This window comes from Amycolatopsis sp. NPDC051106 (assembly GCF_040682775.1).
Taxonomy (GTDB): Bacteria; Actinomycetota; Actinomycetes; order Mycobacteriales; family Pseudonocardiaceae; genus Amycolatopsis.
In genome coordinates this window covers 1-55384 of record NZ_JBFBBQ010000012.1, presented here as the reverse complement: position 1 = coordinate 55384, position 55384 = coordinate 1, and the positions used below count along the sequence as shown (strand labels likewise).

The window sequence follows — 55384 nt, the reverse complement described above, 5'->3', positions numbered from 1 at the left end:
TCGGCGGTCATCACCGCGGTGCCGTCCTCGGCGTGCAGGTGCACCATGGTGAGCCCGCCCGAGACGGCCACCACGGCCGCCGCGACCCCGGTCACGGCCAGGACGCCCTGACGACGGCGACGACGCCGTCGCGCACCGGCGACGATGGTCGTGCCGGCTTCCGGTGGCGGCGGCAGGTCCAGCCGTTCGTCGGCGAACAGCTCACGCAGGCGCTGCTCGAGCTCGTCCTCGGAGATGTTCAACCCGCGTCACTCCCTTCGCCTTGGATGTCGGCCACGGTCAGTTTCGACCGCAGTGACGCGATCGCCTTGCTGGCCTGGCTCTTGACGGTGCCCTGCGTAACGCCGAGGGCACCGGCGATCTCCGCTTCCGAGAGACCTTCGTAGTAACGCAGGACCATGACGGCCCGTTGTCTCGGCGGCAGCGTTCGTAACGCGCGCCACAGCGGCTCGTGCTCGAACGGGTCGTCCGGCACGTGCGGGCTGGTGTCCGGCAGATCGGCCACCAGGTTCTCCCGGCGCGTCCGGCGCCACCGGCTGACGTGCGCGTTCGCCATCGATCGGCGGACGTAGGCGAGCGGATCGCCCGTCTTTTCGTGCACGTAGGTCCAGCGCGAACCGATCTTCTCCAGCACGGTCTGCACCAGGTCCGCCGCGTCGTGCGGGTTGCCGGTGAGCGCGTGGCCGTAACGCAGCAGCCCCGGCAGGGTGGCCTGCACGAAGTCGCCGAAGTCGGCCAGCTCACCCGGCAACGTCGCGGCCCTCCCTCGGCCTGCGCTGGTCACCCAGGTATCTCCCCCGGTGAAGACGGGTGCCGCAGCCGTCACCGTATCGCCTCCCATCGGGGTCGGGTAGCCAGAAGCCGAGTCGCTTTCCCCCTCCACACGCATCACAGCCCCCTCAGGTTGCCCGCGTTCCCGCCCGGATTCGCCGCCGCCCGGCCGGGTGATGAGTTGCCCACGTCAGCGGCGCGCGAGCGAGTCCGGCAGCCGGAAGCCACCCTCGGCCGTTTCGGCGAACGGGTGCACGCCGACGACGGCGGCGTGCGGAATCGGCCCGTAGACGTGCGGGAACCAGATCCCGGCCGGATGCGGCGGCGCGCCGTCTTCCCAGCGGACCGGCGCCTCGACCTTCGCCGGGTCGATCTCGAGCAGCACCAGGTCGGTCCGGCCCCGGTAGCGCACGTTGGCCGGCAGGTGCGCCGTGCCGAAGTCGGAACAGTGGATGAACCCGACCTCGTCCAGAGAAGCCGGCCGGTACTCGCCGCCTTCGCCCACTTCGGCCCAGTCGGCCGCCCCGCAGATGTGGAGTATCACGCGGAGAATGGTCCCACCACGCCGTTCCGGCGGCGGTGTCTCGTACGCCACATAAGGCCTGGTTGAACGCTCACCGAGCAGTTTCCGGTCACCGGGACGGACCGGTGGTCCGCCACTTTCCGACAGTGTCCGACGCGGGATGCGGGAGAGCCGGTCCGGCTTCTCGTTCCGGCCGCCGTTCGACAGCCGACCGACGCGGGGTGCGGGAGAGCCGGCTCCTCATGCTGGCCGCGCGGGCTGTCATTCAAAGCCGACCGGCGCGAGGTGAGGGAGAGGCGGTCTCCTCGTTCCGGCCGCCGCGGACTGCCGCTCGAAAGCCGGCGGGGCCCACCCGTGGACCGAAGCCGCGGGCCGGCGCGGTGCGGCCGGACCCGAGCCGCCGCCGAGCGTGGTGCTCGGCGGCGGTGGTGGTCACTCCGGGCGCGAGCCCGGCGTTGGTCGGCGCAGGGTGAGCTGACGGCCGATGGAGCCGTCGCGGGCCGCGAGCCCGGCGCGGGTCAGCGCAGGGTGAGCTGGCGGCCGATGAGGCCGTCGCGGGCGCGGCGCTCGGCCGCGTTCAGCGGTTCGGCGTCGAGGGACTTCAAGGCCGTCTCGAGGCGGCTGCCGAGGGCGTCCTTCGCCTCCGCCCACTCGCGGGCGTGGGCCTCGGGGTCGAGGTCCCAGACCGGGACCAGCAGGCCGTGCGCCCGGAACGAACCGGCGTAGCGGGAACCCTCGCCGAGGCCGAGCTCGCCGGCCGCGGACAGCCGGGCCAGTGCCTGGAGCAGCAGGTTCTCCGGCTCCGGACGGACCCAGCGCAGGTGCGCCTTCTCACCGGCGAGGACCCAGTAGGCACCTGAGCCCAGACGTTCGGTCGGCATGATCGCGGCGTTCGCGCGCTCGAGGGACACCGCGACGTCGCCGGTCGCGTCCGCGTCCGCCGGCAGCCACCAGGCGAAGTCCTTGTGCAGCGTGACGTCGAGCTCGGCGCCGGGCGTGAGCAGGTCCTGGAGACGGGCGTGCTCGTCGGCTTCCGGCGGGGTCGTCGTGTCCGGCACGCCGAGGACGTCACCCTCCTTGGCGTCCAGCAGCCACTTCAGCGAGCGGCCGAGGTCGCGGCTGATGTCGGAGGAGCGGGTCTGCACCTGCAGGCCGAGGTACCGCTGGCCGTCCGAGCGGACGAACGCGGCCGCGGCCATCGGCAGCACGGTGCCGAGGGTGACGTCGCCGCCGTCGGCGAGGGTCAGCTTGGCCGTCGCAGACGGCACGAACTCGCGCAGCGCGATCAGCTCGGGCTCCGCCGCCAGTCCCTCGAACGGCTGACCGACGAAGACGTCGCGCACCTTCGGCTTGCGGTCCGTCGCCTGCTTGGGCCCCTTCTTGCGCGCGCCCTTGCCCATTGCTGCCTCCTCTGGCTCGGCTTGGAACGCTATCGAAGGGTTAGTCTCGCGACGTGTTCGACCCCCGCGATCCCGCGTTCCTGGAAGACCCGTACCCGGCGTTCGCCGCCCTGCGCGAGCAGGGCGACGTCCATTTCCACGACGAGCTGGGGCTCGCCGTGGCGGTGTCGCACGCCGCGTCGTCGGCGGTGCTGCGGCACCGCGGGCTGGGCCGGATCTGGCAGGACGCGCAGCCGCTGGAACGGTTCGCGTCGTTCAACCTGCTGCACCGCAACTCGCTGCTGGAGAACGAGCCGCCGGCACACACCCGCCTGCGCCGCCTGATCGCGGGCGCGTTCGGCCGCGGCCACGTGCAACGGCTGCGACCGATGGTCGCGACGCTCGCCGACCGGATGGTCGACGACCTCGCGGCCGCGATCGCCGCCGACGGCAGCGCGGACCTCCTCGAGCACCTGGCCCAGCCGCTGCCGGTCGCGGTGATCGCCGAGCTGCTGGGCGTCCCGGGATCCGACGGGCCCCGCATGGTGGAGTTGTCAAACAGCATCGTGAAGATGTACGAGTACGGCCTGCCCGAGGACGCTCGTGACGCCGCCGAGCGGGCGGCCACCGAGTTCGTCGAGTACGTCCGGTCGGTGGCTTCGGCCCGCGCCGACGCCCCGGGTGACGACATCATCAGCGACCTCCTGCGCAGCGAGCTGACGCCGGACGAGCTGGTCGCGACCGCGGTGCTGCTGCTGATGGCCGGCCACGAGGCGACGGTCAACGTGCTCGGCAACGGCATCACGGCGTTGCTCACGCACCGGGACCAGTGGGAACGCTTGCTGGCGGCTCCTTCCTTGCTGGATTCGTGCGTCGAGGAACTGATCCGCTTCGACGCGCCGTTGCAGCTGTTCGAGCGGACGGCGACCGAGGACGTGTCGATCTGCGGACATGTCGTCCCGCAGGGGCAGAAGATCGGCGCACTGCTGGGTGCCGCGGCCCGCGATCCGAAGGTGTTCGACGCGCCGGACACCCTCGACATCGGACGGACGCCGAACGCGCACCTCGGCTTCGGCCTGGGGATCCACTACTGCGTGGGGGCTCCTCTCGCTCGGGTGGAGATCGCCGCGGCGTTGGGTGCGCTGGCCGCGAAGCTGCCGGGGTTGCGGATCGCCGCGACTCCGCGGCGACGGCCCGAGTTCGTGATCCGGGGCCTGCGGGAGCTTCGCGTCACCGTGTGAGCCGGGTCCGGCGTGATCCGGGGCGGATCTCGCGTGCCTGGACACGGAACTCGCGTGATTGAAGGCGGAACTCGCGTGATTGGCGGGGCATCTCGCGTGATGGGGGAGGCATCACGCGTGATTGGACGGACGACACGCGGGTTCATGGGGTTACTCCGGTGAAGAGGTCCTCCTCGACGTTGGGGCCGGGGGTCGGGTGGGCCAGGTGGTAGTCCTCGTAGGGCCAGGCTTTTCGTTCTATTCCGCGTGAGTGGGCGAAAAACGGGTGGGCCGGGTCGACCTGGGTCTGGTGGGCCAGGAGGGCTCGGTCGCGCGTCGCGAAGTGGGACTCGCAGCGGATTCGGGTGGTGACCGGCAAGGGGTCTTCGAGCGGGAGTTCGGCCAGGACGTCCGCCATCGCGGACTCCAGGCCGGCAGCCACGGTCGCGTCGTGCAGGGCTTGGAACCACGCCCGGCTCAGGGTTGCTTGGTAGTACAGCTTTTGTGGCTGCCAGGGTTCGCCGGTGCCCGGGTAGCGGGCGGGGTCGGCGGCCGCGGTGAAGGCTTCGAGGGTCACCTCGTGGGTGCGGATGTGGTCCGGGTGGGGGTAGCCGCCGGTTTCGTCGTAGGTGATGACGACGTGCGGGCGGAACTCGCGGATCAGCGCGACCAGCGGAGCAGCTGCTTCCGACAGTGGGAGGGCCGCGAAGCAACCTTCCGGTAGTGGGTCGCCTTCATCGGGCAAGCCGGAGTCGACCAGCCCGAGGAAACGGTGGCGGACGCCCAGGATCTCGGCTGCCGCGGCCATCTCGCGACGACGGACCGCCGGGAGATCGGCGCGGTTTTCGGCGGTGTCCACCGCCGGGTTGAGGATGTCGCCGCGCTCGCCGCCGGTGCACGTGGCCACCAGAACGTCGACGCCTTCGGCCGCGTAGCGGGCCAGGGTCGCCGCGCCCTTGCTGGACTCGTCGTCGGGGTGGGCGTGGACGCTCAAGAGGCGGAAGGTCATCGGATGCTCCTTCGGGGGTAGAAAGCCGCGGGGATCAGGGTGAAAGCGGACAGTGCCAGCGCCCACGTGAACGTCGTGCCGAACGCGGTGGGAGGCGCCGACGACGTGAGGGCGTGGTGGAGGATCGCCGCCAGGAGCGCTGTACCCAGCGAGCCACCGACTCGGTTGATCACGTTGAACGCGCCGGCCGCCCGGGGAATGCGGGAGCGTTCCAAGGAGCCGTACAGCGTGGTCATTCCCGGCGCTGTCGCCGCGCCCAGGCCGGCTCCGCGGATCAGGAGGGACAGCGTCAGCAGGACTCCGCTGGGAGCCGACCCGAGCTGGGTGAACGCAACCGTGCCCAGCAGGGACAGGCCGATGCCGGCCAGCATCATCCGCCGAGGGCCGAAGCGGGCCAGCAGCCGGCCGCCCGCGACGAGGACCGCCGCCGACCCGAGGGCCTGGGGTGCCAGAAGCAACCCCGACTTCCACGGGCTCGCGTGCTCCACCTGCTCGTAGTACAGCGGCAGTAGCAACATCGAGCTGTAGAGCGACGCACCCAGCAGGAAGGTGCTGATCGAAGCCACCGCGAATCCCTTGTCCCGGAACAGTTTCAGGTCGAGTACCGGCGACGGCGTCCGCGAGGCATGGATGCCGTACGCCAGCAGCAGCGCCGCTCCGGCGACCCAGGCGACGACCACGCCTTCGGCCAGCCCGTAGACGAACGCCGCAAGTCCCGGCGAGAGCAGGAGAATCCCGCGGACGTCCAACGGCGAACGAGCGCCGGAAGGTGCCGGAGCCGGGAGCAGCCGGCGGGCGACCACGAACGTCGCCAAACCCAGCGGGACGACCCCGAAGAACATCCACCGCCAGCCGAAGTCCGCCACCAGGGCGCCGCCGAGCAGCGGGCCCAGCACCGGCGCCACCGTGGCCGGCAGGGTGACCACCCCGATCATGCGGCCCAGGGCCGGCCCGGCCTCCTGCGCGAACACCGCCTGCCCGACCGGCTGCATGAGCCCGCCGCCCAGGCCGTGGAGCACCCGGAACGCGATCAGCGCCGGCGCCGACCACGCGAAGCCGCACAGCAGCGTGCCCGCCGTGAAGACCGCCACCGCCGCCAGCCACACCGCGCGGCCGCCGAAGCGGTCGCTCAGCCAGCCCGACAGCGGGATCGCCGCCGACGCCGCGAGCAGGTACGCGCTCGCCACCCACTGCACCGTGGTCACCGAACTGCGCAGGTCACGGGCGATCGCGTCGATCCCGACGGTCACGATCGTCGCGTCGAGGATCGACAGCACCGCGCCCATGATCAGGACGCCGCCGAGCTTCCACAGCCTCGCGTCGGGCCGGGCCACTGCCGTCGTCACATCCACCCCCAGGAGATTAGGTCGAACCTCAGATTAGGTCCAACCCACTCACTGGGTCAAGCACAATCTTGGGTCCGACCCAGTAGAGTGACGCCCATGAGCGAGGGACTCCGGGCCCAGAAGAAGCACGAGACCAGGAAGACCATCTCGGACGTCGCGACGAAGCTGTTCATCCGCAACGGCTTCGAGGACGTGACGATCGCGGACATCGCCACCGAGGCGCGGGTCGCCAAGATGACCGTGACGAACCACTTCCCGCGCAAGGAGGACCTGGTCTTCGACATCCGGGCGGACTTCACGTCATGGCCGGCCACCCTGGTCCGCGACAGCGTCTTCCACGACACCCGCGAGCTCTACTTCGAAGCGCTGGGCGCCGAACACGCGCTGGTCGGCTTCTCGGGCCCCGGCTTCGTGCGGATGATCAAGGAGAGCCCGGTCCTGACGAACGCCCTGCACGAGATGCACCGCGAGCGCGAGGCCGCCCTCACGCACCTGCTGATCCGGCGTCACCCCGAACAGGGGCTCGAGCCGGTGCTCGCCGCCGCACACCTCGCCACCGTGCTTCGGGTGCTTTTCCAGGAGGTCTTCGACCGGAACCTCGAAGACGAAAAGGGCATCGCCGACGCGGTGTGGCCCATCGCCGAACTGGCCTTCGACCAGCTGGAACCGGTGCTCGGCCGGTACTAGCGCGCCGCGCCCGCGGGCCGCGCGTTGCGCAGCTCGGGCTCCGGAGCCCCCGTCACCTTCAGGACGCGCATCGAGCGCACGGCTCGCGCGTCCGACGGCGCCACCAGGGCGGAGAACCGCCGCACGACCAGCGCCGTCACCACGGCCAAGGCGGCCGCCGCCAGGTCGGTCAGCGCGACCAGGACGACGCTGTCGGCCATCGACTGGACGTCGTCGCGGAAGCGCCAGACGATCGTCACGCCCAGCAGTACCCAGTTCAGCAGCCAGGCGCCCCACCACACGAGGATCTGCCGCGACGGCTTCGGCCGGACGTCACGCGGGCGGCCCAGCACCGCGTGCTCCAGCTCGCCGGCGATCGACAGCGCCATCGGCAGGTTCGCGATCGGCACGAGGACGCCGACCAGCACCTGCCACACCGGCCGCGCCGGGTCGTCGCCCGAGACGTCCGCCGCCGCCCGGCGGGCGACCAGCAGCCACCAGAGCGACAGCCCGGCGGGCAGGAGCGCGAGGATCGAGGCCAGCAGGCCGGCGGTGAGCACGAAGCCGTCGGAGAACGCCACCACCGAGCGGTTGAGCGCGGACTCGCGGCCCTGGACAAGCAGCACGTATCGCCAGACCTCCGCGCCGGCGGCGACCACGCAGAGGAGCGCGAACGCGAAGAGGACACCGATCAGGCTGCGGCTGAGCACCGGCATCCGGTCGATCGGGCGGACCTCGTCGGACGCCGTGCCGGGCACCGACGTCGGACGACGCCAGACGAGGTTGGGGAAGCCCCAGCGCGGCGGCACCGGGTACGACGGCGGCCCGTAGTACCGCTCGGGCGGCGGTACGCGGCGACGCGGCCACGCGCCCGGCGGCGGGGTCGCCACCCAGCGCAGCTTCGGCCGGTGCACGGGGCGGCGGTGGTACGGGTACGACTCCGGCTGGGCGGCCAGCGTCCGGCCCTGCAGTTGCTGGGCGTTCGGCGGCGGCGCCTGGCGCGGCCAGTACCCGGGTGGGTACTGAGGAGGCTGACCCGGCTGCAAGGCTAGATCACTTCGGGATCGATGCCGGGGTGCTCGCCGACCATCGGCCGGCCTTCGCGCTGCCACGCGCCCATGCCGCCGGCGACGTTCACCGCGTCCCAGCCGCTCTGGTTGAGCCACGCGGTCGCGCGGGCGGACCGGCCGCCGCTGCGGCAGATCACGTGGATCGGCTGGTCGTCGGGCAGGTCGGTCAGCTCGCCGACGCGGGCGGGCAGCTCCCCCATCGGGATGTGCACCGCGCCGGGCGCGTGTCCGGCGGCCCACTCGTCGTCTTCGCGGACGTCGAGCAGCACGAGGCCGTCCTTGGGCAGGTCGCGGACCTCGGCGGTCGGCAGTTCAGCAGGGCTCACCACGATCTCCATGCTGCCATGCGGGGGCGTTGCCCGCGCGTGAGGTCGACGCCCCCGCGAAGCGGTCAGTGACAACCGGGGCTCCGCCCCGGGCCGGGGGCTCCGCCACCCGGAGCCCCCGCAAAGCAGTCAGTGACAACCGGAGCTCCGCCCCGGGCCGGGGGCTCCGCCACCCGGAGCCCCGCAAAGCGGTCAGTGACAACCGGGGCTCCGCCCCGGGCCGGGGGCTCCGCTACCCGGAGCCCCCGAAAAGCGGGTCAGTGCGTAACAGCCTTCTCGGCACCCGCGCCGGTCAGCGCGCGCACCTCCATCTCGGCGTACTTCTTCGCGTTGCGTTCCTTCGACAGGACCGTGCCGAGCCAGCCGAGCAGGAACGCCGCCGGGATCGAGACCAGGCCCGGGTTGTCCAGGGGGAACCAGTGGAAGTCGACGCCCTGGATCATCGACGCGCTCTTGCCGGTCTTCGCGTCCACCGGCTTGCCCGAGACCGCCGGCGAGAAGACGATCAGCACGATCGTGACGACCAGCCCGCCGTAGATCGACCACAGCGCGCCCTGGGTGTTGAACCGCTTCCAGAACAGCGAATACAGGATCGTCGGCAGGTTCGCCGACGCCGCCACCGCGAACGCCAGGGCCACCAGGAACGCGACGTTCTGGCTCTTCGCCAGGATGCCGCCCGCGATGGCCAGCGCGCCGATCACCAGCGCCGTGATCCGGGCGACGCGGACCTCGCCGCCGGTGGAGACCTGGCCCTTCTTGAGCACGCTCGCGTAAACGTCGTGCGCGAAGGACGCCGACGCCGTGATCGTCAGGCCGGCGACCACCGCGAGGATCGTCGCGAACGCCACCGCGGAGATGAAGCCGAGCAGCACCGGGCCGCCGAGTTCCAAGGCCAGCAGCGGGGCGGCCGCGTTGGTCGTCCCGGGCGCCTTCGAGATCTTGTCCGGCCCGACGAGCGCACCCGCGCCGTAGCCGAGGACCAGCGTGAACAGGTAGAACACGCCGATCAGCACGATGGCCCAGACCACCGAGCGCCGCGCGTCCTTCGCGGTCGGGACCGTGTAGAAGCGCATCAGGACGTGCGGCAGGCCCGCCGTGCCGAGCACCAGCGCGATGCCGAGCGACAGGAAGTCGAGCTTCGTCGTGCCGGTCTTGCCGTACTGCTTGCCCGGGTCGAGCAGCGCCGCGCCGCCCTTGCCGCCCTTGTCGACGGCGGCCTGGAACAGGCTGGACAGGTTGAAACCGTACTTGCCGAGCACCCACAGCGTCATCGCGAACGCGCCGACGATCAGCAGCGCCGCCTTGATGATCTGCACCCAGGTGGTGCCCTTCATGCCGCCGATCAGCACGTACACGATCATGATCACGCCGACGACGGCGATCACGACGTCCTGCCCGGCCTCACCTTCGATGCCCAGCAGCAGGTTGACCAGGCCACCGGCGCCCGCCATCTGCGCCAGCAGGTAGAAGAACGAAACGACCAGCGTCGAAATCGCGGCCGCCGCGCGCACCGGCGTCTGCTTCATGCGGAACGCGAGGACGTCGCCCATCGTGAACTTGCCGGTGTTGCGCAGCAGTTCCGCGACCAGCAGCAGCGCGACGAGCCACGCCACCAGGAAACCGATCGAATAGAGGAAGCCGTCGTAGCCGTTGACGGCGATCGCGCCCGCGATCCCGAGGAAGGACGCCGCCGAAAGGTAGTCGCCGGAAATGGCGATGCCGTTCTGCGGACCGGTGAACGCCCGGCCGGCGGCGTAGTAGTCCGACGCCGTCTTCGTGTTCCGGCTGGCCCGGAACACGATCACCAGCGTGATCGCGACGAAGACCAGGAAGATGATGATGTTGAGGGTGGAGTTGCTGCCCTCCACGCCCGCCGCGAGGGTCATTTGCCGGGCTCTCCTTCGATGCGGGCGCGGATCTCGTCGGAGACCGGGTCGAGCTTGCGGTTGGCGTAGCGGACGTAGAGGCCCGTGATGACGAACGTCGAGACGAACTGCAGGAGGCCGAAGACCAGGCCGACGTTGATGTTGCCGGCCAGCTTGGTGCTCATGAAGCCGTGCGCGTAGTCGGCGAGCAGCACGTACAGCAGGTACCACAACAGGAACAGCGCGGTCATCGGGAAGACGAACACCCGCAATCGGCGGCGCAGGTCCGTGAATTCGGGACTCCCCTGGACGCTTTCCCAGTCGGTCTGCGGCTCCGCGCCACCGACGTCGTGTTCGGTGCTGCTCACAGCGGATCTCCACCTTCCCGTTTTTCGTACTGGCCGTACTGGTAGAAACCAACGGAACGTATGGGTCGACCGTGTAATTCGTAATCCCTCGATCGGGTAATACTTTCTTACTGGCTGTCAGCGCATTACTTGCGATGCCGGCCTCGGCCGGCGATTCGCGTCTTTTCTTCGGCTTGTCCGAATCGGGCGACCGCCCTATCGCGCATGAAGCCGAGCGGATCGGGCGCGTGCAGCCGCAGCATGATGTCGTGCACGTGGTCCGGACGGCCGTACCCCGTCGCACGGCTGACGAAGTACGTCGTCACGAACGCGATCGGCACGGTGATCAACGCCGGCTGGTTGACGAACCACGGCGCCCAGCCGCCGGTGTAGCCGCTCACGACGTTGACGATCAGCGCGGCCAGCACCAGGCCGCCGCCGACGAACATCCCGGCCAGCGCCCCCGGCCAGGACAGCTTGCGCCACCAGATGCCCAGCACCAGCAGCGGGCTGAACGTCGACGCGGCGAGCGCGAACGTCAGCCCGATCGACAGCGAGATGTCCTCCGGCCGCAGCGCGACCGCCAGCGCGATCGGGAACAGCGCGACCAGCCCGGTCGCGACGCGGAAGTCGCGGACCCGGCCGGGCAGCAGGTCGGTCGAGACCACTCCGGCGACGCTGACCAGCAGCCCGGACGTGCTGGAAAGGAACGCGGCGAACGCGCCCGCCGCGGTGACCGCCCCCAGGATCTGGCCGCCGACCCCCGGCAGCATCGCCGAGGGCAACCGCAGGATCGCCGCGTCCGTCTTGCCGGTGACCAGCAGCTCCGGGACGTACATCCGGGACAGCGCGCCCAGCAGCGTCGGGAACAGGTAGAACAGGCCGAGCAGCAGCAGGACGTGCACGGTGGTGCGGCGCGCGGCCTTGCCGTCGGGGTTGGTGTAGAAGCGGACCAGCACGTGCGGCAGGCCCATCGTGCCCAGGAACGTCGCGAACATCAGCGAGTACGTCTGGAGCAGGTCGGTGAGGCTGCCCGAGCCCGGGTGCAGCCAGTTCGCGTTGTCCGCGACCGAGTCGCTGACCACCGGCACCGGCGTGCCGGCCAGGAACTTCAGCTTGGTGCCCTCGGAAACCGTGTGCGGCGCCAGCGGGGTCCAGTGCGTCGGCCCGGCCGCCGGGCCGTTGTCGGTGCGCCCGTAGGCCCAGAGGTAGGTGTCGCTCCGGACGTGCAGGGTGACGTCGGTTTGGACGTCCACTGTGGTGTCGCTGGTGAAGACCGGCGGCGCCGCCGCGCCGAGCGGGCGGAAGCCGTCCGGGCCGCCGCCGGCGAAGAAGACCATGCACAGCACGAACGCGGGCACCGAGATCGCGAACAGCTTGAGCCAGTACTGGAAGGCCTGGACGACGGTGATCGCGCGCATGCCGCCGGCGATCACGTTGAACGCCACCAGGACCATCACCACCACCGCGCCGGCCCAGACCGGCACCGGCAGGATCGTCGCCAGGGTCAGGCCGGCGGCCTGCAGCTGCGGGACCATGTAGAGGATCCCGATGAACACGACGAACCCCGTGGAGAACCGGCGAAGGCCCTTCGAGCCCAGCCGCATTTCGACGAAGTCGGGCAGCGTGTACGCGCCGGAGCGCCGCAGCGGCGCCGCGACGAAGAGCATCAGCGCCAGGTAACCCGCGGTGAAGCCGATCGGGAACCACAGCGCGTCGGCCCCGTCCTTGAGCACGATTCCCGCGATGCCGAGGAACGACGCCGCGGACAGGTACTCACCGGAGATCGCGGCGGCGTTGCGGCGGGACCGCACGGTCCGCCGGGCGACCAGGAAGTCGTGCGTGCTCGTGGCCGAACGCGAAGAGCGGTGACCGAGGAAGAACGTCACCACGGCGACCAGCACGATGCCGGTCAAGGCCCACGGGTTCAGCTGCACGGAGGAATCCTCGCACGAGCGGGTGCGAAACTAGTTTTCGATCATGTCCACGAACGCGCGTTCGTTGCGTTCGGCCAGCCGGTTGTACCAGATGCCCACGCCGAACAGGAACGGGAACGGCAGGACGCCGAGGATCAGCCAGGCCACCGGGATGCCGACCACGCTCAGCCGGGAGAATCCGGGAACGAGGTAGAACAGCGCCGGCAGCGAACCGAACACGACGACGACGAGGCCGGACAGCAGCAGCGCCGTGCGCAGCTGGACCTTCACCAGGTGGTCCTTGACGAGCAGCTTGCCCCAGCTGGTCTGCTCTTCCAGCTCGACGCGGGCGCGCAGGCTGCCGCCGCCGCGACGCGGGTCGTTGAGGATCACTCGTTCCCGCTTGGGCCGGGCGTGGTGCTCCGGCTTCGGCGCCGGCTCGTTCTCCGGCGCCGGCGGGAGCGGCTCGACGACGGCCTGCTCCGACGGCTGCGGCAGCGGCCGCTGCTGGCGGACGCGCCGGCCGAGCGTCGGATCGGGCTCTCGCACGCCGTTCGCGCGGCGGTCGTAGAAGTCGTCGCTCATGACCGGCCCCGGCTCAGCCGTTCCGGCCCGAACCGACCAGCCGGTCCTTCAGCGCCCGGGTGTGCCGCCTGCTGACCGGCAGCACCTTCTCCTCGTTGCCGATCACGACCTGGTAGCCGCCCTGGCCCATGCGCAGCTCCGTGATGAGCGGCAGCGCGACCAGGAACGACCGGTGGATCCGGACGAACCCGGCTTTCTCCCAGCGTTCTTCGAGCTGGGCCAGCGGGATGCGGACCAGGTGGCTGCCTTCGGTGGTGAACAACCGCGCGTAGTCGCCCTGCGCCTCGACCCAGCGGACCGAGGAACGCGGGATGAGCTTGGTGGTGCCCGCCAGCTCGACCGGGATGACCTCGTCGTCGTTCTTCACGCCCGGCTCGCCGCCGAGGGCGCCGGGCGCCGGCGCCGCCGCTGCGGCCAGCTTCTCGATCACGCGCGAGATCGCGCGGTCGAGCCGATCCTGCTGGTACGGCTTCAGCACGTAGTCGAGGGCGCCGAGGTCGAAGGCGTTGACCGCCTCTTCGGCGTGCCCCGTGACGAACACGAGCGCGGGCGAGGGCCGGAGCGCGGCGAACACGCGGGACATCTCCATCCCGGACAACCCGGGCATGTCGATGTCGGCGAAGACGGCGTCGACGATCGGCAGGCCACGCTCCTTGCGGTCGCGTAGCCTCGGGTCGTCGGTCGACAGCAGCCGCAGCGCCTCGGACGCGTCGATCGCCGGGAACACCTTCGCGACGTGCGGGCTGTTGCGCAGGCAGTGGACTAGTTCGTCCAGACCTCGAGGCTCGTCGTCCACAGCCAGGACCACGAGCTTCCGGGTGTCATCGTGAGCACTCACAGTGAAACGCATCCTGCCCATTGCCGAGTGCAATGTCCAGCCCCCGTCTGCCTGAAGTGGGGGGACCCCGCCACCGGCGGGGTCCCTCACTGTCAATGCACGAACGTGAACCAGTTGAGGTTCACGAAGTCGGCGGGCTGGCCGCTCGTGAACGTCACGTACACGTTGTGCGTCCCGGTCACCCCGCTGATGTTCGCGGGGACGGTCCGCCAGCTCTGCCAGCCGCCGGTGTTGCCGACCGCGAAGCTGCCGATCGGCGCGTTGGACAGGCTGTCCAGGCGGACCTCGACCAGCCCGCTGACGCCACCGCCCGCGCCGGAGGCCACGCGTGCCTGGAAGTTCGTCGCCGCGCTGCCGCCGAAGTCGACGTTCGGGTAGAGGGCCCAGTCACCGTTGCCCGCGGGACCGATGTTCTGGCCGCCGCCGGTGTCGCTGGTCGTCTGCTTGGCCAGGCCGTTCTGCTGGGTGTACGACTCGGCCTGGATCGTGCTGTACGCGCTGCCGCCGTTCCCGGGCGGAGTCGTCGTGGTGGGCGGGGTGGTCGTCCCGCCGCCACTTCCGCCGCGCGTGGTGACCGTCACGTAGTCGACGACCATCGGATGCCCCGGCACGATCCCCGGCCCCGGCGTGGTCGTGCCGGAGTTGTTGTTGGGGAACGCGCCGCCGATCGCGACGTTCAGCAGCACGAAGTAGCCCTGGTGGCTGGTCATGTTCGCCCACGTCGTCGCGTCGACCTGGTTCTGGCTGACCGAGTGGAACTGCTGCCCGTCGACGAACCAGCGGAACACCTGCGGGCTGACGCTCGCGTCCCATTCGAAGCGGTAGGTGTGGAAGGCCGACTGGCAGCTGCTGCCGGGGCACGCCCGGCTGGCGACGATGCCGGTGGTCTCGTTGCACGGGCCGCCCGGGTTGACGCCGCAGTGCAGGACGCCCCAGACGGAGCTGATCCCGTTGACGTTCTCCATGATGTCGAACTCGCCGACGGCGGGCCAGTTCCACCAGTTGCCGCGGTAGGGGCCGCCGAGGGCCCAGAACGCCGGCCAGTAGCCGAGCGCGGCCGCACCGGTGACGTTCGGCATCTGGATCCGGCTTTCGATCCGCAGGACCCCGCCCGCCGGCGGCTTGAAGTCGGTGCGCTGGGTTTCGATCCGCGCCGACGTCCAGTTGCCGGCGCCGTCTCGCAACGGTGTGATGCGGAGGTTGCCGGAGCCGTCCTGGGAGAGGTTGGACGTGCTCGCCGTGTAGTTCTGGATCTCGCCGGTGCCCCAGTTGCCGGGGCCGCCGGGGTAGGCGTGGCCGGTGTCGACGATCCAGTTCGAGCTCGAGGGCAGGGTGTTCGCGCCGCCGGTGAAGTCGTCCGCGAAGACCGTGGTCCAGCCCGATTCGGGCGGCGGGATGGACGCGGCGGCGGGCAAGGTCAGCGGAATGGCGATGAGCGCGGCGCCGAGCACGGCGCCGAGGGCGAGTCTTCGGGAGTGGGGCATCGGGTACGACCTCCTCGTCGTCCGGATTTGTTGCCGATCGCAACAAAGCCCGTTCACAAGGAGACCCGACGCCCCACGGCAACTCCAGAGGCGTTACGCGGGTAGAGTGATTCAGGTCACAAAGTCTGCCCGAAAGTACTCAAACCGGACACCGTTCTCAGAGGCCGAAGCGGGACCACGCCGCCTTCTGGGTCACCGCGTCCAGCACCGCCGATGCCGCCGCCGGCGCGCCGATGCCGAGGCGGGCCAGCAGCGGCCGCTTCGGCTCGGCCACCGAGATCTCGGCGTCCGGGTAGCGCTCGGTGACGATCTGGCGGAGGCTGCCCAGACCGTCGACCAAGCCGAGCTCCAGTGCCTTCGCGCCGAGCCAGACGTCGCCGGTGAAGAGGTCCTCGGTCTCGGTCAGGCGGTCGCCGCGGCGTTCCTTCACCCAGCTCACGAACAGCTCGTGGAGCTGGGAATGCATCTTCTTCAGCCACTCGACGTCTTCGGGCTTCTCCGGCGAGAACGGGTCGAGGCGGGACTTGTTTGCGCCCGCCGTGTGCAGGCGGCGCTCGATGCCGAAGCGCTCGAGCAGGCCGGTGAACCCGAAGCCGCCGCTGATCACGCCGATCGAGCCGACCATCGACGTGCGGTGGGCGTAGATCTCGTCGGCCGCGCAGGCCAGCCAGTACCCGCCGGAGGCGGCGACGTCCTCGCAGAACGCCAGCACCGGCACGCCCTTCTCGTCGGCCAGCTGCCGGATCCGCTCCGCGACCAGCCCGGACTGCGTCGGCGCGCCGCCCGGTGAGTTGATCAGCAGCGCGACCGCCTTCAGCCGGTCGTGGCCGAACGCCCTGGTCAGCGCCGACTCGACGGCGGCGAGGTTGATCGCGCCCCTGGCCAGCGGGGACGGCGACGGCGTGATCACGCCGTGCAGCTTCACCACGGCCACGACGTCCTTGCGCTCCACGCGGTCGGCGAGCACCGGGATCCGTGAGGCCAGCTTGTCCGTAACGCTCATAACGCCAGGCTAGCCGGGATTCAGCCCATGGGGAGGATGCCGGAGCGCGTGCCGTTGACGCCGTTCACTTCGGCGCCGTTGAGCTGGGCCGGGCCGCCCTGCGACGGGACCTCGGCGTCTTCCGAGCTGTAGTCCGGCATGTTCGGCCGGACGCCGGGGACGAACTTCGGCACCCGCAGCGTCACCTTCATGCCGGCGCCGGGCGCGGTCTCGACCATCACCGCGTAGTCGTTGCCGAAGACCTGCTGCATGCGCTGGCTGATGTTGCCGAGCCCGACGTGCGCGCCGGTGCTGTGCGCGTTCTTGACGTCCTTCAGCCGCCGCGGGTCCATGCCGATGCCGTCGTCCTCGACGCTGATCAGCGCCTCGGTGCCGTGGTCCTGCGCGATCACCGTGACGCAGCCGCCGCTGGGCTTGCTGGCGAGGCCGTGCTTGACCGCGTTTTCGACGAGCGGCTGGATGATCAGGAACGGCACGACGACGCTGAGCACCTCGGGCGCGATCTTCATCCGCACCTCGAGCCGGCCGCCGAAGCGGGCGTTCTCGATGGTCAGGTAGCGGTCGATGTTGCGCAGCTCCTCGGCGAGCGAGGTGAACATGCCCGACGAGCGGAACGAGTAGCGCGTGAAGTCGGCGAAGTCCTGCAGCAGCTCTCGCGCCTCTTCGGGGTCCGTGCGGATCAGCGCGGAGATCGTGTTGAGCGCGTTGTAGACGAAGTGCGGCGAGATCTGCGCGCGCAGCGCCTTGATCTCGGCCTGCTGGAGCTGCTGCTTCGACTCGTCGAGCCGGGACAGCTCGAACTGCGTGCACACGAACTGGGCGACGGCGTCGGCCATCTGCACCAGCCGCCCGCGGGTGCGGCCGACGACGATCAGCGCCGCCTCGGTCTCGCCCTCGACCAGCAGCGGCACGATGACGGCGGTCTTCATCCGGCAGGTGCCGCGGTGGTTGCACGGCATCCGGTCGTGCGCGACGACCTCGCGGCGGTGCTTGCGGATGGCCGCGCCGATCGCGTCGACGAGGTCCACGTAGTGCTCGTTCGCCTCGCCGTCCCAGGACAGCAGCGTGCCCTCGCTGTCGGTGATGCCGACGGCGACGCAGTCGAGCATCTGCAGCAGCTGGGTGGTGATCTTGTCGGCGGCGTCCTCGTCCAGCCCGGAACGGAGGTTCGGCGCGGCCTTCGACATCCGGTGGACGGCCTGCAGCATGGCGTCCTCCACCACGCTGGCCGGCTTGCGCTGCTTGACGAGCAGCACGATCACCACGATGCCGAGCAGGACCGCGACCCCCCAGGGGACGACCTGCGCAAGCGGAAACCCGGACACGGCGTCCATGCTCTGCGCTCGACCAACCGGGTGCAAGGCCTGATCCCACTTTCTGTCCAACTGTGATGACCGAGGGTTGGGGTGACCCTACTAAGAGTCGGTTGACCGGCCGGCCGATCACTGTCCGCAACGCGCGGGAGGAGCCTCCTGTTCCACCGGATCCGGGGAAAACAGCAGGAAGAGGCCGGTTTCGCTGACGGCGATCGCGGCCCGCCGGCGCCTGCGCCACCGGCGGCACAGCACGTGCGGCCGAACGGGGGAATCCCGGTGCGTGACGCCGTGACCACAGGTGTCACCCGGCTACTTGAGCAGCCGCGACATCCGGCGGTCGGCCAGCGGCTTGCCGCCCGTCTGGCAGGTCGGGCAGTACTGGAACGACTTGTCGGCGAACGAGATCTCGCGGATCGTGTCGCCGCAGACCGGGCACGGGAGGCCCGTGCGCGCGTGGACACGCAGGCCTGAGCGCTTCTCACCCTTCAGGCGCGCCGCCTTCTGGCCCACCGAGCGCTTGACCGCGTCGGACTCGATCTCGACGATCGCCTCGGCCAGCGTCTCCAGCGCGCCGTCGTCGAGCTTGCCGATCGTCGCGTACGGGGAGAGCTTCGCGCGGTGCATGATCTCGTCGGAGTAGGCGTTGCCGATGCCCGCGATCAGCGACTGGTCGGTCAGCGCCCACTTCAGCCGCGTGTTCTTGCCGGCGAACAGCTCGCGCAGCTGGACGGCGTCCAGCGCGAGGGCGTCCGGGCCGAGGCGGGCGACGCTCGCGATCTCCTGCGGGTCCTTCACGACCCACACCGCGAGACCCTTCTTCGTGCCCGCTTCGGTCAGGTCGAAGCCGGGCCCGGTGGCGGACTCGAGGTGCACGCGCAGCGAGATCGGGCCCTTGCCGGGCTTGAGCGGCGCCGCGGCCAGGCCGTCGGACCAGCGCAGCCAGCCCGCGCGCGCCAGGTGGACGACCAGGTGCAGGTCGCCCGCGACGACGTCGAGGTGCTTGCCGTGCCGGGTAGCGCCGGTGATCTCGCGGCCGTGCAGATCGGTCCACGGCGGGGTCGCCGTCTTCAGGACGCTCAGCGATGCGACATCGATGCGGAAGATCGTCCGGCCGACGGCGTTCTCGCGCAGGTGGTGCGCCAGGGCTTCGACCTCGGGCAGTTCGGGCATGTCCCCAGTTTCACCCCTTCGGCCGAAATCCGGTACCGGCTACTCGACCGGGTGCAGCGGCCCGTCGAAGTCCGGCAGCGAGTGGCGCTGGATCGTCTTGGAGATCTTCTTGACCTCGCCCTGCACGGTGAACATGCCGCGGATGGTGCCGACCCAGCGTTCGGACGGCCGGTCGCCGGTCAGGTCGCCCTCGGTCTCCGCGACCACCGTCCACGGCCGGCGCAGGATCCACCGCAGGGGGAAGAACAGCACTATGAGCAGCAGCGCCAGCAGCACCCACGCCGGGATGTTCACCTCGTTCGGCGTCCACACGACGAGGATCACCGCCAGCAGCGCGGTCACCACGATCATCGCGATGCCGGGGCCGTAGCTGCCGGCGACGTCGTGCTCGAAGTCGTCGGCCGTCGCCGGTGCGCGCCATTCCATCTGCGCACGGACCACCCAGTCGCGGCCGTCTTCGCCGCGCACCAGCCGGTTCATTCAGTTGCCTCCCGGGACGCCCGCAGGGTGAGCCCCACAACGGTACCGTGCGCGGGCTCGCCCGCGCGAGGGAGGAATCGGACATCCCACCCGGCGAAGTTGATCACCGCAGTTCAGGAACCCGCCGGACTGGTTGAGGCCGAATCGCCCGGTTCGCCCGAACCGGTGACGGTGGACGTGCTGCTCGGGCACGGCTTCCCCGACGTCGGGGTCACCGAGGTCGACGGCTCCGTGGACTCCTTGGCACCGTCCGTCGGCTCGGGCTTGCTGGTCACCGTCGGCGAGCCCGCCGGCCGGTCGGCCGGAGAGAGCTCCGGCGCGTCCGCGCTCTCCGGCACGGTCGTGTCGCTGGACTCGGTGATCGTCAGGTCCGGGGTCGGCGTTTCGGAGTCCAGCCGCGGCGACGTCGACGAGTGGTCGGGCGTGCTGAACGTCGACGACGTGACGTCGTCGCGCGGGGTCAGCCCGTCACCGCCGGTGCCGGTGTCCCCGGCCGGGACGTCGGCGCCCGGCACTCCGGGCACTTCGTTCGCCCCGAGCTGGCGGCTCCCGGTGCGCTGCCGTGCCGGCACGGCGACCCCGGTACCGCGGCCGTTGAGCACGCCGATGCCGATCCGTGGGTTCTGCTGGGCCTGCGGGGGCGGCTGCTGGTGCTCGGTCGGCGGCACCACCACGAGCTCCGGCGCACCGCCGGTCAGCCCGACGTCCTGCACCGGCGTCGTCCCGAACAGGAGGGGACCGGCCGCGACACCGACGGCGCCCACGGCCGCGGTCGACGCCAGCGCGAGGCCGACCTTGACCTTCGACCCGACCAGCACGCCCTTGATCGTCGCGCCGAGTCCGGCCAGCACACCACCGCCGCTCGCGGCGGCACCCGCCGCCGGCACCAGCAGCACCAGCACCCCGGCGTGCGCGCGCAGCGACGAGCAGACGTCACGCAGCTCGTCCTGGGTCGCGCGGCAGGACGGGCAGCCGTGCAGGTGCGCCTTGATCCGCTCCGCCTCGGCGCCGGTGACGCTGCCCGCGGTGAACCCGCCGAGCTTCTCGACGACCGAGCGGCACGAGTCCGGCCCGCGGTTCACCGAAAGGTGTGCCTGCAAGTACGCCGCGCGCAGGCCCTGACGGGCACGCCGGGCCAGCGCCGCGGTCGCGTTCGCGCTCAAGCCGAAGTGCGTGGCGACCATGGCGGGCTGCTCGCCCTCGACCTCGGTCTGCCAGAGAACGGTCCGCCAGCGCTCGGGCAGGCTGGTGAACGCCGTCGTGATCAGGGTGTGCTCGGCCGTGCGGGCGTGCGTGTCGGCACCCGCCCCGGCGCGGAAGGTCAGCTCGTCGTCGGACACGGGGACGTCGCGGCGGGCACCGTGCCACTCCCAGGAGACCCGGCGGGCGACGGTCAGGAGGTAGGCGCGGACGTAGTCCCGGGGGCCGGAACCACGGCGAAGGGCCTGGAGCACGCGGAAGAACGTCTCCGCGGTGATGTCTTCGGCTTCGGACCGGTCGGAAGCCAGGCTCTGCGCCAGTCTCCGGACGGCGGCGGCGTGCAGCTCGAACAGCTCCCCGAACGCGGCGTCTTCACCGTTTCGAAGTCGTTGCAGCAGTGCCTGCTCGTCGGATTCCGAGGCCGCTGGTGGCGGCACCGTGCCCAGCTCGGTCATCCGGCCCGGCACCTCCTCCCCGAAGGTCTCCCCGTTCGGTCGAATGGGGACACCATACGGAGGGAATCAGCCGTCGTCACCCCTTGTACGCCAGCTGTGACACCGAAGTACCGGGTCAAGACACCGGGGGGACCCGCTCATCGGAGCGGTTTCCGGTTGGTATAGAGTGCTCTCAACAGCAACGCAGTGCGGATGTAGCGCAGCTGGTAGCGCATCACCTTGCCAAGGTGAGGGTCGCGGGTTCGAATCCCGTCATCCGCTCAGGGACAGGGGCCGTGTGTCGACGTAACGCGTCGACCTCGGCCCCTTCGCCATTTCACCCGGGGGCCGAGCCCCCGGACCCCGCGGTGCGGTCGCCCGGCTATGCGTGCCCTGGGTCACATGTTTTCTTTATGGCCGGATTCGTGCCGGTCGGCAACGGTTTTCATCTGGCGTTCCGGACGCGTTCCCGCGATGCCACCTCTTCGGGTGATGCTCAGGCGTGGGTTGCCGCGCCACCCGTGAGCTACAGCTCGTAGACGTCCAGGACCGTCGGGGCGACCGGGGTCAGGTGCGGGTCTTCGCGTTCCGTCACCTGGCCCCGGGCCATGCGGTAGACGCGGAATTCGTTGTCGTGCTCGGGATCCTGGTCGTCCCAGACGTGCAGGAGCCCGTACGAGCCCGCCGCCAGCTCGCCGACCCTCGTGAAGATGTCGAGGAGATCCGGGGCCAGGCGGCCGCCGTGCTTGTCGAAGCCCGCGAAGTGGAGCATCGGCATGCCCGCGCTCCAGCGGAGGTCCACCAGGTCGAAGTCACCCGCGTCGCGGATAGCGCGGTGTACGCGGTCGACCAGGCGCTCCAGGAGCGCCGCGTCGTCATCGCCGCTCGCGGTCGCCTGGATGGTCACCCAGCCGTGATATTCGAACACCCGCGCAACGGTAGCAAGAGATCAACCGCGAGCTCAGCGGGCCAGCGCGGACGGCTTCCCGTCCTTGCGCAGGGTGTTCGTCAGCACGCCTTCGCCGTGCCGCTCGAACGCCGGCACCAGCTTCTCGCCGAACACGCAGAGCGTGCGCTCCCACGGGTGGCCGAGCGTGCCGAACGAGAAGTCCGCGGACAGGAACAGGTGGTAGTCCGCGCGCGGGAACACCGGCACCGGCCAGCGCGCGCCGGGGGTCATCAGGTGCGGGCGGACGCGGTAGGACTGGTGCTGCCAGTGCAGCGCCCACATCCAGTCGTCTGGGCCGCAGACCTCGCGGAACGCGGCCAGCGCGATCGCCGCGACCTGGTGCTCCTCGACCGCGTACGGGCCGAGGCGGAACTCGGCCGAGGCGCGGTCCAGGTCGCCGGGCGAAAGGTCCCAGGTCCGCGACGGCACCGGCTCGCGGAAGCCCGGCCAGGCGTGGGCGTAGGTGCTCGGCCAGAACCCCAGCTTGTCGTACACCCAGTACCAGGCGGGTTCGTCGGCGACGCGGGAGACGGCTTCCCAGGCAGCATTCACTAGTACGACCTCTGACTCGGCCGGGCACGAAAGAACACGCGAAAGCTTTGTGTTCGGCTTCCGGTTTGTCCAGCCCCCCTTCGCTCGCCGCGATCTGTGTCACTCGACCGGGTGGGTTCTGCCCAACGTTGTCACCAGGCGTTGCGGGTGCTTCAGACGACGACGTAGCCCATCAGGAACTCCTTGGTCTTCCCTTCACAGCCGGCGTCGAGCGAGTCGAAGTGGCTAGCGCCCGCGTTGCAGCGGTAGATCGCCCGCGTGCCCGCCCATGACGGCGGGTTGGCGTAGACGTGGCCGAGCAGGCCGAGCGACTGCTGGCCCTCGCACTTGCCGCTCTGGTCGGTCGAGGTGAACCAGTCCTTCTTGTCCTTCACCTTGCAGGCGAACAGCTTCCGCGTGCCCGGCTCGGCCGTCGCGACGAGGGAGCCGAACACGCCCTCCTTCGTGAACCCGGCCGGCGGGCCGACCTTCTTCGTGCCGCTGAAGTGCCCGCCTTCCGGGTGGTGGTAGCGGATCAGCGGCACCTCGGCCGGGTGCGGTTTCTCCCCGGTCGTCGACGTCGGGGTGCTCGCGCCCGGCAACGCCGACGTGCTCGGGGACGGCGTGGGCTTCTTGGTGCTGGGTTTCTTGGTCGTCGAATGTGCGGCGGACGACGTCGAAGCGGGACCGGGAGCACTCGCGGCCGCGGGCGTGGTGCCCTCCGGCTTGAGCAGGAAGATCCCGCCGAGCGCGGCCACGACGGCGACCGCCACCCCGGTCAGGACCAGCGGCAGCCGCTTCTTCCGCGGCCGCTCCCCGTCCATTGTGGTCGGTGAAGGCCTGGTCGGTGACGGCGCGGCCACCTTCGCGGTCACCGGTTCGAAGACGATCGTCGGCAACGCGGCCGGGTCGACCGCCTGCGTCGGCGAGTCCCCGATCGCGCTGCGCGCGGCGGAAAGCAACCCCCGCAGGCCTGACGCACTCAGCCGGTCCGAAGCGGACTGCGTGAGCAGCCCGCGGACGGCGTCGGCGAGCGGGCCGCGGCAGCGCTCCAGCACCGGCTGGTCGTACATGATCGCGTGCAGGGTCGCGGCCGTGGTGGTGCGCTGGAAGGGCGCCCGCCCTTCGGCGGCGTGGAAGAGCGTCGCGCCCAGCGACCAGAGGTCCGACGCGGGCGACGGCCCGGCCCCGGCGAACAGCTCGGGCGCCATGTACCCCGGCGAGCCCATGACGCCGCCAGTCTGCGTCAGCGACGGGTCGTCCATCGCCCGCGCGATGCCGAAGTCGGCGAGCTTCACGCGGTCGCCGGGCAGCACCATGATGTTGCTGGGCTTGACGTCCCGGTGCACGACGCCGGCCGCGTGCGCGCTTTCCAGCGCGCCCAGCACCTGCAGGCCGAGCGCGGCGACGCGGTCGTTCGCGAGCGGCCCTTCGCGCCCGACGACGTCGGCGAGCGTCGGCGCGATCACCAGCTCCATGACGATGAAGGTCGCGCCGTGCTCGCTGACGACGTCGTAGACCGTGACGACGCCGGGGTCGTTGAGCCGCCCCGCGGTGCGCGCCTCGCGCATGACCCGCTCGAGGTGCGCCGGCGACGCGCCCGGCGGCGTGGCCAGTTCCTTCAGCGCGACCGGCCGCCCGAGCAGCGTGTCTTCGGCGCGCCAGACGACGCCCATGCCACCCCGGCCCAGCTCGGCCGAGATCGCGTACCGTCCCGCGACCAGTCTCATCGGAGCCCCCCTGAACGCTCGGGGGCGATGCTAAGGGAGGCGCCGGACGGCGCCGGCGCCTCCCCGGCTCAGGCGGCGTCCCAGAGCGTGAGGAACGCCGAAGCCTCGCTGCGGGCCCAGGGACGCAGCCGTTCACGGTCGCGGGCGGAGAGCTGGAACTCCTTGCTCCGGCGGACGTCGATCACCAGCGCGTGGCCACCCGGCAGGACGTCCGGCATCGCCTGCTCCAGCACCCACAGCGCCAGCTGCGCCGAGTCCTTCGTCAGCGGTTCCTCCTTGAAGTAGAGCCACGTCGCGTAGCGGCGGCCGTCGCTCTTGCGGAGCCCGAGCTGCGGGCTGACACCGATTTCGAGGTCGCCGATCCGGCAGCGGCCGCGCCCGACCTCGACCAGCCGCGGCGACTTCCGGCCGAGGTACCGCAGCCAGCCCTCGGCTATCGCCGCGTAGTGCGGTTTCGTCCGGTCGTCGGCGGCGTTGACGAGGGCGCGCAACGCCGTCGCGTCCTGCCCCGCCGCCCGCCCGGACCGCACGGCGTTCGCCGCCCTCCGGTAGTAGTTGAACGCCGCTCGCGCCGGATCCTCGTACAACTTGCGCTGCCGCCGGACGAACGACGACCGCGACGGACCGGTACTCGCGCTGTAGCCCACGAACGTGGGCAGGGTGATGTAGGCCATGGCCTTGCCTTCCTCCATCGCACCACCCGCGCACGCGGGTGGCATCTCCCCTGGACAACGCCTATTTTAGAACATATGTACGACAGTTTTCGGCGGCCGACGAGGTGACGGGCGGCGGGGACTCCCGCAACGCGCGGACTTGCGCTAGGTTGCCGATCAACCTCGAACCGCAACCTCGCAGGTCGGCCCCACGTGCCAGACTGATGCCCCGAATGGTGGATGGGGGTCCATGGATGAGCTGGCAGGAAGAGCTTCGCCGCCTCGACGCGGAGCTTGCCCAAGGCCGCATCGAGCCTGCTGATCACCGCAAGCAGCGCGATGAGCTGCTCGCGCAGGCCTCCGGTTCGACGGTGCCCTCACCTGTTCCCTCGCCGTTGCGCCGTCCGGGTGACACCTGGCGGAGCACCAACCCCGCGAGCCACCCGGGTCCGCCGCCGCAGCGCGTCGAATCCCCGCGGCCCGCGGTGCCGCACCAGAAGCCCCACCCACCCTGGCAGCGCACCGGGCTGCCGGTGTCGGCGAACGCGAGCCCGGTGCCGGCCATCCCGGACCACATGACGACGGCGCCGAGCCCGGCCGACATCGTCCCGACCCGCTACCTGCGCATCGACGGCCCGGCCAGGCACGAGCCGGGCAGCCGGTTCCCGCCGATCACCCCGCCCGGGGGCGAAGCCCACCAGCCGCCACCGCGGGACACCGGATCGGAAGAGCCGCCGGGGAAGCACCGGTTCGGCGGCGACGGCTCGTCGTCCTGGCGCGCCTGGCCGTTCATCGCACTCGGCGTCCTGGTGGTGCTCGGCATGATCGTCGGCGCGACGATGTGGATCGGGCAGGACGACCCCAAGCCCGACGACCCGCTGTCCACGTTCGTGCCGCAGCCCCCCGCCGCCGCGACCCAGCCGCAACTGGAGGACCAGGTTCCGCCGCTGCCGGGCAAGCAGTACCCGGAGAGCTCGACGATGTCGCTGGCCAAGGGCCTGGACCTGAACCTCTACCCCAAGGAGAGCGCCCAGGTCTTCTCGCAGCACGGCGTCACGCAGTTCGTCTACCGCGGGTCGGCCACCGGGGACACGGGGTACATCGCGTTCGCCCTTCCCACCCGGTCCGAAGACGACGCGAAGGCCGTCGTCGACTACCTTCGCGCGGCCGCCGACGCGGGCGGGTTCGTCCCGGTCGCCGCCGACCCGAAGTCCGTCACCGGCCGCAGCGGCGACCGGCGGATGGACGGCACCTGGTACACCTCGGGCAAGGTCGCGCTCGTGCTCTGGGCGTCGCAGCCGTTCGAGCAGGACAAGAACGCGCTGAAGACCAGCCTGGACAACGCTCTCGCGGTGTTCCAGAAAGCGCTGCCGCCGAGCTGATCAGGACGGCTGGTCGAGGAGCCCGGCCAGCGTGCGGCGGGCGACGTCGGCGCCGAAGAGGCGGTCCACCACGGTCTTGCCCTCTTCGGACAGCCGCTGCCACAGCTTGTCGTCCTCGATCAGGGTGACGATCTCCTCGGCGAGCTCCTCGGCCGTGCCGCCGACGAGGACGTCGCGGCCGTGGGTCAGGTGCATGCCCTCGGCGGCCAGCGGCGTGACGACCGCCGGGACGCCGTAACCGAGGCTCTCCCCCAGCTTCCCCTTCACCCCGGCGCCGAAGCGCAGCGGCGCTACGACGACCCTGGTCTCGCGGTAGGCGCTGTCGAGGTCCGGGACCCAGCCGCGGATGACGACGCCTTCGCCGGCGAGGTCGAACATCTCCTGCGGCGGGTTGCTGCCGACGATCTGCGCCACCGCGTCCGGGCACCGGCGCCGCACGAGCGGCATGATCTCGGTGGCCAGCCAGCGCGCCGCGTCACGGTTGGGTAGGTGGTCGAAGCTGCCGACGAAGAGCACGCCCGAGCGACCGTCCGGGACGGCCGGCACGGCGTCGGCGTGGTGCACGTTGGACAGCACCTCGACGCGCGCCGACGGCACGAGCTCCCGCAGCAGCTCACGCTCCACATCGGACACGGTGAACGTGACGTCGGTGGCGCGGGTGAGGCCGAGCTCGGACTCGCGCAGCACTTCGGCGCGCCGACGCAGCGTCAGCTCCTCCCGGGTTTCGCCCAGCTTCGCGGCCAGGTCCGCCTGCCGGTTGAGCCGGACGAAGTGGAGGTCGACGGTGTCGTAGGCGATGACGCAGTCCGGGGCGTGCTCGCGGACCTGCTCCAGCAGCTGCCAGGCGACGTGCGGCCGCGACAGCACCGCCAGCCGCAGGTCGGGCCCGGCGTCGCGCAGGAACTCCTGCTGTTCGCCGAGCCCGGTCACCACCGTGATGCCCGCACGGTACAGCGCGTCCGCGTACGGCTCGGGGAGCGCGTTGTTGAGCGGCATGAACACGACCCGGTGGCCGAGGCCGACGAGCAGCTCGAGGATGCGGAACATCCGCACCGAGCCGGAATCCTTGTCCGGCATCGGCACCTGGTGGTCGGCGACCAGCACGGTGCCGCCGCGGTGGCCGTCCTTCGTGCGCTGCCGCCCGGCCCAGACCGCGCGCGGGCTCGCCTCGGGGAAGTGGTCGCGCAGCTGGACGCTCCACTTGTCGACGAAGACGCCGCGGTTGAGCTCCTGGTGGCGCTTCACGCCGGAGGAGACGTCGGTGCCGTTGGTGATGCCTTCGTGGTGCACGACGACCGACGCGGGCTGGACCATCGTGCGGTACCCGGCGGCCCGCACGGCGAAGGCGAGGTCGGTGTCTTCGTAGTACGCGGGCGCGAAGCGCTTGTCGAAGCCGCCGATGCGCTCGAACAGCTCGCGGCGGACCAGGATGGCCGCGCCCGAGCAGTAGTCGACGTCGCGCAGGGCCTGGAACCACGGCGCGTCCGGCGACTGCAGCCTGCCGTAGTTCCAGCCGGTGCCGTCGGCCCAGATGATGCCGCCGCACTCCTGGAGACGGCCGTCCGGGTAGACCAGCTTCGAGCCGACGAGACCGACGTCGGGCCGGGACTCGACGACGGCGACCAGCTCGTCGAGCCAGCCCTGCCGGACCTCGGTGTCGTTGTTGAGGAAGAAGATGAAGTCACCGCGCGCGTTCTCGGCGCCCAGGTTGCAGGCGCCGACGAACCCGAGGTTCTTCGGCGCGCGCACCAGCCGGACCCCGGCGCAGCCGGCGACCCGGTCGGCCGAGTCGTCGCGGGAGGCGTCGTCGACGACGATCACTTCGAACGGCGTCGCGGGCAGGTGCCGCTGGATCGAGTCGAGGCAGGTCCGGGTGTACGCCCAGTTGCCGTAGACCGGGATGACGACGCTGACGATCGGCTGGTCGCTGGTGGTCACCGCGACCGGCCCCGGCACCGCCGGCGTGACCGGGGCCGCACCCGCCTGGCGCCCCAGCGCCGTCTCGTAGAGGTCACGCCGTCGCGTGCCGCGCGGGGCGAACTTCTCGATCGACCCCCGGTACTTGCCGATCAGCCGCTGGGCGAGGGCGGAGGTCTCCGCGCGGAGCTTCTCGTTTTCGGCGGCGAGCCGGCCGATCGTGTCGGCGAGCCCGGTGTTGTTGCCCGCCAGCCACGCGAGGCGTTCGGTGTCGTAGCCGGCCTTGCGCTTGAGGAGGCTCAGCTCTTCGGCCGCGCGACGCCGTTCGACGCGGGCGCGTTCGGCCTGGCCGAGCGCCTCGTCGCGCTCGGCGGCGGCCTGCCGTCCGGTGGCGGTGGCGTCGGCCAGTTCGTCGGTCAGGCGGGTCTCGGCGGCCGCGGCCCGCTCGCGTTCGGCTTCGGTGCGAGCCAGCTCGGCCCGCAGCCGCCCGGCCTCGGCCGCGGCGCGCGCGACGAGCGTCAGCTTCGGGTCGAGCATGGCGGACGTCGTGGGGACCTCGACCGGCTCGGCCGACGCGACGGCGATGAAGTAGGTGTGCGGCGCCCCCGGCTCGACGACCCAGCCGTCGGCGTCGTCCGGCCGCACGGTGAGCACTTCGGCGCCGGTGCCCGCGCCGTCGTCGTGGATCAGCGAGCCGACCGCGACGTTCTGGCGCAGCACGACGACGTGCCCGAAGCTGTCCGAGAGCAGCGAGCGGAACGCCGGACCGGTCAGCTCGTGCACGTGGTAGGGGTTCTCGTTGCCGTGGTCGTGGGAGTAGACCTCGACGTCCGGCGTGCTGCACAGGAAGATCCCGGACGGCGTGAGCCGGTTGCGGACCAGTTCCATGAGCCGGTCCTGCTCGTCGACGTGCTCGATCGCCTCGAAGCAGGTGATGACGTCGAAGCGCTCGCCGTCGAGGGCCGCGGGGTCGGTGATCGAACCGGTCTCGAAGCGGACGCCCGGGTAGTTCGTCCTGGCGTGGTCGACGGTGACCGGGTCCAGCTCGAGGCCGACGACCTCGGCGGCCGACTTGGCCATCAGCGCGCTGCCGTAGCCCTCACCGCTGGCCAGGTCGAGCACCCGCTTGCCGGCGACGAAGCGGGCCGCGAACGCGTAGCGGTGGTAGTGCTCGTAGATCACCTGGAGATCCTCGGTCCACGGCACGCACCGCTCGCCGGTCCACTCGATCAGCCGCTCGCCGTTCGTCCCCTTGCCCATGGCGGGCAGATTAGCCGTCCGAGCAGGGACGCGGGGCCGGGCCTCACCTTTCGAGGAGGCGCAGCCCGACCAGGATGTAGGCCAGCGTCCGCCGGTCGGGCCCGGATCCGGCGGTGATCGACCAGTCGGCGTCGAACGAGAGCCGGACCTGCCGGTGCGCGTCGATCGGGACCGGCACCACCTGCTCGACCAGCCCCGGACCGACGTCCGCCTTCGCGACCGGCACGCCGTCGACCGCGATCGTCACGCTGCCGTGGTCGGCGGACCCGTCCGGGACGAAGGTCCGCAGCTCGAGCGCCCCGATCGCGGCCGTGGTGAGGAGCGGGAACTCGACCGAAGGCGCGGCCCAGTCGTCGTGGGCGACGCCGTTCATCCGGCCGGTCACGACGCCGGCGCCGCGCACCAGCCGTTCGCCGGGGGTACCGCCGGGCCGGAACGAAACCCGGCCGGCCGGATCGACGACGCCGGTGTCGCGCACGGAGCGTTCCGGCGTCCGCGAGCCGTGCACCCGCAGCGGCTGCTCGGTCGGGTGGAACAGCCCGATGAGGTGCGTCGGGCTGACGACGCCCAGGTCGACGAGGGTGTCGTCGAGCGTGCCGAGGTGGTCGAGCAGACGCACGTCGGCGGGTTCGGCGAGGTCGAAGCCGGGGCCGTAGATCCGGTCGACGAACGGGTCGATCACGTTGCCGTAGGGGAAGAAGAGGCTGGGGTGCAGGTGGTCGAGCAGCACCGGCAGCACGTCCTGGGCCCGGATGCCCTCGAAGCCGTCGGCCGCGCAGTCGATGTCGACGAACCGCTCGTCGACCTCGCCGGTCATGGCGTTGCGGCGCAGCCGCGGCGGCAACGTCGCCCAGATCCGGTCGATGACCTCCAGGGCCTCGGGCCAGCGCCGGTGGCCGTTGCGCCCGATCATGTCGTGCACGACGAGGACCCCGTGCGGGTCGAGCCCCGCGCGGATCTGGCCGTAGAGGTGTTCGAGGTCGAGGACGTGGTGCAGCGCCTGGTACCCGACGACGACGTCGTGGGCGGTGTCGGCGCGCCAGGTGTTGAAGTCGGCGGTGATCAGCTCGACCCGGTCGGCGAAGCCCAGCTCCCGCGCCGACGCTTCCGCGCGCGCCTGCATGTCGGGGTTCAGCTCCAGCAGCCGCAGCCGCACGTTGGTCCGGCCGGCCGCGGTCAGCGTGCGCAGCCAGCCGAGCTCCTGGTCGCCGTTGCCGCTGCCGAGCGACAGCACGACGACGTCCCGGCCGAGGCGCTCCGCCCGCTCGCCGATCTCACCGACGATCAGCTCTTCGATGCTCGGGACGCCGAGTGCTTCGAGCTTCGGCCGCGTGTGCCGCTCGGACCAGTGGTGGGCCGACGGCGGCAGGTTGCCGTGCACCTCGACCTGACCGGCGAACGTCTCCCGCTCGCGCGCCAGGCGCTGCTCGTAGCCGGGTCCCCGGTCGCTCATCGCCATTCCCCGCATCCCCGGTTCCGGCTCGTCCGGCTCCGGCCCGGCGCTAGGATACGGGCGTGCCGTCCCGACTCCGTCCGCAGTCACCCGCCGACGGGAAACTGCCGCTGACGCCGGAGTCGTGGCTCCCGAAGGAGCACAACCTCTACCGCCCGCGGCACAGCAGCCGGCAGCGCACGGCGCTGACGTGCGCGATCGTCTTCTTCATGGCCCCGGTGCTGCTGTGGGTCGCCGGGGTGCAGCCGACGGCGTTCGAGAACCGGCCGCTGCGGCCGTTCCCCGGCCTCGGCGACGGCTGGGGGTTCTTCACCGGGCTGACCGGCTGGGCCACCGACCACCTGCCGCTGCGGCAGGCCGGCGTCCAGGCCGCGGACGGCATCGGCACCGGCGTCTTCGGCGACCCGCCCGGCTCCGGGCAGGGGACCAACCACGACACCGTCGGCATCGACCAGGGCCAGCGGCCCGCCGGCACCGGCGACGTCCCCGGATACGTCTACCCGCAGGTGATCCCGGGCAAGGACGGCTGGCTGTACCTCGGCGAGGACGTCAACGCGAAGTGCCGGCCGGTGATGGACGTCGACCACGTCGTCTCCGCGCTGCAGCGGCTGCGGGCGGCCGTCGAGAACTCCGGGCGCAGGTTCGTGCTGGTCTTCGCCCCGGACAAGTACACCGAGGAGCCGTCCCACCTGCCGGACGACTTCGTCGGCAAGTCGTGCGCCCAGGCGCGGACCACCGACTTCTGGAACCGGGTGCCGCGCGAAACCGGTGCGCTGGACCTGCGCCCCGCGCTCGCCGACGCCAAGCAGCGGCTCGGCCGGCCGCTCTACGACCCGAACGACACGCACTGGTCCTACGACGGCGGGCTGGTCATGACCTACGCGCTGGGCCAGGCGATCACCCCCGGCAGCACGACGAACTGGCGGGCCGCGCCCGACGGCGTCCGGCCGTGGCCGGCGGACCTGGCCCGCGTGCTCGGCCGGACCGAGCAGCGCACGCTGCCGACGTACAGCCTCAGCACCGACGGCGGCGCGGACCGCACCCGCTACATCGCCAGCGACTTCCGCTCGCCGCTGCACCTGACGCAGCCGGACGGCGCGCGGCCGGTCGGTTCGATCGCCCCGAAGGTCGGCATCGTGGCCGACTCCTTCACCCAGTTCGCGACGCCCTACCTGGCCGCCACCTGCCAGGACGTCACCATCGTGCACGGCGACACGGTGGCCGAAAGCAACGAAAACCAGCTGGCCGAGATGTTCGCCGACCGGGACGTCGTCACCTTCGAATTCGTCGAGCGCAGCGTCACCGGCGGGTCGTCGTCCCTGCTGCGCGACCAGACGATCGGCGAGCTGGCGAACGCACTCGCCCGGCACCCGCGCTGACCTCGCCGGTCGGCCGGTGACTCGCGTCGGTAACGACGGGGTGGTGGCCGCCAACGGGTGAAGGCACCCGTGCACAATGACTGCGTGCGGCCAGGAGGGTGTCCGGCCGCACACCCGCACGTTCGCATGGTTTCGGGACGACCTACCCGAAGGGGGTACCGGGGTGACCTGGCAGGAAGAGCTGCGCAGGCTGGACGAGGAGCTCGCAGCGGGGAGCCTGACCGCGGACGAGTACCGGACCCGGCGTGATCGCGTGCTGAGCATGGCCGTCACGGCCAACGACAGCCCGGCGCAGCAGCAGCCGTCCACCGCCGCGGAGACCCAGATCATCACGCCGGTGTCACCGCCGGCGCAGCAGCCGCCCACCTCCGACCCGGGCGGTTCGGCGGACGCCACGCAGGTCGTGTCCAACGCCGACGCGGGCGGCGGGGAGCGCACCCAGGTCGTGCAGCCGTGGCAGCAGCAGCACCCGAACTCGCCTTCGGGCGGCTTCCCCCAGCCGATGCAGCCGAACTACAACCAGCCCTCGCCGGCCGGCGGGTTCGCCCGGCCGCAGCAGCAGCCGGAACCGTGGGGCGCGGCGCCGCAGGACGTCAGCCCGCCGTGGGGCGGCTCGGACTTCCCGCCGATGGGCCCGGCGAACACCAACGCGGGCTGGATCAGCCAGGGCCCCGAGACGTTCCAGACCCAGCCGTCGTCCGGCAAGGGCAAGAAGATCGCGTTCGCCGCGATCGGGCTGGTCGTGCTGGCCGGTCTCGGGTTCGGCGTCTGGGCGCTGTTCATCAAGGACAACGGCGGGAACACGCCGCCGGTCGCCCAGAGCACCAGCCAGCAGCCGCCGCCGGCCCCGACGACCAAGCCGCTGCCGGAGCCGCCGGCCGCCAAGCCGGAACCGAGTGACAACGCCGCGTCCCTGGTGACGCCGGCCGGCAAGACCCGCGCCGGCGGGGGCACGTTCGACATCGCGAAGCTGGAGTCGGCGAAGTTCCTGCCGCCCACGGTGACCGAACGGCTCAAGCAGGGCGGGATGACCGAGGGCCTGCTCAAGACCACGACCGACGGCGACGTGACGCTCGGCCTGTACGCGCTCGAAATGCCGGACAAGCAGTCCACCGCCCCGGTGGCCCAGGAGTACGCGAACGCCCAGCAGGAGGGCGGCCTGACCGCCAGCCGCGACCTGTCGCTGCACGGCGTGCCGGTGTTCGCCGCGCCGGACGGCGGTGGCCAGACGGTCTACCGCGCGGTGTACGTCCTGTACAACCGGGTGATCATCGTCGACGCGTACGGCACGGACAAGGAAGCGACGCTCGACTCGTTCAAGACGCTGCTCGACGCCCAGGTCCAGAAGGCGCCGCCGACCGAGCGCACGAACAGCTGACATGCAGCTCGAGAAGCGGCTTCGCCAGCTGGTCAAGCGCTACGCCGTCGCCCGGAAGTCGTACGACGACCTCGAGGTCCGCGAAAGCCGGCTGACGGCACGCCTCGATCAGCTGTCGGCGCGCTACGACAGCCTGATGAACCACCACGACGAGCTGCTCGCGCGCCACGCCGAGGTCGTCGAGGAGAAGCAGGCGTTCGAGGAGCAGTACCGCACGTGGGTGCCCCCCGGGCACTTCTACTCGCCGTTCGCCTCCAAGGAGGAGATCGGGCACCGGGCCGCGTCGATGTTCGACATCGACGCCCGTCCCCCGGCGATCGACCTGCGGGAGGCGGAGCAGATCGAGCTGTTCGGCGCGCTCGCGGACCTCGCCGGCGACCTCCCGTTCACCGCCGAGCGCTCGCAAGAGCACCGGTACTTCTACGAGAACACCGCGTACTCGTGGTCGGACGCGATCATCCTGCACACGATGCTCCGGCACCTGCGCCCGAAGCGGATGATCGAGGTCGGCTCGGGCTATTCGACGGCGATGACGCTCGACACGGCCGACGGCTGGCTCCCCGAGCTGGAGCTGACCTGCGTCGAGCCGTACCCGCAGCTGCTGGAAAGCCTGTTCCGGCCGGGCGACGAAGACCGCGTCCGGGTGCTCGGCCAGGCGGTGCAGGACGTCCCACTGGACACGTTCGCGCAGCTGCAGGCCGGCGACGTACTGTTCATCGACTCGACCCACGTGGTCAAGGCGGGCTCCGACGTCAACTACCTGTTCTTCGAGGTGCTCCCCCGCCTCAACGACGGCGTGTGGGTGCACGTCCACGACGTCTTCTTCCCCTTCGAGTACCCGATGGACTGGCTGGTCGAAGGGCGCGCGTGGCAGGAGGACTACCTGCTCCGGGCGTTCCTGATGTACAACCGGCGCTTCGAGATCCGCTGGTACCAGCAGTTCATGTGGGCGCACCACCGCGACCTGCTGGAAGGCCGGGTCCCCGAGCTGGCGGGCAACTCCGGCGGGAACATCTGGCTGCAGAAGGTCCCGGAGTAGCCCGAAGGTGTGACTTCCGCCGTGTCGATGAACGCCGTCCCACTCCCGGACGCCCTGTAAGCAGAGCATCGGCCGTGGGAAGGAGGCGACATGATCTGGATCTTCCTGGTCGCCGCCGTCGCGATCGTGTTCCTGGTCCGGGCGTTCCGCGTGGTACGCCGGGTCAGGCGGAGTGGCGCGGGGTGACCAGCCCCGACTCGTAGGCCAGCACCACCAGCTGCGCCCGGTCGCGGGCGCCGATCTTCGTCATGATGCGGCTGACGTGGGTGCGGGCCGTCGCCGTGGAGATCACCAGGTGAGCGGCGATCTCGTCGTTCGACATGCCGCCCGCCACCAGGCCCAGCACCTCGCGCTCGCGGTCGGTGATCTGCCGGACGGCATTCGTGTCGATGCTCCGGTTCTCCGGGCGGCCGACGAACTCCTGGATCAGCCGCCGCGTGACCGTCGGCGCCAGCAGCGCCTCGCCGCTCGCCACCACCCGCAGCGCGCGCAGCAGCTCGACCGGCTCGGTGTCCTTCAGCAGGAACCCGCTGGCGCCCGCGCGCAACGCCTCGTAGACGTACTCATCGACGTCGAAGGTGGTCAAGACCAGCACCTTCGTTCCGGCGAGGTCGGGGTTCGCGGTGATCCGGCGAGTGGCTTCGAGCCCGTCGACGCCCGGCATCCGGACGTCCATCACCACGATGTCCGGCTTGTGCGCGATCGCTCCGGCCACGGCTTGCTCGCCGTCGCCCGCCTCGCCGCACACCTCGAAGCCGTCTTCGGTCTCCAGCAGCACGCGGAACCCGGCGCGGACCAGGACCTGGTCGTCGGCCAGCAGGACGCGGATCATGCTTCCCCCTCGATCGGTAGCTCGACGCACACTTCGAAACCGCCGTCGACCGGCCCGGCGGTGCACCGCCCGCCGAGCGCGGCGGCGCGTTCGCCCATGCCCCGCAGGCCGTGGCCGGGCGTCGGCTGCGTGGTGCCACGGCCGTCGTCGCGCACCCGGAGAGTGAAGGCGCCCGGGCGTCGTTCGAACCGGACGTCGACGTGTTTCGGCTGGTCGGCGTGCCGGACGACGTTCGTCAGCGACTCCTGCAGGATCCGGTACGCGGCCGCGTCCACGGGAGCCGGGAGGTCGCCGGCCTCACCGTGGACGTCGACCGTGAGCCCGGCGTCGCGCGCGTGTTCCAGCAGTTCCGCGGCCTGGGCGAGGCTCGGCGCGGGCGCCTTGTCCTCGCCCGAGCGCAGCACGGCCAGGGTCGCGCGCAGGTCCTTGAGCGCGGACGCGCTGGCCGCCTTGATGTTGAGCAGCGCCTCTTTCGCCTGCTCGGGCCGCCGGTCGGCGACGTGCGCGGCGACGCCCGCCTGGACGTTGATCATGGCGAGGCTGTGCGCGACGACGTCGTGCACCTCGCGGGCGATCCGCAGCCGTTCCTGCTCGGCGAGCCGGTGGCGGTGCTCGTCGGCTTGGTCGCGGCGGGCGGCGAGGGCGTCGAGCTGGTAGCGGACGGCGGTCCCGACCCCGATGACGGCGATCAGCCACACGACGACGAACCCGGCGCCCGCCTCCAGCGCGAACGACCTGGTCGTGACGACGTGCACGACGTAGGCGGCGGCGAGTGCGGCGGTGCCGGTGCTGCCCGCGGTGAGCGGCCCCCGCTGCCGGGTCAGCACGAACAACGCGATGGTCGGCACGAGGATGACCGGCCCACCGGGCAGGCCGGAGGCGTAGTAGCCCAGCGCCGAGGCGGCCGTGACCAGGAAGAGCGTCAGCGGGAAGCGGTGGACGAGCAGCAGGGTCAGCCCGGTGGCGGCGAGCCACGCGGCCGCGAGCGGGGTCATCGGCGCCGCGCCGGGCTGCCAGCGTGAGGCACCGCTGGTCGCCCCGAGCACGAATGCGGTGACGACGATGGTGCGCACCACGCGTCCCACCCACGGCGGCCATCTCATGCTGCGAAAACTACCGGTCGCGGCCGGGCGGCGCGTCCGTCTCGAAGCGCACCGCCGGCGTACGTCGTCAGTCGAACATGAGGGGCAGCTTCGCCGCCGTCTCCTCGTCGGCCGGGGTGTAGGTCGACACCGTGATCTCCGAGCGGCGGCCGGAGTAGAGGTAGGTGAAGTTGAACCGCAGCAGCCCGACGTCAGGGTGCATATACCGCTTCGTCCGGATCGGCTCGGAGTTGACGTCGTGGTGCGGCCAGAGCTCGGCGAACAGCGGCGACTCCGCCTTGAGCCGCTTGACCAGGTTCTTCCACGCGGGCTCGGCGACGTGCTCGGCCATCGCCGCGCGGAAGGACGCGATCACGCGGGGGATGTTCGTGTCCCAGTCGAGCATCCGCTCGCGCCACTGCGGGTTGAGCAGGCACTGCACCAGGGTGTTGCGGTCCTCGAACGGGATCGCGTCGACGTCGCCCATCAGCCAGGCGTAGCCGCGGTTGTAGCCGAGGAGGTCGCAGCGGGCGTTGCGCACCGCGACCGGGTACGGCTCGAGCTTCTTCAGCATCATTTCCAGCTGCGGCGAGATGACCTGGCAGTCCTTCTCGCTCTCCGGCTCGGGCGCGCCGGCCAGGCGGAAGAGGTGCGTGTGCTCGTGCGGGTCGAGCCGCAGGGTGCGGGCGATCGCTTGCAGCACCTGCTCGGACGCGTTGATGTCGCGCCCCTGCTCGAGCCACGTGTACCAGGTGACCCCGACGCCGGCGAGCTGCGCGACCTCTTCGCGACGCAGCCCCGGCGTCCGGCGGCGGCCCAGCAGCGGGAGGCCGACCTGCTCGGGCGTGATCCGCTCACGCCGGCTGCGCAGGAACCTCGCGAGTTCTTGGCGACGGAGTTCGGATTCGACGGCGGTGGTCATGGTGCCAGGATCGCACGCGCCCGAACCTGGTACCAGGTAGTGGCGGTACCCGGATAAACAGCAACTGGTACTAGTTTGAATCCGGGTCGATCGTAGTAGTCATGACGACGACCCAACTCGCGCCGATCACCTCCGGCGCCCCGGCCCGGCCGGGACTGACCCCCGCCGGCCTGGTCACGGTGCTGCTGGGGGCAGCACTGCCCATCATCGACTTCTTCATCGTCAACGTCGCGCTGCCGACGATCAATGCCGACCTCCACGCGTCCACGGCGACCCTCGAACTGGTGGTGGCCGCTTACGGCATCGCGTACGCGGTGCTGCTGGTGGTCGGCGGCCGTCTCGGCGACTCGTTCGGCAGGCGGCGGCTGTTCTTCGCGGGGCTGTGGCTGTTCACGCTGACGTCCCTGGCCTGTGGACTCGCCCCGACGGCGACCACGCTGGTGATCGCCCGCGCCGCGCAGGGGGCGGCGTCGGCGATGCTGCTGCCGCAGGTCCTTTCGATCATCCAGGCGACGACGTCCGGCGAAGAGCGTTCGCGCGCGCTGGGGCTCTTCGGCGCGACAGGCGGTTTGTCGACCGTGGTCGGCCAGCTGCTCGGCGGGGGCCTGGTGGCGGCGGACCTGTTCGGCACCGGCTGGCGGCCGATCTTCCTGCTGAACGTACCGATCGGCCTGGTGGTGCTGGTGATGGCCCGCCGCCTGCCGGAGAGCCGCGCGCACAACCCGGTGGGCGTCGACCGGCTGGGGACGCTGCTGCTGGCCGTGGCGCTGATTTCCCTCCTGCTGCCGCTGATGGAGGGCCGTGCGCTGGGCTGGCCGTGGTGGACGGTGGTTTTGCTGGTGCTGTCCCCGTTCGCGGCGGCGGCGTTCGTGCACGTCGAACGGCGCTTGGAGCGCCAGGGTGGCACGCCGCTGCTGCCGCCGTCGGTGATGCGGCTGCCCAGCGTGCGGCGCGGGCTGATGGTGGCGGTGCCGTTCTTCGTCGCGTTCGGCTCGTTCATGTTCGTGTACGCGATGACGCTGCAGGAGGGCCTGCACTTCGGCCCGCTGGGTGCGGGAGGCGCGTTGACGCCGATGGCGGTCGCGTACTTCGCGGTGTCGATGCTGAGCAGCCGCTTGGTGGCGCGCTACGGGCAGAAGGTCGTGCCCGCGGGCGGGGCGATCGTGGCGGTCGGCATGGTGGCGCTGCTGTGCACGACGCTGGCGGCCTGGCCGAACGTGACGATCCTCGATCTCGCCCCGGCGATGGTGGCGATCGGCGTGGGCAACGGGCTCGCGATGACGACGTTGTTCCGGATCGTGCTGTCCCACGTGCCGACGGATTTGGCGGGGGTCGGCTCGGGCGTGATGACGACGAACCAGCAGACGGCGCTGGCGCTGGGCGTGGCGACGCTGGGGAGTTTGTACGCGGCGCTTTCGGGTTCGCTGGGGAGCCGGGACGCGTTCGCGCTGGTGATCGGGGTGGTGGCGGTGCTGGCGGTGATCGTGACGATCACCGGGCGGCGGTTGCCGGACCCCCGGGTGTGACGGCGGAGAGGAACGCGGACCAAGCGGCCGGTGGCACTTCTAGTGCCCCGGCCGCGGGGGCTTTCGAGTCCCGCGCCGCGATGGTGGCGGCGGTGAAGGCAACCTCGACACAGTCGCCGTTGTTGCCGGACCCGCCGCTGTAGCTGCTCTTCCGCCACCGATCCACTGTGCGCCCTCCCGGTCAGGTGATCATCCGCTCGATCAGCGCACGAGAATCGCCATCGTCCAACGCCAGATCGGCGAGATGCTCGAACATCAGGCTAGCACCGCGAACCTCGGCCTCCTTCTCGATCTGCAGCGATCCGAACCCGTATTCGAGGTAGGCGAGATCAGGCTCGGACCGCTCGGGAAATCCGGCGACGATGAAGTTGCTGTACAGCCCGTCGTGCGAGCCCACCGCCTGAGGAATCACCTGGAAGGTGACGTTCGGCAGAGCGGAAACATCGAGCAAGCGGAGCAACTGCTCGCGATCACACGGATCACGCCGCAAGGCGCTCTCGTCGACGATGGCGTGCAACTCCAGCACAGGCTCTTCGGTCAGCCGAAGCTGCCGATGCAAGCGGACCTGCACCTGAGCTTCGAGGTCCCTTCCTTCGAACTCGCGCGCGGCCGCGAAGGTCTCGCGCATGTACGCCTCGGTCTGCATCAAGCCCGGCACGAAACCGAGCTGGTAGGTGCGAATCCGTGACGCTTCGGCTTCCACGCTCACGAAACCGCGATCGCTCAGCCCGAACGCGTGCCACCAGCCCTTCTCCTTGGCGTAGTCGAACATCCGCACGTACTCGCCGTAGTCCGAGGCGATGATGCCGTAGCGGTCGAGCAGCGCCAGGAAGTCGTTGTAGCCCGGGATGTAGCCCTGCTCGATCCGGCTCATCTTCGACGTCGAGAACCGCAGCGGGCGGCCCGCGTCCTCTTGGCTCAGCCCGGCTGCCTCGCGTAGCTTGCGCAGGGTGCGGCCGAGCTGGCGTCGCCGGTAGTTCGGCTTGGTCGGCCGATCCATGGTGGTCACCCCTCGCTGTCGATCAACCACGAATCGTAGGGTGGGCGGCCCGAAGTGGGATTCCCTCTTTCCGGCCGCGTCGTGCTGACTTGCGTCGAGAACCTGCAGGTCATGGACAGGTACGGCTACCCCCACGAGCTCGAATACCGGCGCGAGGCCGGCGACCGCAGGGTGCACGAATACACCGAACTCGTCGATGACATGGGGTTCGTCCTCGAGCACCGCAGCGAGCGGTACCAGGGGTGGACCGTCCGGTACGGGACCGCCTGCGCGCACGACTACCTGTCCCGGAAACGCGCGCGGCCCGGGACGTTCGTCGTCAGCGTCTACCGGCTCTTTCCCGGGCGGCGGGACCACGTCGTCACCATCCGGGTGAGCTGGCCGCCGAAAAAAGGCGAAGTTCACCCGTCGGAAAAGGCGCGCGCCGGACGACTATGAGGGTGTGACGGAACCACGGGTGCGACCGGACCCGGCCTTCGCGCTGCTCGGGCTCTACGAGACCGCGCTGCCGGAGGTCTACGGGTACCTGCTGTCCCGGTGCGGTGACCGCACGCTCGCCGAGGAGCTCACGTCCGAGACGTTCCTCGGGGCGGTCGCCGCCTGTCGCAAGGAATACGCACCTCCAGTGAGCACCGGGTGGCTGATCGGCGTCGCCCGGCACAAGCTCGCCGACCACTGGCGGCGCAAAGAACGTGAGGAACGCGGGCTGCGGCTGGTGCACGACAGCGCGCCGGACGTCGAGGACCCGTGGAACGAGCGGCTCGACGCCCTGCGCGCGAGACAGGTGCTCGAAGCCCTCGGGCCACACCACCGCGCGGCCCTGACCCTGCGGTACGTCGACGGCCTCGGCGTGCCCGAGGTCGCCGGCCACCTGGGGCGCAGCGTGCACGCCACCGAGGCGTTGCTCGTGCGGGCCCGTGCCGCGTTCCGGCGCGCCTACGAGGAGAAGGAGGGTCGCGATGCCTGAGCCTTTCGACGCGCTTCGCCGGCCCTCCGAGCGGGTCGCGCCCGACCCGGACTTCGCCGCCGAACTGCGCGACAACCTGCGTCGCGTCATCTTGAACGGAGCCGATATGACGACCACTTCGGAAGCGCCGGCCACCCACGCCGAACTGCGCTCGCTGACGCCCTACCTCGCCGTGTCCGACGCGCGCGCCGCGCTCGACTTCTACGTCGACGTCTTCGGCGCTGTGCGGCGCGGCGAGCCGATCCTCATGGACGACGGCCGCATCGGGCACGCCGAGCTGGCCATCGGCGACGCGGTGCTGATGCTCGCCGAGGAGTACCCGGAGATCGGGCACGTCGCGCCCCAGGCCGGGGGCGCGTCGGTGCGGGTGGAGGTGCCGGACGCGGACGTCAGCGTGACCCGGGCCCTGGAGCTGGGCGCGACGCTGATCCGCGCGGTGAGCGACTCGCCGTACGGCCGGGGCGGCTCGTTCCGCGACCCCTTCGGCCAGCGATGGCTGGTCTCGCAGGCGACCCCCAAGCCCGCGCCGCCGGCGGCGAAGCCGGGCGAGGCCATGTACTTCACGTTCCAGGTCCCGGAGGCCGAGCCCGCGAAGTCGTTCTACGGCGCGGTACTGGGCTGGGAGTTCACGCCTGGCTCGGTTTCGGACGCCTGGTCGTTCTCGGGCCCGGGTCTCGAAGGCGGCCTGTGGGCGGGCGACCGCCAAGTGGGCTGGAAGCTGATGTACGCGGTCGACGACCTCGCCGCGGCCCGCGCCCGGGTCACCGAACAGGGCGGCCGGGCGGGCGAGGTCGAGAACCACCCGTACGGCAACACCGCCGACTGCACGGACAACCAGGGCATCGAGTTCTGGCTCTGGGAACGTCCGGGCAGCTAACGCCCGGCCGCGTAGCCCTGCATGCCGCGGGCGTTGGCCGCCGCGCGAAGCAGGCCATCGGAGCGGGAGACCGCCGAGAGGCGGCCCAATGCCCAGTCGCCCGCGTCCACCAGCTGGTGGCCGCGGGCGCGCAGCGCGTCCAAAGTGGACGTTCCCAGCCGGGACTCCACCACCAGCTCGCGCGGGTTCCACGAGCGCGGGTAGAACGAGCTCGGGAACGCCGTCGTGTGCCAGGCCGGGGAGTCGATCGACTCCTGGAGGTTCAGGCCGCCGTACACGTGGGCCAGCCAGAAGCACAGCTGCCACTGGTCCTGCTGGTCGCCGCCCGGGGTGCCGAACGCCAAGGTCGGGACGCCGTCGCGCAGGGCCAGCGACGGCGACAGCGTGATCCGGGGGCGCTTGCGCGGCGCCAGCGAGTTGGGCAGGCCCTGCTCCAGCCAGAACATCTGCCCGCGCGAATCGAGGCAGAAGCCCAGCGACGGGATCGTCGGGCTCGACTGCAGCCAGCCGCCCGACGGCGTCAGCGAGACGAGGTTGCCCGCCGCGTCGACGACGTCGAGGTGGACCGTGTCGCCGCGCGTCTGGCCCTGCGGACCGACCGTCGGTTCGCCCGTCGCGCCGCCGCCCGCTTGGACCCCTTGCAGCGAGTCCAGGATCGCGGGGAGCCGGGCCGGGCCACGGGCGTCGCCGGGGCGAAGCTCGGCGGACGCCGTGTCGGTGATCAACGCGCGCCGGGCGTCGGTGTAGTCAGCGGAAAGCAGCACGTCCAGCGGCACGTCGGTGTCGCCGTACCAGGCCTCCCGGTCGGCGAAAGCCAGCTTCGCCGCTTCGGTCGCCAGGTGCACAGTGCGTTCCGAGGGCACGCCGTCCACATAGGACAGCTCGTCACGGAAGCCGTGCAGCAGCAGCGCCTGCTGGAGCAACGCCGGTCCCTGCGTCCAGCCGCCCATCTTGACCAGGCGCCAGTCGTCGACGTCCACGAACGCCGGGTCCTCGTACGACGCCGACCACGACGCCAGGTCGTCGCCGGTCAGCAGGCCCGCGTGGTCGCGGCCGGAGTCGTCGCGGAAGGCCTGCCGGCTGAACGCGTCGATCGCTTCGGCGACGAAACCCTGTGACCAGGCACGACGTCCCGCGTCGATCTGCGCTTCACGGCCCGAAACGGACTCCGCCTCGCTCAGCAGCCGCTCCCAGGTGTCCGCCAGGGCCGGGTTGCGGTGCAGGCCGGACGCCGGCTTGCCGTCCGGCAGCCAGAGCGAAGCCGACGTCGGCCAGTGCTCGACGAACAGCCGCTCGACGGCGCGGATCGTGTCCCCGACCCGCGACACCAGCGGGACGCCGTGGCGCGCGTAGCCGATCGCGTACGACAACACCGAGCGAAGCGGCTTCGTGCCGTAGTCGCGAAGCAGCAGGAGCCACCCGTCCCACGCGCCGGGGACGGTCGCCGGGAGCAGGCCGCTGCCCGGGATGAGGTCCAGCCCCAGCGACGCGAAGTGCTCGGGCGTGGCCCCCGCGGGCGACGGGCCTTGACCGGCCAGCGCCCGCGGGGTCGGGTCGTCCGCCGTCACGAAGAGGCCGGGTACCTGGCCCGCCGGGCCGCAGAGGTGCGGCTCGGCGACCTGCAGGACGAACCCGGCGGCGACCGCCGCGTCGAACGCGTTGCCGCCGTCTTCCAGCACCGCCATCCCGGTGGCCGAAGCCAGCCAGTGCGTCGATGCCACCATCCCGAAGGTGCCGGCCAGCTCGGGCCTCGTCGTGAACATGCCCCGATAGTACGCATTGCTAAGGAACTTTTACCAGGATGCGCTTTACCAGGACGTCGGACGACGCCGTTCCGGCTCGTACGGCTGCGTGATGATTTCCATCCCGTTGCCGCCGGGATCGAGGAAATAGACCCCGCGGCCGCCGTGGTTGTGGTTGATTTCGCCGAGTTGCTTCCCCATCGGATCGGCGTGGTAGGTCACGCCCGTTTCGACGAGCCGCGCGAACACGGCGTCGAAGTCGTCCTCCGGGATCAGGAAGCAGTAGTGCTGCAGGCGCAGGTCCTGCTCAGGGATGGTCGCGAAGTCCAGGCGGACGCCGTTGCGCGTCTCGACCGGAATGAACGGACCCCATTCCTCCCCGACTTCGAGGCCGAGCAGGTTCGCCAGGAATTCGGCGGATTCCCGGTTGTTCCGGGACGGGACGATCAAATGGTTCAATTCAACGGAAACGGATACTGACACGGTTGAAATGCCTCCGGGGCACTCCCGCCACCTCCATGCCTCACCCAGCCGGTGACCGACACGCGATGCCGTGCGGCCAGCCTAGCCAAGAGCGGCGCGTCAAGAAACCTTGATTCGCGCCGCCGCCCGCGGCCGCCCGACGCCCTGCCAGGACAGCCCCGCGTCGACGATCACCCGCGGGTCGAGCAGGTTGCGCGTGTCGACGACGTCGATGCCCTCCATGAGCTCGGCCATCGCCGTCCAGTCGAGGTGCTTGAACTCGGCCCATTCGGTCAGCACGACGACGGCGTCGGCGTCCTTCGCGACCTGGTAGGCGTCGTCGACCACGGTCATCCCGTCGATCCCGCCGTCGATGGCCGGGTCGTAGGCGGTCAGCTCGGCGCCCAGCGCGCACAGCACCGACGACACGGCGAGCGCGGGCGAGTCGCGCAGGTCGTTCGTGCCGGCCTTGAACGCCAGGCCCAGCACGCCGATGCGCGCGCCGGCCAGGGTGCCGCCGACCGCGCCGGCGATCTTCGCGACGATCCGGTCGCGCTGGGCGATGTTCTCGTCGATGGCCGAGGTCAGCATCTTGAAGTCGTAGTTCACCGACTCGGCCACCTTGACCAGCGCACTCGTGTCCTTCGGCAGGCACGAGCCACCCCAGCCCGGGCCGGGCTTGAGGAACGTCCGGCCGATCCGGCGGTCGTAACCCATGCCCTCGGTGACGAGATCGATGTCCGCGCCGAGCCGTTCGCACAGCTCGGCGATCGAGTTGACGTAGGACAGCTTCAGCGCGAGGTAGCAGTTCGCGGCGTACTTGACCAACTCGGCGCTCGCCGCGTCGGCGACGACGACCGGCGCGGCCAGCTCGGCGTACAGCTCGCCGACCCAGTGCGCGGCGGCGCGGGCGTCCGAGCCGACGACGATCCGGTCCGGGCCGAGGAAGTCCGCGACCGCGGTGCCCTCGCGGAGGAACTCGGGGTTCGACACCACCGGCACGTCCGCGCGGCCGAGCATTTCCTCGATCCGCTTCGATGTGCCGACCGGGACGGTCGACTTGGTGACCAGCGCGCAGCCGGCGGGCAGGACGTCGCCGATCTCGGCGGCCACCGCCTCGACCGCGCGCAGGTCCGCGGAGCCGCCTGCCCCCATCGGCGTCGGCACGCAGAGGAACACCGCCTGGGCGTCGCGGACCGCGTCACGCGCGCCGACGACGAACTGGAGGCGCCCGGCCGAAATCCCGCGGGCGACGAGGTCGGTCAGCCCCGGTTCGAGGATGTCGACGCGCCCCGCGGACAGGCGGGACACCTTCGCGCGGTCGACGTCCACGCAGGTGACGTAATGACCGAGACCGGCCAGGCAGGCCCCCGTGGTCAAGCCGACGTAACCGGTCCCTACCACCACGATCCGAGCTGGCGTCATGGTGCTGAAGGTGACAGCCGGACGTGACCACCGCGCTAACGGAAACGGTCGTACCCGAAAGCGGTGAGCGAAGACACGAATCGCCCGTGCGAACGAGCGTTAACCTGTGACCGGAGTTCAGAGCAGCGAAGGGAACGGCACAGATGCAGATCACCGACACCGCGGCGCTCGTCACCGGGGGCGCGTCCGGCCTCGGCGGGGCGACGGCGAAGGCCCTCGCGGCCAAGGGCGCGCGGGTGTTCGCGCTCGACCTGGCGCCGTCCATCGAGCAGGCCGAGCAGGTCGACGGCGTCACCTACGTCGAGGCCGACGTGACCGACGTCGAGCAGGTCGAGGCGGCCGTCGCGACCGCGGCCGGGTCGGGTGTGCCGCTGCGGACGGTGGTGAACTGCGCCGGCATCGGGCCGTCCGCGCGGATCCTGTCGAAGAAGGGCCGCCACGACCTCGCGCTGTACGCGAAGGTCATCCAGATCAACCTGATCGGCACCTTCAACGTGCTCACGGTCGCGTCCGAAGCGATCGCGAAGACCGAGCCGCTCGAGGACAACGCCCGCGGCGTCGTCATCAACACCGCGTCCATCGCCGCGTTCGACGGCCAGATCGGGCAGGTCGCCTACTCGTCGTCCAAGGGCGGGGTCGTCGGCATGACGTTGCCGGCCGCGCGGGATTTGGCCTCGCACGGCATCCGCGTGCTGACCATCGCGCCGGGCATCGTCGACACCCCGATGCTCGCCACGGTCAGCGACGAGTTCCGCGCGACGCTCGCCGCCGGCATCCCGTTCCCGAAGCGCCTCGCGCGGCCGGACGAGTACGCGCAGCTCGCGCTGTCGCTCATCGACCACGACTACCTGAACGGCGAGGTCATCCGCATGGACGGCTCCCTCCGCATGGCCCCGCGCTGACCCCGAGGGCGCCACTTTCTCCAGGAAAGATGCATCCGAGGGGCCTTCGGACGCATCTTTCCTAGGGAAAGCTCGTCTCAGCGGGTGAGACGGACTTCGAGGCCGATGCCGTCGGTCGTCACCGAGCAGCCGCCGAAAGCGCTCTCCGCAGCCAGCGCCTCGAACTGCTCGCGGGTGAACGCTCGCCGCCGCAGCCACCCCAGCGTCTGCCGGACCGTGAACCCGGCGACCGCGCCGACGTTCATGCCGGCGACCTCGCGGCCGATGTCCGCGCCGGTGGCCTCGTGGTTCAGGTCGTGGATCACCGCGAACCCGCCGGGCCGCAGCACCCGGTGCATCTCGTTCAACGCCGCCACCGGCTGCCGGAAGTTCTTGAACGCGGCCTGGCAGACGAGGAAGTCGAACGACTCCGCGTCGAAGGGCGCGTGCGTGATGTCGCCTTGGCGGAAGTCGATCTCCAGCCCCGCGCCGTTTTCCCGGGCGATCTCGACCATCGTGTGGCTGATGTCGAGCCCGGTCACGCGGAAGCCGCGCTTCGCCAGCTCGACGGCGAAGAAGCCCGGCCCGGGCGCCACCTCCAGGACGTCGGCGCCCTCCTTCAGCCCGGACGTGACCTCGGCGGCCTGCCGCCGGTACTGCGCGAGCTGCGCCTCGGTCCCCCGGTTCTTGGCGTACCAGCGCGCCTGGATGCCCTCCATCTCGGGCACCTTGTGCTTGCGGGTCGTCTCCATCGTTCCTACCTCTCCACGAACTCCCCCAGGTCGTCCGGGAATTCGCCGGTTTCGTGGAAGCGCCGCCAGGCATCGATGCCGGGCAGGGCGCCGGTGGTCAGTTCTTCGAGGAAGCCGCGCACCCAGCGCCCCTCGGCTTCTGTCATCGCGATGTCGTACTCGACCTCCACCAGGAACAGCCGCGGCATCAACGGCCGTAGCCGCTCCAGGGCCGCCCGCTGCTCCTCGACGTGCTCGTCGAGCTGGGCGAGCCGCTGCCGGAGCCGGCTGATCGCCTGGTCGGGACCCAGAATCCCGATCATGGACAGCCCGGACCGGAACCGCGGTGGCTCCTTCTCGACCGTGCCGACGAGCTCGCGGACCCAGTCCTCGAACTCCGCCCGCCCGGCCGGGGTGATCCGGTAGACGGTCCGCTCGGGCCGCCCGCCGTCCTTGACGCTCTCGACGGCCTCCAAAAAGCCGTGCTTTTCCAGGTTCGCGACGACCGTGTAGAGCGAGCCCCACTTGATCGGCATGTCGGCGTCCTTGCCGCGCTGCTTGAGCACGGCCGCCATTTCGTACGGGTGCATCGCGCGTTCCAGCGCGACGGACAGCACGGCCAGGCCCAGCATGCTGGCGACCTTCCGCTTCTTCATGCCGACTCCTCGTTCACGAGTACTCGCAGACGAGTATACGACAGACCTGCCAGCTGGCAAGTGTCTTAGTCGACGAACTACTCAGAGATCGAACATGTACGGGACTTCCGTCTGCGCCCGCGCGTCGATCCACTCCCGCAGCGCGTGCGTCGCCAGGACGTCGTCCTCGTTGTACCGCAGCAGCCGTTCGCGCTGCTCCGCGTCCGGCGTCTCACCGTCCATGCCGACGGCGTCGCGGTACCAGCGCATCGACGCCTCGCCGCCCGCCTCCGGGTCGCGCCAAGCGAACCCGGCCACCGGGGCGATGACCTTCAGGCCCTTCCCTTGGGAGCAGAGGAACTGGTCGGTGACGCTGCGGAAGAGGTCGACCCACTCCTCGGAATCCACAAAGGACTGAATTTCCTTCTTCGTGGGAATGCCCGGGTGGTCGCCGAAACGCTCGACCGAGCCGAAGAGCCAGCGGTTCTCGGCGAGCGCGTTGTAGCAGTAGGCGCGGAAGGTCAGCCCGGCCGCTTCGGTGCGCTCGCGGACGTCGGTGAGCCAGGCCCAGAACTCGGCGAACGACCGGGCTTCGTCGCCGGTGGGCAGCGGGTCCCACGTCGCGAAGGCGCGGTAGCCGGGCTCCAGCCCGATGTCGGCCCCGGTCAGCAGGCAGCCCCAGAGGTACGCGCCGGCGTCGCCGAAGCTCTCCATGTCGACGTCGACCTCGACGTCGGCGCGCGGCACCTCGACCCGGTCGACGCGGCGCACCAGCGTCAGGTCGGCCAGCCAGGCGCGGGCGAGCACGACGGCGTCCGGGAACGTCACGCCGGTCCAGTTGATCTCCGGCGCTTCGCCCGCCGGGTCGAGCGCGGCCAGCTTGTCCACAGTGGACACGCCGGCACGGCGCAGCTCCACCGCGTCCTCGCCGCGGACCACGAGGCTGACGTCGCGCGACTCGGTGAGCGTCACCTCGCACGTCGGCCACCACGGGCAGCCGCGGCACTCCAGCACGCGTGACGGCTCGGCGAGCGGCTCCTCGCCGTTCGCGGCCGCGGTGGCGATCGCGAGCCGGTCGGCGAACCGGGCCTGGTACTCGGTGAGCGCGCTGCGCCCGCCCGGCCAGGTGCCCGCGGTGAGGTCGTGCCAGACGACGACGTCGGCGTCGAGGCCGATGACGCCGCCGAGGGTGAGGCTTTCGTCGGCCTGTCCGAGCGTCTGCAGCATGCGGCGGATGTGTACGAGCCGGAGCTGGTCACGCGGCTGTGACCGGACCTTGCGGGTCTCGTCGGCGCCGCGGTGCGCCGGGTCCAGGTCGGTCATTTCGGTGACGATCGCGCCGGTGCCGCGGTCGGAGATCCGGTGGCGCACGACGAGCACCGGGACGTACCCGCGGCCCGTGCGCACGAGCAGGTCGATGCCGCCGCGCCGGTGCCCGGCCGGGTCGACCGGCAGCAGCGCGCCCCAGATGTAGGGCGCCTCGGCCGCGAAGGCCTGTTCGGTGCGCTCGACGCGCTCGTGGGCCGGGAGGTCGCGCCCGATCTTCACCCAGTGGCCGGGGTTCGCCGCCATCAACCGCGTGACGATGTCCTCGCGGTGGGCGGCGGCGTCGTCGATCCGCTGCTGCGCGGTGGGGTCCGGCGGGGAAAGCGGTACCTCGCGCATCGCGGGATCGTGCTCCAGGTGCACGCGCCGGCGGCAGCGGCTGACCGCTCCCGCGTCGAGTACCACCTCGCCCTTCATGGAGATCACTCTAGATTCCCACCGCCGAGCCGACATGCCCGCCACCCGGGCGACCAGTAAGTTCGACCTCGACACGTCGCAGGAGGTGCCATGGCGCGCAAGGCCAAGGTCGAGGGTGAAGCCAGGTTCACCCCTAAGAGGGCGAAGAACGCGGTCGCGGTGGCCAAGGTGCTCGGCCCGGTCGTGATCCCGGTGGTCGCGCCGTTCGCGGTGCGCGCGGCGGGTACCGCGCGGGAGCTGTACGACCGCTACCAGGCGCGCAAGATGGGCGTCGCGGTCGACCAGCTGGGCTCGTACACCGGCCGCGGCGCGGCGCTGCACGCCCGGATCGCGGGGCTGGCCGACGGCTGCCGGGACCTCGGGAAGTCGGACAAGGCGTCGGCGGCGGACAAGACGTTCGTGACCGAGTCGCTGGGCACGCTGGAGCAGCTGTCGGCCTCGGTGCGGGCGGCGGAGCGGATGCCGGCGGCGCGGCGCAAGGCCGTGCACCGCGCGGTGGCCGGCGAGCTGGAGCGGCTGGAAGGCAAGCTGCTCAACCGGCTGGGGATCTGACGCCCTTGCCTCTGAAGGCCACCATGAGGGCAGCCAGTGCCCTCATGGTGGCCTTCAGAGGCTTTGGGGCTACTTCACGAAGCCCTTCTTGACCATCCAGTCGTGGGCGACCTTGCCCGCGTCCTGGCCGTCGACGTCGACCTGCTTGCAGAGCTGGACCATCTGCTCGTTGTCGATCGCCGCGCTGATCTTCTCCAGCGGGCCGCGGAGGTCCGGGTGCGCCTTGATGAACTCCGTGCGCAGCGTCGCGACCGCGTTGTACTGCGGGAACGCCTTCTTGTCGTCCTCGAGCACCCGCAGGTTGAGCCCGGAGATGCGGCCGTCCGTGGTGAAGACCTCGCCGACCGGGCACGTGCCGCCCGCGACCGCCGAGTAGATCGTGCCGATGCCGAAGTTCTCGATCTTCGGGTTCTGGAAGCCGTAGGCCTTCACCGCGGCCGGGAACCCGTCCTGGCGGCTGGTGAACTCCGTCTCCAGGCAGAACACCGCCTGGTCCGGCTTCTGCTTGATGAACGCCGCGAGGTCCGACGTCGTCTTCAGGTTGTTCTTCGCGCCGTACGCCTCGGTGACGGCGAACGCGTACTGGTCGTTGAGCGGCGAGTAGTTCAGCCACGTGACGCCGAACTTCTCTTCGTCGGCCTTGGCCGTCGCGTCGTACTGGGCCTTCTCGCCGCCGGGCACCGGGAGCTCGTTGCCCTGGTAGTTGATCCAGCCCGTGCCGGTGTACTCCCACGTGACGTCCGTCTGGCCGGACAGCAGTGCCTGCCGCGACGAGTTGGAGCCCTTGATGTCGGACAGGTCGACGACGTCCGCGCCGGCCGCCGTCAGGGCCATCTCGGCCATGTACGCCAGGATGATGTTCTCGGTGAAGTCCTTCGACCCCACCGTCACCTTCAGGCCCTGCAGCGACGGGATCGGCTGGATCGTGCCCGGCTGGATGTCGTAGGGCACCGCCTGGTTGACCGTCAGCCCGCAGGCGGAGAGCGTCGCGCCCAGCACCGCCGCGCCGAACACCGCCGTAATGCGCCGGAGTTTCATCGCAGGCCCTTCGGTCCGAAGTACTGTTCGGCGACCGCGCCCAGCCAGTCCACCAGCAGCGCCAGCGCGACGGCCAGCACCGAGCCGGTCACCAGGACCGAGGTCAGGTTCAGCTTGTAGCCGGTGTCGATCAGCAGCCCGAACCCGCCGGCGTTGACGAACATGCCGAACGTCGCGGTGCCGACCGCGAGGACGAGCGACGTGCGCAAGCCGGCCAGGATCAGCGGGACGGCCAGCGGCATCTCGACGCGGAACAGCACCGCCGTCGCCGACATCCCGATGCCGCGGCCCGCGTCGATCAGCGACTCGTCGACCTGCTGGATGCCGACCATCGTGTTCCGCAGCACCGGCAGCAGCGAGTAGAAGGCCAGCGGCAGCGCCGCCACCCACAGCCCGCCGACCGCGCCGGTGACGATGAACCACAGCACCAGCACGCCGAGCGCGGGCGCGGCCTGGCCGATGTTCGCGATCGCCAGGAAGACCGGGGCGAGGAAGCGCGCCCACGGCCGCGTGACGATCACGCCGAGCGGCACGGCGACCAGCACGACGATCGCCGTCACCACGAGCGTCATCAGCACGTGGTCGCCCAGTGCCGTGAACAAGGAGGTCGCGTTGAGGGTCGCCCTTTCGGTCGCGGTCAGGCCGCTGGAGAACACCCAGATCAGCGTGACGGCGACGATCACCAGCACCACGACCGGCTGCGCGAACAGCCGGACGCGTTCCGCGCGCTTGGAGCCGGACTCGGTACTGAAACCGGTGTCGACGACAGCCGTCATGCGGACACCTCCTCGCCGTTCGTGTGCTCCTCGCGCAGCTGCTGGATGGTCGCGATCACGGTGTCCAGCTGGATGGTGCCCGCGTATTCGCCGCGCGCGCCGGTCACCGGCACCGAGCCGCCTTCGGCGAGCATCGCCTCGAGCGCGTCCTGCAGCGTCGACTGCAGGCTGACGATGTCCCGCAGCGGCTTGCCCGCGTTGGCCAGCGACGCCCCCGGGGTCAGGTCGCGGGCGTGCACCCAGCGCGTCGGGCGGCGGCGCGCGTCCAGGACCAGCGCGAACTGCTTGCGCTGGTCTTCGAGCTTCTTGCGGATCTCGGCCGGGTCTTCGTCGACCATGGCGGTCAGCGCGTCCTGCGCCAGCTCGACGTCCCGGACCCGCAGCAGCGTCAGCTGCTTGAGCGACGCGCCCGCGCCGACGAAGCCGGCGACCGTGTCGTTGGCCGGGTTGGCCAGGATCGCCTCGGGTGTGTCGTACTGCATGATCGACGACTGGTTGCCGAGCACCGCGATCTTGTCGCCGAGCTTCACGGCCTCGTCGAAGTCGTGCGTGACGAACACGATCGTCTTCTTCAGCTCGTCCTGCAGCCGCAGGAGCTCGTCCTGCAGGTTGCCGCGGGTGATCGGGTCGACCGCGCCGAACGGCTCGTCCATCAGCAGCACCGGCGGGTCCGCGGCCAGCGCCCGCGCGACACCGACGCGCTGCTGCTGGCCGCCGGAGAGCTGGCGCGGGAAGCGGTCGCGGAAGTCGCCCGGGTCCAGCCCGACCAGGTCCATCATCTCCTCGACCCGGTCGTTGACCTTCTTCTTGTCCCAGCCGAGCAGGCCGGGCACCACGCCGATGTTCTGCGCGACGGTGAAGTGCGGGAACAGGCCGGCCTGCTGGATCGCGTAGCCGATCCGGCGGCGCAGGGTGTCGACGTCGAGCTTCAGCGCGTCGTCGCCGCCGATGGTGATCCGGCCGGACGTCGGCTGGACCAGGCGGTTGATCATCCGCATCGTCGTGGTCTTGCCGCAGCCGGACGGGCCGACGAAGACCACGATCTTGCCGGCGGGCACGACCATGGAGAAGTCGTCGACCGCCGCTTCGCGGGTGCCGGGGTACCGCTTGGTCACGTGCTCCAGCTCGATCTCGACGCCGGAGACTTCCTCGTTCTCAGCCACGGACACCCCTAGAAATGGTGAAGCGCTTGATCAGGACGTAAACGCCGTCGAGCAGCAGGGCGAGGATGACCACCCCGACCGTGCCGGTGACGGCCTGGTTCAGGGAGTTCGTGCTCCCCGCGTTCGTGAGCCCGGAGAAGACCTCGGCGCCGAAGCCGGGACCCTTCGCGTAGGCGGCGATCACCGCGATGCCCATCAGCATCTGCGTGGCCACCCGCATGCCGGTGAGGATCGCCGGCCAGGCGAGCCGCAGTTCGACGCGGGTGAGCACGCCGAAGCGGCTCATCCCGATGCCGCGCGCGGCATCGGTGATCGCCGGGTCGACGCCGTCGAGCCCGACGATGGTGTTCCGGACGATCGGCAGGAGGCCGTAGAGCACGAGCGCGATCACGGCCGTCGTCGGTCCGAGCCCGGAGATCGGGATCAGCAGGCCCAGGAGGGCGAACGACGGAACCGTGAGGATCGTGCTGGCCAGCGCGGTGGCCAGCGCCGAACCGATCGGGCTGCGGTAGACCGCGATCCCGATCAGCACGCCGAGAACCGCCGCGATGATCGTGCACTGCACCACCATGCTGGTGTGCAGGTAAGCCTCCAGCCAGAGCTTGCTCGCCCGGTCGGAGATGTAGTCGAAGAGGTTCATCCGTGTCCGCTCTCCCGCCTTTGCGCAGGCCTTCACCCGAACGGGCTAGTTCCTGACCGACGGCTCAGTACCCAGCGCGACGCCGGACCAAACCCCCGTTTCGGCCTACCGGTTTCGCCAACCTTGGCCTTTCCCGGCGTGATCGGCAAGAAATGGCCTGAACCACGGCGTGGCGTGGTCCGTGAACCTGGTGTGTGCTCACTTCACGGGATCACACGTTCACCCGGGAGCAGGTCCCTTAGGCTGCTCTTCATGAGCGTTCCGGCCCGGCGTCCCGCCGTGCTGGGTGCTACCCGCGGCGCATCGCTCGCCGTGTGCGCCACGGCACTGTCCGTGACCGCGCACCGGATCGCCGACGGCGGCCTGCCCGACCCGGCGATGACCGTGCTGCTGGCCGGCCTCTTCGGCTGGACCACGACCGCGCTGACCCGCAAGGCCCGCGGCACCACCGCCACGATCGCCCTGCTCGGCGCCGCCCAGCTCGTGATGCACCTGCTGCTCACCACGCTCGCCGGCCACCACGACATGTACGCGATGCCTGGCAGCACCGGCCTCGGCATGGTCACGGCCCACGCCGTCGCGACCGTGCTCACGGCGCTGCTGCTCGCCCGCGCGGACGCGATGCTCCTCGCGGTGCTCGCCGTGCTGCGCGCGATCCTGCCGCGGCTGCTCACCCCGCTGCCCGTGCCGGCCGCGCCCGCGTCCGTCCCGGTGCGCGTCGACGCGCCGGGCCACCTCGTCGGCGTCGACCTGCGCCGGATCCGCGGGCGGCGCGGCCCGCCCGTCCACTCCTGAAACCCAGCTCATCCCCCACGACGGCCGGTCCCCGAACCGAGCCGTACCCCTTTCTTGAGTTCATCAGGAGTGAACCCATGTCCCAGCACGTCTTCAAGCGCGCCGGTTTCCTCGCCGCCACCGTCGGTATCGCCGGCCTCCTCGGTGCGGGCGTCGCTTCCGCGCACGTCACCGCCAACGTCTACGGCCCGCAGCCCACCAAGGGCGGGTACGCCGCGATCGTGTTCCGCGTGCCGAGCGAGGAGAAGGACCCGATCACCACCACGAAGGTCGCCGTCGACTTCAAGGCGGACTACGGCATCGGCTCGGTGCGGACCAAGCCGGTCCCCGGCTGGACCGCCGAGGTCAAGAAGTCGAAGCTGCCGGCGCCGATCACCAAGGACAACGGCACCCAGATCACCGAAGCCGTCACCGCGGTGACGTGGACCGCGCAGGCGGGCAGCGAACTCAAGGCCGCGGACTACCAGGAGTTCTCGGTCAGCTTCGGCCCGCTGCCCACCAACGTGGACCAGGTGGAGTTCCCCGCGCACCAGACCTACAGCGACGGCAAGGTCGTCGACTGGAACCAGCCGACCCCCGCGGGCGGCGAGGAGCCGGAGCACCCCGCGCCGGCCGTCAAGCTGGCCGCGAAGGCGGACGGTGACGCGCACGGGAACATGTCGGCGGACACGGCGTCGACGACCGGCGAGCACACCGAAGCCGCCGCGGCGACGTCGGACAACACCGCCCGCTGGCTCGGCGGGGCGGGCCTGCTCGTCGGCGCCGTCGGCCTCGGCGTCGGGGCCGGCGCGACCATCCGGGCCCGCAAGGCCACCGCGAAGCCGGGAGGCAACAGCTAAATGCGGAAGGCGCTCACCGCGCTGGCGTTGACGGTGGTGGGGGGGGGGGGGCCGGCCCCCCCCCCGCGGGCGCACAACCAGCGAGATGGGGAGAGCGGCGGGGTGGGGAAGAGTGGAGTAGCAAGAGTGTAGATGAC

General features: G+C 70.9%; 54 protein-coding genes and 1 tRNA gene (1 of these 55 cut by a window edge). 15 read left to right on the top strand and 40 right to left on the bottom strand.

What is annotated here, in order from left to right:
* From AB0M83_RS12440 to AB0M83_RS12425, 4 genes are all read right to left on the bottom strand, one after another.
* Positions 1–242, bottom strand: partial view of a hypothetical protein gene (locus AB0M83_RS12440; RefSeq protein WP_364516227.1) — the 5' end (the start) only. The gene continues 583 nt to the left of window position 1, outside the view; the window shows 242 of its 825 coding nt (coding positions 1–242); it begins with the start codon at positions 240–242; the stop codon falls past the left edge of the window.
* Entirely contained in the window at positions 239–751 is a 513-nt protein-coding gene (locus AB0M83_RS12435; protein WP_364516395.1) for a SigE family RNA polymerase sigma factor, read from the bottom strand. Before AB0M83_RS12435 ends, AB0M83_RS12440 begins: the two co-directional genes overlap by 4 nt.
* A 210-nt stretch (positions 752–961) precedes the next feature.
* The gene (locus AB0M83_RS12430) at positions 962–1315 is read right to left on the bottom strand and encodes a DUF952 domain-containing protein (protein ID WP_364516225.1); all 354 of its coding nucleotides are present in this window, start codon (positions 1313–1315) and stop codon (positions 962–964) included.
* A 497-nt stretch (positions 1316–1812) separates the two neighbouring features.
* Positions 1813–2694, bottom strand: a complete 882-nt coding sequence (locus tag AB0M83_RS12425) for a DUF5926 family protein (protein WP_364516223.1) — start codon at positions 2692–2694, stop codon at positions 1813–1815.
* A 53-nt stretch (positions 2695–2747) separates the two neighbouring features.
* On the opposite strand from AB0M83_RS12425, the gene AB0M83_RS12420 reads away from it, so the two are divergent.
* Complete coding sequence (locus AB0M83_RS12420) at positions 2748–3914, top strand: cytochrome P450 (protein ID WP_364516221.1); 1167 nt, start codon at positions 2748–2750, stop codon at positions 3912–3914.
* Positions 3915–4056: 142 nt separating this feature from the next.
* Here the strand turns inward: AB0M83_RS12420 and mca are convergent, their stop codons facing one another.
* A complete protein-coding gene (mca, locus tag AB0M83_RS12415) occupies positions 4057–4902 on the bottom strand; it encodes a mycothiol conjugate amidase Mca (protein WP_364516220.1) in 846 nt (281 codons plus the stop codon).
* Positions 4899–6254 (bottom strand): DHA2 family efflux MFS transporter permease subunit, encoded by a 1356-nt coding sequence (locus AB0M83_RS12410; RefSeq protein ID WP_364516218.1) that lies wholly within the window; start codon positions 6252–6254, stop codon positions 4899–4901. The genes mca and AB0M83_RS12410 overlap by 4 nt, the downstream gene beginning before the upstream one ends.
* 90 nt (positions 6255–6344) lie before the next feature.
* On the opposite strand from AB0M83_RS12410, the gene AB0M83_RS12405 reads away from it, so the two are divergent.
* Positions 6345–6935, top strand: coding sequence for a TetR/AcrR family transcriptional regulator (locus tag AB0M83_RS12405; RefSeq protein ID WP_364516216.1), 591 nt, complete (start codon positions 6345–6347; stop codon positions 6933–6935).
* Here AB0M83_RS12405 and AB0M83_RS12400 read toward each other — a convergent pair.
* From AB0M83_RS12400 to AB0M83_RS12340, 13 genes are all read right to left on the bottom strand, one after another.
* Positions 6932–7960: a DUF4328 domain-containing protein gene (locus AB0M83_RS12400; RefSeq protein WP_364516214.1), complete on the bottom strand. Its 1029-nt coding sequence runs from the start codon at positions 7958–7960 to the stop codon at positions 6932–6934. The genes AB0M83_RS12405 and AB0M83_RS12400 overlap by 4 nt on opposite strands.
* A gap of 2 nt (positions 7961–7962) precedes the next feature.
* Positions 7963–8322 carry a rhodanese-like domain-containing protein gene (locus AB0M83_RS12395; RefSeq protein WP_247016004.1) on the bottom strand — a complete coding sequence of 120 codons (360 nt, stop codon included), beginning with the start codon at positions 8320–8322 and terminating at the stop codon, positions 7963–7965.
* A 245-nt stretch (positions 8323–8567) separates the two neighbouring features.
* Positions 8568–10196, bottom strand: a complete 1629-nt coding sequence (locus tag AB0M83_RS12390; RefSeq protein WP_364516212.1) for a cation acetate symporter — start codon at positions 10194–10196, stop codon at positions 8568–8570.
* Complete coding sequence (locus AB0M83_RS12385; RefSeq protein WP_364516210.1) at positions 10193–10543, bottom strand: DUF485 domain-containing protein; 351 nt, start codon at positions 10541–10543, stop codon at positions 10193–10195. The genes AB0M83_RS12390 and AB0M83_RS12385 overlap by 4 nt, the downstream gene beginning before the upstream one ends.
* 125 nt (positions 10544–10668) lie before the next feature.
* Positions 10669–12459 carry a cation acetate symporter gene (locus tag AB0M83_RS12380; RefSeq protein ID WP_364516208.1) on the bottom strand — a complete coding sequence of 597 codons (1791 nt, stop codon included), beginning with the start codon at positions 12457–12459 and terminating at the stop codon, positions 10669–10671.
* Between the two features lie 30 nt (positions 12460–12489).
* A complete protein-coding gene (locus AB0M83_RS12375) occupies positions 12490–13023 on the bottom strand; it encodes a hypothetical protein (protein WP_364516206.1) in 534 nt (177 codons plus the stop codon).
* Positions 13024–13036: 13 nt separating this feature from the next.
* Positions 13037–13873 carry a LytTR family DNA-binding domain-containing protein gene (locus AB0M83_RS12370; protein WP_360664733.1) on the bottom strand — a complete coding sequence of 279 codons (837 nt, stop codon included), beginning with the start codon at positions 13871–13873 and terminating at the stop codon, positions 13037–13039.
* A gap of 80 nt (positions 13874–13953) precedes the next feature.
* Complete coding sequence (locus AB0M83_RS12365; RefSeq protein ID WP_364516204.1) at positions 13954–15345, bottom strand: carbohydrate-binding protein; 1392 nt, start codon at positions 15343–15345, stop codon at positions 13954–13956.
* Positions 15346–15502: 157 nt separating this feature from the next.
* Complete coding sequence (locus AB0M83_RS12360) at positions 15503–16348, bottom strand: S49 family peptidase (protein ID WP_364516202.1); 846 nt, start codon at positions 16346–16348, stop codon at positions 15503–15505.
* Between the two features lie 20 nt (positions 16349–16368).
* A complete protein-coding gene (locus AB0M83_RS12355) occupies positions 16369–17682 on the bottom strand; it encodes a histidine kinase (RefSeq protein WP_364516200.1) in 1314 nt (437 codons plus the stop codon).
* A gap of 291 nt (positions 17683–17973) precedes the next feature.
* The gene (locus AB0M83_RS12350; protein ID WP_364516198.1) at positions 17974–18834 is read right to left on the bottom strand and encodes a DNA-formamidopyrimidine glycosylase family protein; all 861 of its coding nucleotides are present in this window, start codon (positions 18832–18834) and stop codon (positions 17974–17976) included.
* A 39-nt stretch (positions 18835–18873) separates the two neighbouring features.
* The gene (locus AB0M83_RS12345; protein WP_360664753.1) at positions 18874–19314 is read right to left on the bottom strand and encodes a DUF983 domain-containing protein; all 441 of its coding nucleotides are present in this window, start codon (positions 19312–19314) and stop codon (positions 18874–18876) included.
* Between the two features lie 113 nt (positions 19315–19427).
* Positions 19428–20969, bottom strand: coding sequence for a sigma-70 family RNA polymerase sigma factor (locus AB0M83_RS12340; protein WP_364516196.1), 1542 nt, complete (start codon positions 20967–20969; stop codon positions 19428–19430).
* A gap of 188 nt (positions 20970–21157) precedes the next feature.
* On the opposite strand from AB0M83_RS12340, the gene AB0M83_RS12335 reads away from it, so the two are divergent.
* Positions 21158–21230, top strand: a tRNA-Gly gene (locus AB0M83_RS12335).
* 244 nt (positions 21231–21474) lie between these two features.
* Here the strand turns inward: AB0M83_RS12335 and AB0M83_RS12330 are convergent.
* The 4 genes from AB0M83_RS12330 to AB0M83_RS12315 form a co-directional block, all read right to left on the bottom strand.
* Entirely contained in the window at positions 21475–21876 is a 402-nt protein-coding gene (locus AB0M83_RS12330) for an immunity 7 family protein (RefSeq protein WP_364516194.1), read from the bottom strand.
* Between the two features lie 33 nt (positions 21877–21909).
* Entirely contained in the window at positions 21910–22449 is a 540-nt protein-coding gene (locus tag AB0M83_RS12325) for a DUF2716 domain-containing protein (RefSeq protein ID WP_364516192.1), read from the bottom strand.
* A gap of 152 nt (positions 22450–22601) precedes the next feature.
* Positions 22602–24158 (bottom strand): serine/threonine-protein kinase, encoded by a 1557-nt coding sequence (locus tag AB0M83_RS12320; RefSeq protein WP_364516191.1) that lies wholly within the window; start codon positions 24156–24158, stop codon positions 22602–22604.
* Between the two features lie 68 nt (positions 24159–24226).
* Entirely contained in the window at positions 24227–24832 is a 606-nt protein-coding gene (locus AB0M83_RS12315; RefSeq protein ID WP_353051054.1) for a hypothetical protein, read from the bottom strand.
* Positions 24833–25065: 233 nt separating this feature from the next.
* On the opposite strand from AB0M83_RS12315, the gene AB0M83_RS12310 reads away from it, so the two are divergent.
* A complete protein-coding gene (locus AB0M83_RS12310; protein ID WP_364516190.1) occupies positions 25066–26193 on the top strand; it encodes a hypothetical protein in 1128 nt (375 codons plus the stop codon).
* On the opposite strand, the gene AB0M83_RS12305 is transcribed toward AB0M83_RS12310, so the two are convergent.
* Both AB0M83_RS12305 and AB0M83_RS12300 read right to left on the bottom strand, forming a co-directional pair.
* Complete coding sequence (locus AB0M83_RS12305; protein WP_364516189.1) at positions 26194–29370, bottom strand: glycosyltransferase; 3177 nt, start codon at positions 29368–29370, stop codon at positions 26194–26196.
* Positions 29371–29413: 43 nt separating this feature from the next.
* Positions 29414–30823 carry a methyltransferase domain-containing protein gene (locus tag AB0M83_RS12300; RefSeq protein WP_364516188.1) on the bottom strand — a complete coding sequence of 470 codons (1410 nt, stop codon included), beginning with the start codon at positions 30821–30823 and terminating at the stop codon, positions 29414–29416.
* A 62-nt stretch (positions 30824–30885) separates the two neighbouring features.
* Here AB0M83_RS12300 and AB0M83_RS12295 point away from each other — a divergent pair, with 62 nt between their 5' ends.
* From AB0M83_RS12295 to AB0M83_RS12285, 3 genes are all read left to right on the top strand, one after another.
* Positions 30886–32202: a hypothetical protein gene (locus tag AB0M83_RS12295; protein WP_364516186.1), complete on the top strand. Its 1317-nt coding sequence runs from the start codon at positions 30886–30888 to the stop codon at positions 32200–32202.
* A gap of 163 nt (positions 32203–32365) precedes the next feature.
* A complete protein-coding gene (locus AB0M83_RS12290; protein ID WP_364516184.1) occupies positions 32366–33580 on the top strand; it encodes a DUF1707 domain-containing protein in 1215 nt (404 codons plus the stop codon).
* Between the two features lies 1 nt (position 33581).
* Positions 33582–34619 (top strand): class I SAM-dependent methyltransferase, encoded by a 1038-nt coding sequence (locus AB0M83_RS12285; protein ID WP_364516182.1) that lies wholly within the window; start codon positions 33582–33584, stop codon positions 34617–34619.
* Positions 34620–34782: 163 nt separating this feature from the next.
* Here the strand turns inward: AB0M83_RS12285 and AB0M83_RS12280 are convergent, their stop codons facing one another.
* The 3 genes from AB0M83_RS12280 to AB0M83_RS12270 all read right to left on the bottom strand — a co-directional run bounded on the left by AB0M83_RS12280 (position 34783) and on the right by AB0M83_RS12270 (position 37455).
* Positions 34783–35451 (bottom strand): response regulator transcription factor, encoded by a 669-nt coding sequence (locus AB0M83_RS12280; protein WP_364516180.1) that lies wholly within the window; start codon positions 35449–35451, stop codon positions 34783–34785.
* The gene (locus AB0M83_RS12275) at positions 35448–36554 is read right to left on the bottom strand and encodes a sensor histidine kinase (protein ID WP_364516178.1); all 1107 of its coding nucleotides are present in this window, start codon (positions 36552–36554) and stop codon (positions 35448–35450) included. The genes AB0M83_RS12280 and AB0M83_RS12275 overlap by 4 nt, the downstream gene beginning before the upstream one ends.
* 67 nt (positions 36555–36621) lie before the next feature.
* On the bottom strand, positions 36622–37455 hold the full coding sequence (locus tag AB0M83_RS12270; protein ID WP_364516176.1) for a helix-turn-helix transcriptional regulator: 834 nt from the start codon (positions 37453–37455) through the stop codon (positions 36622–36624).
* Between the two features lie 101 nt (positions 37456–37556).
* Here AB0M83_RS12270 and AB0M83_RS12265 point away from each other — a divergent pair, with 101 nt between their 5' ends.
* Complete coding sequence (locus tag AB0M83_RS12265; RefSeq protein WP_364516174.1) at positions 37557–38981, top strand: MFS transporter; 1425 nt, start codon at positions 37557–37559, stop codon at positions 38979–38981.
* Here the strand turns inward: AB0M83_RS12265 and AB0M83_RS12260 are convergent.
* Together AB0M83_RS12260 and AB0M83_RS12255 are read right to left on the bottom strand one after the other, a co-directional pair.
* The gene (locus tag AB0M83_RS12260) at positions 38947–39147 is read right to left on the bottom strand and encodes a DUF397 domain-containing protein (RefSeq protein ID WP_364516172.1); all 201 of its coding nucleotides are present in this window, start codon (positions 39145–39147) and stop codon (positions 38947–38949) included. The genes AB0M83_RS12265 and AB0M83_RS12260 overlap by 35 nt on opposite strands.
* Positions 39148–39162: 15 nt before the next feature.
* The gene (locus AB0M83_RS12255; protein ID WP_364516170.1) at positions 39163–39981 is read right to left on the bottom strand and encodes a helix-turn-helix transcriptional regulator; all 819 of its coding nucleotides are present in this window, start codon (positions 39979–39981) and stop codon (positions 39163–39165) included.
* A gap of 54 nt (positions 39982–40035) precedes the next feature.
* On the opposite strand from AB0M83_RS12255, the gene AB0M83_RS12250 reads away from it, so the two are divergent.
* Genes AB0M83_RS12250 through AB0M83_RS12240 form a run of 3 tightly spaced genes read left to right on the top strand, consistent with a single transcriptional unit; the run spans position 40036 to position 41825 of the window.
* Entirely contained in the window at positions 40036–40419 is a 384-nt protein-coding gene (locus tag AB0M83_RS12250; protein ID WP_364516168.1) for a hypothetical protein, read from the top strand.
* Between the two features lie 4 nt (positions 40420–40423).
* Positions 40424–40948 carry a sigma-70 family RNA polymerase sigma factor gene (locus AB0M83_RS12245; protein ID WP_364516166.1) on the top strand — a complete coding sequence of 175 codons (525 nt, stop codon included), beginning with the start codon at positions 40424–40426 and terminating at the stop codon, positions 40946–40948.
* A complete protein-coding gene (locus AB0M83_RS12240) occupies positions 40941–41825 on the top strand; it encodes a VOC family protein (RefSeq protein ID WP_364516164.1) in 885 nt (294 codons plus the stop codon). The genes AB0M83_RS12245 and AB0M83_RS12240 overlap by 8 nt, the downstream gene beginning before the upstream one ends.
* Here the strand turns inward: AB0M83_RS12240 and AB0M83_RS12235 are convergent.
* The 3 genes from AB0M83_RS12235 to AB0M83_RS12225 form a co-directional block, all read right to left on the bottom strand.
* On the bottom strand, positions 41822–43588 hold the full coding sequence (locus AB0M83_RS12235; RefSeq protein ID WP_364516162.1) for a gamma-glutamyltransferase: 1767 nt from the start codon (positions 43586–43588) through the stop codon (positions 41822–41824). The genes AB0M83_RS12240 and AB0M83_RS12235 overlap by 4 nt on opposite strands.
* 45 nt (positions 43589–43633) lie before the next feature.
* The gene (locus AB0M83_RS12230; protein ID WP_364516160.1) at positions 43634–44017 is read right to left on the bottom strand and encodes a VOC family protein; all 384 of its coding nucleotides are present in this window, start codon (positions 44015–44017) and stop codon (positions 43634–43636) included.
* Between the two features lie 132 nt (positions 44018–44149).
* Positions 44150–45454, bottom strand: a complete 1305-nt coding sequence (locus AB0M83_RS12225) for a UDP-glucose/GDP-mannose dehydrogenase family protein (protein ID WP_364516158.1) — start codon at positions 45452–45454, stop codon at positions 44150–44152.
* Between the two features lie 143 nt (positions 45455–45597).
* Here AB0M83_RS12225 and AB0M83_RS12220 point away from each other — a divergent pair, with 143 nt between their 5' ends.
* Positions 45598–46356, top strand: a complete 759-nt coding sequence (locus tag AB0M83_RS12220) for an SDR family NAD(P)-dependent oxidoreductase (protein ID WP_364516156.1) — start codon at positions 45598–45600, stop codon at positions 46354–46356.
* A 77-nt stretch (positions 46357–46433) separates the two neighbouring features.
* Here AB0M83_RS12220 and AB0M83_RS12215 read toward each other — a convergent pair whose 3' ends face one another.
* The 3 genes from AB0M83_RS12215 to AB0M83_RS12205 form a co-directional block, all read right to left on the bottom strand.
* Positions 46434–47087 (bottom strand): class I SAM-dependent methyltransferase, encoded by a 654-nt coding sequence (locus AB0M83_RS12215; RefSeq protein WP_364516154.1) that lies wholly within the window; start codon positions 47085–47087, stop codon positions 46434–46436.
* Positions 47088–47092: 5 nt separating this feature from the next.
* Complete coding sequence (locus AB0M83_RS12210; protein WP_364516152.1) at positions 47093–47722, bottom strand: PadR family transcriptional regulator; 630 nt, start codon at positions 47720–47722, stop codon at positions 47093–47095.
* Positions 47723–47803: 81 nt separating this feature from the next.
* Entirely contained in the window at positions 47804–49444 is a 1641-nt protein-coding gene (locus AB0M83_RS12205) for a TM0106 family RecB-like putative nuclease (protein WP_364516150.1), read from the bottom strand.
* A gap of 90 nt (positions 49445–49534) precedes the next feature.
* On the opposite strand from AB0M83_RS12205, the gene AB0M83_RS12200 reads away from it, so the two are divergent.
* The gene (locus tag AB0M83_RS12200; protein WP_364516148.1) at positions 49535–49996 is read left to right on the top strand and encodes a DUF6474 family protein; all 462 of its coding nucleotides are present in this window, start codon (positions 49535–49537) and stop codon (positions 49994–49996) included.
* A gap of 69 nt (positions 49997–50065) precedes the next feature.
* Here the strand turns inward: AB0M83_RS12200 and AB0M83_RS12195 are convergent, their stop codons facing one another.
* Genes AB0M83_RS12195 through AB0M83_RS12180 form a run of 4 tightly spaced genes read right to left on the bottom strand, consistent with a single transcriptional unit; the run spans position 50066 to position 53613 of the window.
* Positions 50066–51034 (bottom strand): glycine betaine ABC transporter substrate-binding protein, encoded by a 969-nt coding sequence (locus tag AB0M83_RS12195; RefSeq protein ID WP_364516146.1) that lies wholly within the window; start codon positions 51032–51034, stop codon positions 50066–50068.
* Positions 51031–51810, bottom strand: coding sequence for an ABC transporter permease (locus AB0M83_RS12190; RefSeq protein ID WP_364516144.1), 780 nt, complete (start codon positions 51808–51810; stop codon positions 51031–51033). Before AB0M83_RS12190 ends, AB0M83_RS12195 begins: the two co-directional genes overlap by 4 nt.
* On the bottom strand, positions 51807–52973 hold the full coding sequence (locus AB0M83_RS12185; protein WP_364516142.1) for an ATP-binding cassette domain-containing protein: 1167 nt from the start codon (positions 52971–52973) through the stop codon (positions 51807–51809). The genes AB0M83_RS12190 and AB0M83_RS12185 overlap by 4 nt, the downstream gene beginning before the upstream one ends.
* Positions 52966–53613 (bottom strand): ABC transporter permease, encoded by a 648-nt coding sequence (locus AB0M83_RS12180; protein ID WP_364516140.1) that lies wholly within the window; start codon positions 53611–53613, stop codon positions 52966–52968. Before AB0M83_RS12180 ends, AB0M83_RS12185 begins: the two co-directional genes overlap by 8 nt.
* 252 nt (positions 53614–53865) lie before the next feature.
* On the opposite strand from AB0M83_RS12180, the gene AB0M83_RS12175 reads away from it, so the two are divergent.
* Together AB0M83_RS12175 and AB0M83_RS12170 are read left to right on the top strand one after the other, a co-directional pair.
* Positions 53866–54408 carry a hypothetical protein gene (locus AB0M83_RS12175; protein WP_364516138.1) on the top strand — a complete coding sequence of 181 codons (543 nt, stop codon included), beginning with the start codon at positions 53866–53868 and terminating at the stop codon, positions 54406–54408.
* Positions 54409–54485: 77 nt separating this feature from the next.
* Positions 54486–55247 carry a YcnI family protein gene (locus tag AB0M83_RS12170; RefSeq protein WP_364516136.1) on the top strand — a complete coding sequence of 254 codons (762 nt, stop codon included), beginning with the start codon at positions 54486–54488 and terminating at the stop codon, positions 55245–55247.
* Positions 55248–55384: the final 137 nt, after the last annotated feature.

Excerpts from the sequence above, each read along its gene's own strand:
- AB0M83_RS12425 (WP_364516223.1), bottom strand. The coding sequence starts at position 2,694 with ATGGGCAAGGGCGCGCGCAAGAAGGGGCCCAAGCAGGCGACGGACCGC.
- mca (WP_364516220.1), bottom strand. The coding sequence starts at position 4,902 with ATGACCTTCCGCCTCTTGAGCGTCCACGCCCACCCCGACGACGAGTCC.
- AB0M83_RS12405 (WP_364516216.1), top strand. The coding sequence starts at position 6,345 with ATGAGCGAGGGACTCCGGGCCCAGAAGAAGCACGAGACCAGGAAGACC.
- AB0M83_RS12395 (WP_247016004.1), bottom strand. The coding sequence starts at position 8,322 with ATGGAGATCGTGGTGAGCCCTGCTGAACTGCCGACCGCCGAGGTCCGC.
- AB0M83_RS12390 (WP_364516212.1), bottom strand. The coding sequence starts at position 10,196 with ATGACCCTCGCGGCGGGCGTGGAGGGCAGCAACTCCACCCTCAACATC.
- AB0M83_RS12375 (WP_364516206.1), bottom strand. The coding sequence starts at position 13,023 with ATGAGCGACGACTTCTACGACCGCCGCGCGAACGGCGTGCGAGAGCCC.
- AB0M83_RS12370 (WP_360664733.1), bottom strand. The coding sequence starts at position 13,873 with ATGCGTTTCACTGTGAGTGCTCACGATGACACCCGGAAGCTCGTGGTC.
- AB0M83_RS12365 (WP_364516204.1), bottom strand. The coding sequence starts at position 15,345 with ATGCCCCACTCCCGAAGACTCGCCCTCGGCGCCGTGCTCGGCGCCGCG.
- AB0M83_RS12360 (WP_364516202.1), bottom strand. The coding sequence starts at position 16,348 with ATGAGCGTTACGGACAAGCTGGCCTCACGGATCCCGGTGCTCGCCGAC.
- AB0M83_RS12355 (WP_364516200.1), bottom strand. The coding sequence starts at position 17,682 with ATGGACGCCGTGTCCGGGTTTCCGCTTGCGCAGGTCGTCCCCTGGGGG.
- AB0M83_RS12350 (WP_364516198.1), bottom strand. The coding sequence starts at position 18,834 with ATGCCCGAACTGCCCGAGGTCGAAGCCCTGGCGCACCACCTGCGCGAG.
- AB0M83_RS12345 (WP_360664753.1), bottom strand. The coding sequence starts at position 19,314 with ATGAACCGGCTGGTGCGCGGCGAAGACGGCCGCGACTGGGTGGTCCGT.
- AB0M83_RS12340 (WP_364516196.1), bottom strand. The coding sequence starts at position 20,969 with ATGACCGAGCTGGGCACGGTGCCGCCACCAGCGGCCTCGGAATCCGAC.
- AB0M83_RS12320 (WP_364516191.1), bottom strand. The coding sequence starts at position 24,158 with ATGAGACTGGTCGCGGGACGGTACGCGATCTCGGCCGAGCTGGGCCGG.
- AB0M83_RS12315 (WP_353051054.1), bottom strand. The coding sequence starts at position 24,832 with ATGGCCTACATCACCCTGCCCACGTTCGTGGGCTACAGCGCGAGTACC.
- AB0M83_RS12310 (WP_364516190.1), top strand. The coding sequence starts at position 25,066 with ATGAGCTGGCAGGAAGAGCTTCGCCGCCTCGACGCGGAGCTTGCCCAA.
- AB0M83_RS12305 (WP_364516189.1), bottom strand. The coding sequence starts at position 29,370 with ATGGGCAAGGGGACGAACGGCGAGCGGCTGATCGAGTGGACCGGCGAG.
- AB0M83_RS12300 (WP_364516188.1), bottom strand. The coding sequence starts at position 30,823 with ATGAGCGACCGGGGACCCGGCTACGAGCAGCGCCTGGCGCGCGAGCGG.
- AB0M83_RS12285 (WP_364516182.1), top strand. The coding sequence starts at position 33,582 with ATGCAGCTCGAGAAGCGGCTTCGCCAGCTGGTCAAGCGCTACGCCGTC.
- AB0M83_RS12280 (WP_364516180.1), bottom strand. The coding sequence starts at position 35,451 with ATGATCCGCGTCCTGCTGGCCGACGACCAGGTCCTGGTCCGCGCCGGG.
- AB0M83_RS12275 (WP_364516178.1), bottom strand. The coding sequence starts at position 36,554 with ATGAGATGGCCGCCGTGGGTGGGACGCGTGGTGCGCACCATCGTCGTC.
- AB0M83_RS12270 (WP_364516176.1), bottom strand. The coding sequence starts at position 37,455 with ATGACCACCGCCGTCGAATCCGAACTCCGTCGCCAAGAACTCGCGAGG.
- AB0M83_RS12265 (WP_364516174.1), top strand. The coding sequence starts at position 37,557 with ATGACGACGACCCAACTCGCGCCGATCACCTCCGGCGCCCCGGCCCGG.
- AB0M83_RS12255 (WP_364516170.1), bottom strand. The coding sequence starts at position 39,981 with ATGGATCGGCCGACCAAGCCGAACTACCGGCGACGCCAGCTCGGCCGC.
- AB0M83_RS12240 (WP_364516164.1), top strand. The coding sequence starts at position 40,941 with ATGCCTGAGCCTTTCGACGCGCTTCGCCGGCCCTCCGAGCGGGTCGCG.
- AB0M83_RS12235 (WP_364516162.1), bottom strand. The coding sequence starts at position 43,588 with ATGTTCACGACGAGGCCCGAGCTGGCCGGCACCTTCGGGATGGTGGCA.
- AB0M83_RS12225 (WP_364516158.1), bottom strand. The coding sequence starts at position 45,454 with ATGACGCCAGCTCGGATCGTGGTGGTAGGGACCGGTTACGTCGGCTTG.
- AB0M83_RS12220 (WP_364516156.1), top strand. The coding sequence starts at position 45,598 with ATGCAGATCACCGACACCGCGGCGCTCGTCACCGGGGGCGCGTCCGGC.
- AB0M83_RS12215 (WP_364516154.1), bottom strand. The coding sequence starts at position 47,087 with ATGGAGACGACCCGCAAGCACAAGGTGCCCGAGATGGAGGGCATCCAG.
- AB0M83_RS12210 (WP_364516152.1), bottom strand. The coding sequence starts at position 47,722 with ATGAAGAAGCGGAAGGTCGCCAGCATGCTGGGCCTGGCCGTGCTGTCC.
- AB0M83_RS12205 (WP_364516150.1), bottom strand. The coding sequence starts at position 49,444 with ATGAAGGGCGAGGTGGTACTCGACGCGGGAGCGGTCAGCCGCTGCCGC.
- AB0M83_RS12200 (WP_364516148.1), top strand. The coding sequence starts at position 49,535 with ATGGCGCGCAAGGCCAAGGTCGAGGGTGAAGCCAGGTTCACCCCTAAG.
- AB0M83_RS12195 (WP_364516146.1), bottom strand. The coding sequence starts at position 51,034 with ATGAAACTCCGGCGCATTACGGCGGTGTTCGGCGCGGCGGTGCTGGGC.
- AB0M83_RS12190 (WP_364516144.1), bottom strand. The coding sequence starts at position 51,810 with ATGACGGCTGTCGTCGACACCGGTTTCAGTACCGAGTCCGGCTCCAAG.
- AB0M83_RS12180 (WP_364516140.1), bottom strand. The coding sequence starts at position 53,613 with ATGAACCTCTTCGACTACATCTCCGACCGGGCGAGCAAGCTCTGGCTG.
- AB0M83_RS12175 (WP_364516138.1), top strand. The coding sequence starts at position 53,866 with ATGAGCGTTCCGGCCCGGCGTCCCGCCGTGCTGGGTGCTACCCGCGGC.
- AB0M83_RS12170 (WP_364516136.1), top strand. The coding sequence starts at position 54,486 with ATGTCCCAGCACGTCTTCAAGCGCGCCGGTTTCCTCGCCGCCACCGTC.